The sequence below is a fragment of the Catenovulum agarivorans YM01 genome (assembly GCF_000281085.1).
GTDB classification, from domain to species: Bacteria; Pseudomonadota; Gammaproteobacteria; order Enterobacterales; family Alteromonadaceae; genus Catenovulum; species Catenovulum agarivorans.
This window is the reverse complement of record NZ_JH767540.1, coordinates 15511-71954: the sequence shown is the minus strand read 5'-3', so window position 1 is coordinate 71954 and position 56444 is coordinate 15511. Positions and strand designations below refer to the sequence as shown.

Here is a 56444-nt window from a genome sequence, read left to right as displayed (position 1 = left end):
TGAATCAATCATAACATCCTCTAATTAGGTGGCCAAAATCACTCTACCACTACACATGCTGGGACTCCATAAATTTAATGGTAGAAAATGTACAGCACATAACAAGTTGCTGCACTTGGAAAAATTCCTCTCTGCGCTCCCAATTTACTGGCGAGCTCAGCGTTAAGTAGTAAGGAGAGCATTGTTTGTTCACATATTTAAGAAGTTTATTTTCCACCGATTTAATCATGGAGTTAAGTGAGCAAAAGCTGGTCATTCGCGGCTTCAAAGACGGAATTTTATATGAAGATGAGCCTATTATCGCAATTGAAGAAACAAATAAAGGTGAAGTTGTAAAAGCAATTGGTGCTAACGCAAAGTCAATGGCATCTAGTAATATTACAGTTTCAAACCCATTCAAACACTCTCGATCTTTTATTGGTGATTTCTATCTAGCTGAAAAAATACTTCAACATGGTGTTTATACAATCCACAAATCTTTTATTCGACCAGCACCAAGGGTTATTATGCATCAACTTGAAAAGGTTGAAGGCGGCTTAACTAACATCGAAGATCGGGTGTTAAGAGAACTTGCGTGTGGTGCAGGTGCAAGAGAAGTAATAATTTATACGGGTAGTAAAATCAACACTAAACTTGATACGTATGAATCTATAAAAGCTAGAGTATTAGCTACTTAAAAAACGCTTCAACTCTTGACTAAGTTCACGTTGGTGTTAGCTTTTTAGAGGTGGAATATCTGCGAAGGAGCTAACATGAGCGATTTAAAAAAATATGTAGCTAATAGAAAGATACATGAGCTCGCTTTTTCTGATGACTATGATGAAGGATATCAAGCATTTAAGTTTGGTGTGGTGTTAAAAGAAGCACGTAAACAAGCGGGCTTAACTCAACTTGATTTAGCTGAAAAGTTAGCAACGCAAAAAAGTGCCATTTCACGTATAGAAAACCACTCAGAAGATGCGAAACTCTCAACCTTAGAAAAATTTGCCGCTGCACTGGGCAAAAAACTCGAAATTAAACTGGTTTAAATGATTGTCCTGTCTGATATTCAAATTATAGATTTGCTTTTTAGGTGCACGTCAATTGGCATTTTACTGTCGAGCATTCTGCTCGTTTGGCGCGGTAGAACGGGTGGTAAGTCCAATACCGTTTGGCCGGTTATCAGTTGTTTAAGCTGCATTATCAGTTACATTTTGCTGACATCACCAATAGACGATGACCACTATGGTGGGGTACGCCACTTATTATTGTTAATGACAGACGCTAGCTGCTTTGCTGTTTTATGGCTTGCCAAAAGTTTGTTAAATCCAAAATTTACTTTGGCTAAATTAGACAAGCGGATATTCGTGCCGCTAGGGCTGTACCTACTTTGGTTGGTGTATCTATTTTTGGTATTAGGTGGCCGCAGCATAATGCATGATGTTAATCATGTTGTCGGCCTAGCCATATTCTTGTACGTTATTTATTTGTGTTTAAGTGAATATTTCGATGACTTAGATAACCAACGCAGAAACTATCGGCTGTTATTAACAGTTATATGTGTAAGTTACATGAGTGCGCTTAGTTTATTTGAATTAGTGTTTAACGAAGTACGCAACACTTGGCAATTCAGTCTTGTAAATAGCATAGGCGTTTTTGTTATTGCAGGGTTTTATTTATTCCAGAGAATGCAGCAGTGGCAACTTATCCCTGTGAGTGTACCTTCGCCAAGCCAAACGCAAAGTAGCAAAGTACTAAAACTGAACCAATTGATGGCTGAGGGAGCATTTTTGCAATCAAACTTGACTATAGGTGAGTTGGCAAGTCAGCTAGGCATGCCAGCCCATCAACTCAGACTGGTAATAAATAGTGAGTTAGGTTTCAGCAATTTTTCGAATTATTTAAATAGTTATCGAATTCCGTATGTTTGTGAGCAGCTAAAACAGCCAAGCAAAATGCAAACACCAGTTCTTACTTTGGCGCTTGAGGCAGGGTATGGCTCAATCGCCCCTTTCAACAGAGCGTTTAAACAGCAAATTGGTATGACCCCAACGCAATATCGTAATCAATTTTAAAATTGATCTGATTTTTTTATTATCGATTAGAAAATATATTTATTTTTCAAAAGAATAGCGCCAAAGCTAATTCCTTGGATATTGATATGAAAAATAAAATTATACTGAGCATTATTTTTTTGCTCGGTGTTTGCTGCTTTACTATTTGGCCTGTTTACCATGCTTTAATGTACAAAGGCTTGGTACCAATGTTGGGTAAACCTGATATTCCCCGCCCAATAAACCAGCCGCAGCAAAGCAAAATATTTAACCAAAGTTTTCAGCACTTGAGCAACAAAGCTATCGCCGTACTGCAAGCTCAAAGTGACGCGATTGCAGCGCCGGGTTATACCGCTGCTGTGGCGATTAATGGTGAAAAAATTTGGGGAGGCAGTTGTGGCTGGGCGAATATTGAGATGCAAATACCTATGACGCCACAAACACAGTTGCGGGTAGGGAGTACTTCAAAAGCCATTACATCGGTCGGATTAACACAGTTAGTTAAACAAGGTTTACTTGAGTTAGACGCGCCAATCAAAAATTATCTAGATGATTTACCGAACGCATCTTGAGCGAATATCACTGCTCGGCAACTTGCTTCGCATATGGCTGGCATCCCACACTACGGACAGAATAGCGAATTTCTAGGTATGATAGCTACGGTCAAAGCAGATGAACACTTTAATAATGTTGCAGATGCTCTGAGTTTATTTGATGACAGTGAACTATTGCATGAACCGGGTGAAAAATTTGCATACTCTAGTTTGGGGACTGTTTTACTGAGTGCGGTCATGCAAGCTGCCGCTGAACAAAATTATCAAAGCTATATGCATCAATATGTACTTTCGCCGCTTAATCTAACAAGCACCACTTATGAAACGCCACAACGAGAACTCCCATTAATAGCCAATTTTTATTGGCGAGATGAAAATGTAGCTAATTTTTACAAACCTTGGATGAAAGTTGATTTAAGTCATCGTTTAGCAGGTGGTGGTTGGGTTTCAACTTCGCAAGATCTAGTAATGCTAGGGCAAGCGTTTTTGAATGATCAATTTATTTATCCAGAAATACGCAATGAATTCTGGTCAGTGCAGAAGCTTAACAATGGCTTAGATAATCATCAAGGTTATGGCATTGGCTGGCGTGTGCATCCATTAGATTTGGGCCAAGGTTATGCAAAGCAAACATATATGCATCACGGTGGCGTGAGTGCAGGTGCACAAAGCTTCTTAATGGTGTTGCCAAAATACAAGATGTCGGTGGCTGTTAACACTAACGTTAAAACAAAAAAGTTTGGTGACTTTAGCAAGGTTGCTTTTGAACTAGCCCGTTTGTTTATTGACGAGTTAGATACAACGCAAAACTTCTAACTATAGGGGATTCTCAAATGGAACAACTGAAGAAAATTGTTGGTGTGATTTCAATGCTTGACTGATTTCTCATAGGTGGTAATTTTTTGAAGGAGAAACTCAGATTATATTCGTTAGAGTTGATATGAAGTCATGAAATACCAATGCCCCAACTGCCATAAAGCCATATTCAACCGCCGGATAAAAACGTGCGAGTTTTGCTGTGCAGTTTTGCCTGCCGAATTGCTGTTAAGTGCTGAAGATAAAAGGAAGTTAAATAGGCAATATCTTCAAGGGCAGGCCGATAACGCTAGACAGGAATTTGAGCCTATAGATAGGCCAGTTTTTGACGATTCTCCGTTTGATTCAACAATAGGGCTAGGTGACAAATTTATTGTGCTTCCTAGATCTTCAAGAAAATGTATTAAATGCCACTTAACCATTCCAAATGATGTGGCTGATTGCCCAACTTGTTTTGGAAAACCTGCTGAAGCAGTGCCAAAAGTGCGGGGTGAGTTTTATGCAAATTTATCGACGCATACAACTATTGGGAAGTGGTTTTGGCTGGTGGTTGTGGTATTTATTATGCTGTTGATTTTGGTGGTTTATTGATTAGGATTGAGTGAAGTGCGTATATTAATACATTTAGCCTTACTTAAAGGTAATTGAAAGCTAAGATATAGCAATATCTTAGCTAATTTGTTAAAACTATCAGCTGGTTGGTTTTCTTAAGGTTCGTATGAAAAACTTAGCTACGATCACGTCCTTAGTGTTTCTAGTTCCTATTCTCGGTAAGCAGTATTTACCTGAGTTTTTTTCACTTTGGTACATTCAATGGTTTGTTCTCGCGGCATTTATGTCCTTGAGCATTTTACTCCCTTTTGGGTTTGCAAAGTGCCTTCTTATTCCGAAATACAATCAACAGGCATTTTTGTTTCTTTTTCTGTTTTTACTTGTTTCTGCTTTAAATGCCTTTGGTATCAATGGCTTTGATTCCATACGTACTATATTGACTATTTCAAATAGTACTCAGGCTATTCCAAAGCAAGCTTCAATAGCAGCAGTTGAGCATGAAAAAGCTGATGTTAGAGAGGCTATGGCAAAGGCTATTTATATAGAACACGGGCTTCCGGTAGTTTACAAAGATACTTCTAACGAGCTTATTTTATACAAGCCCACAGCAATAGATGAGCAAAAATACAATGAAAGACATATCATTGTCGGAAAAGCTAAAACGCTCATAACACAAGTTACACAGCAAAAAAAAGAGGCTATGTATGCAGTGATATGGCTTCACGGTAGTTTCTTTGTAATCTTTCTAACCACTTTCATTTGGGGAAGACGGAAGTCAATTAACCAATCAACGCGGGATGAGGAGCCTAAAGGTTTTATATGAACGTAAAATTAACTGATATTGAATGGGCGGTTGAATTCGCTTCTGCTGGCTTTGGAGATAATGAGGCATATTTAGACACGCAAACTGGCGCTATTTACTACGTTGGTGACGCGGTTGAAGAACCAATTCCTGACGATTTGTTTGAAGACAGCAAGTATTTGGCTCTTCCCAATAAGCAAGATCTAGGTTTAGGCAAAAAGTTGGCGATTAATTTTGTTGCCGAAACGCTGCCGGATCACCTTGATAAAGCGTATGAAATTTTCAGCCGTAAAGGTGCCTATGCGAGATTTAAAGAATTTTTGAGCTCGGTGGACAAGCTAGATTTATGGTATTCGTACGAGGAGCAGTCTCTCAATCAAGCTATAAAAGACTGGTGTAATATCAATAATGTGAAAATTGACAGCGGCGCCTAATAATCAAATGTTGGAATTCGCCTTGGCTCAGTATCATTATTAAAATCAAAGTATAAAAAAACACCTTTGCTGCTTGCGCAACAAAGGTGTTTGGGTTTGTTGATTATCAAATCAAACAAAGTGACAGGGATTATACAAAGTTACAATTTAAAAGGTGTAGCGGGCGCCTACATTGTACCTTGGTGCCATCTGACGGATATCCAATAGCATGCGCTCGTGGCGCCCGTGGTCTCGTGTGTACTCGTCGGTAATATTGATACCCTCCACAAATACTTGTAACTGTTCGGTTACGTCGTAGCTAAAATTGATATCAACTTGGCCAAATGCTTCGGTATATCTTGGGTTGTTACGGCCATCAGTGTTGGCACTCGCCAAGAAAGTATCACGCCAGTTGTAGGCAATACGCAGCGACATTTTGTCGTTTTCGTAAAAACCAACTAAGTTAGCAGAATCACCAAAACCATCGATGGCAAATTGTGATGCTAAGTTGGAGTTATCAAAAGTTACGTCACCTTCGGTAATGGTTGCATTGGCGCTAATACCAAAGCCAGTCTCACCAAATACGTGTTGCACGGCTAATTCGTAGCCATACAAGTAGGCTTCTCTGTCAGAATTCGATGGGATTGAAATTCTAAAGTCGACCAATGGGTCGGCTAATTCACCTGCTTCAATCGGGACTATAGTAATAAAACCTTTATCATCAACAGTTACGCCTTCACTGTAGTTGTCTGCAATATATTGGCGTATAAGTAAGTTTGAAGTAAATCCTGCATCAAGCGCTGCTTGAACTCGCGGGCCAGCTCCTGGGTTGCGTAAACCAAAAGCAGATTCAATCTTAGAGCTTGTGCCTATGTAGTTTTTAACATCTTTACGGAAGAAACCTACAGCTGCATAACTTGCTTCGTCGTAATACCACTCAACCGCTAGATCAAAATTAGTGGACTCTAGTGGTAATAACGATGGGTTACCTTGGCCGCCTGAACCTTCAACTCTGGTGAGTTGTGAGCCTAAAGTTTTGCCACCTTGCATATCGCCGTACGATGGGCGGGCTATGGTTTTACCGTATGATGCTCTAACTTTCACATCGTCCATTGGCTCGATAGCAAAATCTATACTCGGCAACCAGTTATCATAGTTACCTGATTCTGAGGTAAAGGTTGAAATCGCTAGCCCTGATTCTGGATCTATGGCCGGCAGTAATGCAATTTCATTTTCACTTGCCCATTCTACACCTGAATATGCAGGCACTTTAGCTTTTGCAAAGGTATCTGTTGTTTCGTAGCGTACACCCATCAATACATTTGCTGGCATATCCATTACATCAAATACTAAGTTTGCTTGTACATATGCCGCTTGCGATTCTTCAATGGTAGTTCGGTCGGTCGTGAAGTTTTCACCACCACAAAAACGCGGGCCGCATGGCCATTCGTTTATATCGTCGGTTGAGAAGTTAGTTGCAACAAAATCAGCAACGGTTTCAAAATCCCAATCAATATAATGTGGCGCTAAATCTGGGTCAGCATGGCCTGGTATTTTGTCGTACGCGTCACCTAAAGATTTTTTTGTAAACCAATCGTCATCAAAGTCACTTGGTTCACCAACACCACCCCAGCTATTGCGAGTTGCGCTTGCGTATCTTTGTTGGTTTTCAACTGTAGTGTCGTTGATACCAAAGTCGATGCTTTCAACTATGCCGTCATCAAAAACAAATTTACCTTTAACTTGTAATTGTTCTATATCTGAACGCTCGTAGTTAGTACCAAAGTTACTACCGGCAGCTAAAATGTCCTCTGGCTCAAAACCATCGACGCCGTCAGGATAATCAAAATTCATTACTGGCATATCTTGGGTAAAGTCTGTGGTTTGGCGAATTCGCTGCTGCGAAATCATCGCCAATGTGCCCCATGAACCAAATATACTGTTAGGTTCGTGTTTAGCTGAAGAGTCGTGGTAATCAAGTTCTAACGCTAAATTTTGGTTTACTTGATATTTTAAGTTTAAGCCGACTGAGCTATTGGTGTTTTTAGTACCTGATTTTGAACGACCGGTATTAATACCTGTACCTTTAATTTCACCCACTTTAGCTTGTTTATAACCATCAGTATCTTGGTATTGCATTGGATAAACTACGCCGTTTTCATCTGGCTCAGACCAAATTAGCGTTGAATATTTGTAGTCGCGTGAGAACCAAGCCGACATATCGGTCAGTTCTCGATCTATGGTTTTTTCTGAGTAGGTGTAATCAAGGCGTGCGGTTAATGCATCAAAGGGTTTGTACTCTAAAACCAATTGGCCGTTAATACGTTCGCGATATGCTTCATTTAGCTGGTACACAATATTCTGCGGTACACCATAAATAAGCCCATCTTCTGGTTTATTTAATGTCGCACCTTCTGGCGCTACGTCAGGAAGTGCACCTGATATGGTATTGCCATTAGCGTCTACTTCAGCTCCTGGTTCGCCTGCACCTGCGCCTGATCTAAAAGTATGCCAGCCTGCATTTACAGAGGCGTTACTGTTACCACTGTGGCGTTCTTGGTATATGCCAACTAAAGCAACACCAAAAGTATCATCGGCAAAGGTGTCGCTATAAATACCGGAAATTTCCGGTGTCCACTTATCACCTTTTTTAGTTGAATCGTCATTAACTGCTTTTACGCCTAATGAGATTTTTTGTCCTGGATTTGCAAGTGGGCGAGGGGTAATAATATTAATTGTGCCACCCAAACCACCGGTTGGCATAAAAGCTTTACCGGTTTTATATACTTCAACGCCTGTTACGCTTTCAGATGCTAAATCTGAAAAGTCGAACGAGCGAGTAGGGGTTGGCATTTGACGGCCATTTAACAAAACTAAGTTTTGTGATGGACCCATACCACGTATGGTGACTTGGCTACCTTCACCGTCGCTACGGCTGATAGATACACCGGTAATACGTTGTAGCGACTCGGCTAAGTTGGTGTCTGGAAACTTGCCAATATCTTCTGCTGAGATCGCATCAACTATACCAAAGCTATCGCGTTTTACGTCCATAGAACGGATTAAACTGCCACGAATACCTTTTACATTGATAACTTCGACTTCTTGGTCGTTTTGCTCTGCTGCTAATTCTGCTGCCAGTGCTGTGTTAAAGCTGCCAGTTATCCCGGTTACTAATGCAGAAGCGCCAAGTATTAGGCTCATCTGTTTAGCTAACTGGGTTGGTCTAAATTTTCTGTTATGCATAATTTCACCCTAGTGTGTTCAATTATAGTAAGTACCCCGAGTTCAGGTTATATGTTTTTAAACTTCTCGTTACATTTTTGAAAAGTCTGAAGCGAGATTAAGTTACAAATAAAGTTAAATCGTTTTGTCGCCCTATAATTCGCATATTCGAACGTTCGAATTGCTTATGAGAACCTGTGGTGACTGGTGGTCATATTTGTCACCACTGGTTCTATCGGCGCTTAAAGAAACTTTAGTTTGTTAGCCATTACTGACATTTAATCCCGGCTTGTGCGGCCGATTGCGGCACTAACCTAACTCGCGCAAAGGCTAATTGGTTTGCTTTGCTGCTAGATATTTCAAACGGTGCAACTGTGTTGCTAAAGTCTGCGCCTTGTTTTGCGAAACAACTTAAATCAACACTGATATCCGCCCATTGTTTTACTGTTTGTTGTTGCAATAAGCTGGTGATATCCACTTGCCCTTGGCAGCCTTCACCACAACTTACTGACAAATGCACAGGTGCTTGCACTGTTTGGTCAACCCGAATTTGCAGCTCTAAACTGGTTTGGGTATCAAGGTATGCAGATAAATCGTGTGGTTCACTCCAAGCTAAATAAGCTTTTGCTAAGCTGTTGCCTTGCCAAGTTAATAAGCGTGCATCTTCTTGCACGTTTTTATCCGTGGTTTTTAGATGTAGATTATCTGAGCCTTGAGTAGTGACTACGCTGGTGGCAACTGGTACTGCCCATAAGTTTTTGTCACCTAAGTACAATCCAAGATCGGCTTGCGGTTGCGATTCAAACAAGGTTACTGCTTGGTTAAAGTCTTTTTCTAACGGAATTTCCGCTACTTCATTTAGGTTATCAGCTAGCGTGTCTTTGTCTTGATAAGTTAAACCATAACCATATGGGAAGAGTGGGTCGTAGTTTTTATCACCAAGATTCAACACAACTTGTGCATCAGATTTAGGCCACGAATACGAAAGTTTGCCTTTAAAGTCGAACTTTATCTTGCCTTGTTTATCTGTGAATAATACATCACTTACACCAACGCCTTCAGAGCCTGGTAACCATGCTGCAACAAAAGCGTCTGATGCATTCAGTTCTGCATTTACCCATAATGGACGGCCTGAGATAAATACCGAAACAACCGGAATGCCTTGAGATTTAAGTTTTTGCAGTAATTTAATATCGCGTTTATTGCCGCGTTGGTACTCAATGCCTTTAATATCGCCAACACCTTCGGCATATGGGTTTTCACCAAATACCACAATAGCCACATCTGGTTTTTGTTCGAATTGACCTTGTTCATTTAACTCAACTTGGCCACCAGCTTGTTCGACCGATTGTTTAATACCATCATAAATTGAAGTACCACCCGGGAAGTCGGCATTTACGTTGCCCGTACCTTGCCACGAGATAGTCCAACCGCCACTCTGTTTGCCAATATTGTCTGCGCCACTACCAGCAACCAATACTTTTTGTTTTGGGTTAAGTGGTAAAACATTGTTTTTGTTTTTCAGTAAAACCAGTGATTCACGTACAGCTTGGCGCGCTAAATCTCTGTGTTGCTTTGCGCCTAATAAAGCTTGTTCACCAGCAAAAGCTCTATTATTTGGTGATACACCATCAAATAAGCCTGCGCGCATTTTTACTCGTAAAATTCGACGAACTGCATCGTCAATTCTACTTAATGGAATTTCACCACTTTTCACTTGATTTACTGTGTTGTGGTACATGGCTTTCCATTCGTTTGGCACCATAATAATGTCGACACCGGCATTAATGGCTTGCGCACAGCTTGCATTGCTACAACCAGTTACTTGGCCATGGCCATCCCAATCACCCACAATTAAACCATCAAAGCCCATTTTCTCTTTGAGCACTTTGGTTAACATGCTGTGGTTGCCATGCATTTTTTCACCATGCCAGCTATTGAAAGAGGCCATTATGGTTTGCACACCTTCTTCTATTGCGCTGATATAACCTTGTGCATGTATGTCGATTAGCTCTTGCTCGCTGGCTAGATTATTGCCTTGGTCTATACCTAAATCTGTGCCACCATCACCCAAAAAGTGTTTTGCCGTGGCAATTACTTTGCCGTCAGCCATAAAGTTGCTATCTGCATGGCCTTGCATGCCGTTAACCATAGCGCGCGCGTATTCTTTGACGATTTTCGGATCTTCAGAATAACCTTCGTAAGTACGGCCCCATCTATCATCTCTAACAACAGCTACGGTTGGCGCAAATACCCAATCAATCCCTGTGACGCGAACTATTTTTGCCGTCGCATCACCAATTTTTTCCATCAAGTCAGGGTTGTTCATTGCACCCAAACCTATGTTGTGTGGATAGATAGTCGCGCCAATTACATTGTTATGGCCGTGTACTGCATCTGTGCCCCACATAGTTGGAATTGTGCTGCCATCTTGGCTGGCATCAATTGATGCGTTGTAAAGCTCGTCGGCTAAATCTACCCAGTCTTGCATGCTGGCGTATTTGTCATTATTTGGAAAAGCACCACCACCATTTAGGTAAGAACCAAAACCATATTTGCGCATGTCTGCTATATCAAATGCGCGAATTTCTGGTTGGATCATTTGTGCTACTTTTTGTTCAAGCGTCATGCTGGCAATAATTTGATTAATGCGTGCTTCTTGCACATCATCTTGTTTAATTTTACTACTGACCGCTGGCCATATATCTATATTGGCTTGACTGCTAACAACAGCACCTACTTTATCACTGTCGTTTGTTGATTCTGTATGTTGGCACCCACTTACTGTTAAGCTGGCTATTAAAGCCAAATACACGCTGTTCAGCTTATACTTTTTGATCACCTTTATTTCCTCGTCTGAATGGAGTCAGCTTAACTGTAAATAAAAGGTTAATCTGTTGCGTCTCAGTGGTTGAAAAATGACAAATTAGAACGTTTTGGGACTTAGTCGAACGTTCTGATTGGCGTAAAATGGGTCATGCAGACGTAAGTTGATACTCATTGTTATAGTTTTGTTACTAGCTTGGCGAAATCAACTTTGAGGTAAATATGCAATACGAAGCTAGGTTAGCAGTACCAAATTTTGTTTGGTTAATTGGCTGTATTTTTATGCTGGGTTTTGTTTTAACTTTTAGCATATTGCTGTTAATGGTGCAGTTACCAACTGATAGCTTGTCGCAAGGTAACCTGCTTTTTGCTTTTTTAGCGGTTATTTTGTTGGCTGTGGCTGGTGCCGGTAAGCTAATTTTGTTGAGCGGACAAAAATTTGCATTGATGAGTGCACTTTGGCTGATCCTGTTTAATCTGGTATTGGGTTTAGTGTTTGCGCCAATTGAACACTTTTGGTTGCAACTATTATTGCTTAGCTTATTGCTTGTGGCCGGTATTGTCAGTTTTATCGTAACCATTCCTGCGGTTGTGTTAACCGCTACCGATGACCTTGCCAGCGAGCGCGTATGTTTGTCCTATGCGTTTAAATATTTAGGTGCGACCTTTGCTTTGGTATTGTTAAGTTCTGTATTGGCTAAATCTCAGGTTTTGCAACCGCTCGACCCACTGCATTACAAAGTTATTTATACTGGTTTAACCTTAATTTTGGCTGCTTTTATGTTTTTGTTTAGCCAAAGCCAATCTGTGGATAAATCAGCCAATTGGCTGCAACAAAACAATTTACCTTTGGTAAAAATGTCACCTTGGTATTTAGCTATTTTAATAAGCGCTGCGTGGCAGGGGGCTTTAGTTAAATATTTGTCTAGCAGCAGTGAGGTGGCGTTTTTAAACGAGGTGACCCACGAGCTATTATCTTATTTAGCACTATACTCTGTTGGTTCGCTTATTGGTTTGTTTGCTGCGGCCATTGGGTTGAATTGGCTCAAAGCAAAAGTATTGATTCAATTTGCTTTATTGGCTACCGCGGTATTGTGTGCACTGCATTGGTCGCAGGTTGAGCTAAATAAGCACATTAGTTTGTTAGGCCTTATTTTAACCAGCTCTTGTTTGGTGCCGATATTTTTTGCCCAAGCTTTGGCCAATGCAAACAAACACTCAAACCAATTTATATATGTGGCTATGGGATTAAGTATCGCATTGGTTGTAGGCATTACTTTAGGATTTAACTTAGTCGCTAACAATTGATTTTACCTTAGGGTATGTTGTTAAATTGTTAACCTGAATGTATTTTGTTGAGTATCTATTAGAGTTGGCTGTTATCGATGGATAAAACCTTATTCAATTTGCACGATTTAATCCTATTGCTTAGCGCATTTGAGAGCTTAGCTATTGTTGCTTTTTTAGCTTTGAATAAAAGCACAAAAACCATAGCAAGCTTTTTATTAATTGGCTTTTTTACCATTCGCGCTAGCTTGTCGTTGCACGAACTTATTTTGTGGGGCAGTACTTTTAGATACTGGGTTTTAGACCTTTCGCCTAACATCTTTTTTATCTTTAATGTCTCTTATTTGTTAGACGCGCCCTTGTTGTATTTATACAGCCAAGCCAGTCTAAATAAAGATTTTAAATTGCAGCGCCAACATTTATTGCACCTTATTCCGGCAGTATTGTTTATTGGATTTTTAAGCTTAACTTTTTACAGCTTGCCGTTAGCAAGCAAAACAGAGCTGATAAAAAACTATACCTTTGCCGATTTTAACTTTGTCACAGCTGAGTTTGTCGCTAAATCAATTCGCCTTGGTTATATGCTGTGGCTGGTGGTGTTGTTAAAACGCTATTTTGCCCAGCAGCAACCGAGCTTTGTTATGCCAGTGTGGGTGTCGCCGCTCATTCAAGTGTATGCAGGAATTGTTGCTTGGGAGTGGTTATTAGGCTGTATTAAGGTTTATCACTCAATTTGGGGGCTAGATTATTACGATGTGGTCGAGATAATTGGTTTAACCGATTATTACCTAATATTTGCACTAACCAATGTGGCTATTTATTTAATGGTGACACATATGGCTAAAACTGAAGCGCATAAGCGTCGACAGCAAAGCCAAAAAGAGCCAATTAATATGGACTATGTGGGCAAACTCGAACAGGCAATGGAGCAAGACAAACTCTTCTTAAACCCCAATTTGTCGTTTGAACGTTTGGCAGAAAAGCTGGATATTCCAGTGAAAGATTTATCTGCAACCATTAACCGTCATTACCAAGTTAATTTTTACGAGTATATAAATCATTACCGCATTCAAGAAGCAAAACGCTTATTGGAAGATCCTAAACAAAGCCATCGCAGTATTACCGACATCTTTTACGACGCCGGTTTTAACAGTAAATCTGTTTACAATACTTTGTTTAAAAAGAAATTTAATATGACACCTAGCCAATTTCGCAAGAAATCTGCTGCAAGCGGGTAGCCATACAACTTGCTGTTGTTATGGCAACTCAAATATTAGTGCAGTGACATCTGTGTTGCTGCTATTGCTAAAGTTTAGGGTATTTTCGCCAATTACTTTAGCGCCATCACCTGCGGCTAAACTTATATCCTGCAGCTGCACGCTACCTTGCACTAGGTGAACGTATTGTTTTGTGCCTATTGTCGCGGCAAATTGATAGTTTTCACCAGTTGGCAATATAAGCTGATGCAATTTTGCATCTTGTGTTATTTGCAACGTGCCATTGTTGCCGTTCGGTGTAACAATTGTGGTTAAACCATATTGTTGACCAAAATCTTTTTGCTGATAACCGGGTTTATTGCCAAAAGTATTTGGCTCAATCCAAATTTGTAAAAAGCGTAAATCTTCAGTATTTGATGCATTATATTCGCTGTGCAAAATGCCTTTACCGGCAGACATCAATTGAAACTCACCCGCAGGTAAAGTTTGCACATTGCCAGCACTGTCTTTGTGTTGAATACTGCCTTGTAAAACGTAACTTATGATTTCCATATCTTTATGACCATGTGTGTCAAAACCTGCTGCGGGTTTAACCACATCATCATTAATAACTCTTAGTGCTGAAAAGCCCATGTGTTTAGGGTCGTAATAGTGGCCAAACGAAAAAGTATGGCGGCTATCTAACCAGCCAAATGAAGCTCGGCCACGTTCGCTCGACTTTCGAACGGAAATCATAATAGTTTCTCCTAAATCAAGCTGGCGATTAAGCCAGCTTTTTCGCTAAAATTTGGTCAACTGCAGCTTTACCTGAGCCAGAAAGTGCTAACGATACACTTGCTGCTAATAAAGCTAACCCAAACTCATAACCATTGTTTGACATAAATAAGCCGTTGGCAAAATGCACTGAAAATATCGCAACAAGCATAGTAAAGGCGAGTGCAATGGCCGCAGGGCGAGTTAACAAACCGAGTAAAATAAATAAACCACCAAAAAACTCAGCACTACCGGCTAATAACGCCATTAAAAAGCCCGGTGCCAAACCGATAGATTCCATCCAACCGCCTGTGCCTTCTAAACCATAACCGCCAAACCAGCCAAATAATTTCTGTGCGCCATGTGCCATAAAAATAATGCCGACTGGTACACGTAGCGCTAAAGTTGAATAACCTGCGGTAGATGTTGATAATTTTTGAATTAATGCTTTCATTGTTTTATTCCTCAATATTTTTAAATTAACTGCTTGGGTTAATGAGTGACTAATCACTCGTTGAAATTAAGTATAGGTATGCTAACTTCAATAGAAAATCGGAACATTTTGAAGGGGTAGTTCAATTTTTTTGAATAAAGGAAATTATGTACCAAGCTATCACCATAGATGCACTTAGAGCACTCGACGCCATCGACAAAAAAGGCAGTTTTGCAGCGGCAGCTGAGTCTTTATACAAAGTGCCATCGGCATTAACTTACACTATTAAAAAACTTGAAGAGGATATTGGTGCACCTTTGTTTGATAGATCTAAACAAAGAGCTGTGTTAACACCTGCAGGTAAATTGGTACTGGAACATGGCCGGGAGATACTGCATGCCGCCAATAAAATGGTTGATGCCGTTGCCCAATTAGAATCGGGTTGGGAAAAACAATTGCGCATAGCGCGTGACACTGTGGTACCACAAGACAAACTTTTTCAGCTACTCGGCGAATTTACTCAATTGCCACAAGATGTTGATGTGTCTATAAGTGTCGAGTCTTTAGGCGGCGGTTGGGATGCGTTACATAGCAAACGCGCTGATATTGTAATAGGTGCATCTGGTGACTTACCCAAGGGGTTATTTCACACCTATAAAATGGCCGAAATAACCTTTATTTTTGCTGTGCCACCATCACACCCACTAGCCAAAATAGACGGGACAATAGAAGCAGAGCATTTACGCCAATACCCATCTATAGTGGTTGCCGACACATCACAATTATTACCGAGCAGAGACAGTGGGTTATTTAATAGCAAGCAGGTTATTCGGGTAAATAATATGGATGCCAAACTGCAAGCCCAGCTGCAAGGTATAGGTATTGGTTTTCTGCCATTACATTTCGCAAGGCCACATTTAGACAGCGGCGCATTAATCCAAAAGCCTTGCGCAATCCCACGAGGCAACCAAGCCTTATACATAGCTTGGAATAAAGGCCACGAAGGCAAAGCATTTGAATGGTTTATCGATAAATTGTGTAAGTTGGATTGGGAGATTTAGCGCTGGCTCTATGAGTTTACTCAAACTTAGAGCTATGACGGGAACTGAAGTTAATGATTTTGGTCAACTTATTGAGCAGGCATTTTTATCTAGTTTAACTAAGCTGAACCTCACAAGTTAGCTATTTTGATATGGAGTTTTTGTTTTGAAAAATATAATTACATTCCTGATATTAAGCTGTTTTTTATCCAGCTGCTGCAGGGTTTTAGAAACGACCAAACAAACTTTCCATAACAAAATGGCAGCGCCTGTTGGTCAGGCTTATATCTACGAAAAATCTAATTTAGATGGTACAAATCACGCGAGTATAGCTGTGTATTATCGCAAGCAAGGTGACATTGAAGCATTTAAGTGGCACAGCGGAAATCATGCGGGAACCATAGTTAAAGCAGTGATAGATCAAAACTCGAAAAACGTGCTTGAATTTGAGGTTTATCGCCTTAGTTTAAAAAATGGTTTAAAACGCCAAGCTATGTTGGATACCACAGCTAACGGTGATATTCGAGTAACCTTAGGTGAAAACGTGCAGATATTTAACGAAGTTCCAGTGAGCTGGCATAGTTATGATTTCGATTTTTCTAGCTTGAGTTACGCTTATCGCTTTTTAAATGAGCCTAAACAGACTTATAACTTCCATATTTTGGATTTAGACCTGAGCGAATCGCCACCACAAATGAAAAATTTTGGTTTAGTTAGTATGCGTTTTGAGAAGCAAGATGAGCTAGGTTTAAAATATTCTATTGATGGCGCTGGGTTGGATAATCGAGGGGGATATATTTGGTTTGATCCAACAGAGTTACATATGCTGGCGTTTGAAATTCAAAAGCCAGATGAACCCGGTTACGATTCAGGCAAAATGACCCTGAAACAAATTGTTCAATTAACCGATGAAAGTTGGGAAAAATTTAAGATGGATGCTATTTCTAGTACTCATTAGCCAGACCAAAATATAAATAAAGGAGATATAAATGGATAGATTATTAATTGGCATCGGTATCGTCTGGTAGCTCGTAATTGATATATATTGTAAAACTGCGGTTGGCGTGATTGGACACGCTCGTTTTTCGCCTGGTTCATTTGAACATTGCTATTAAGATAAGAAAACCATGTCAAAAAAAGCTTTAGTATTAACTGTTAGAACCATTTGCGTGATAATTGGCTATAGTTTCTTCGTATTTTACTCTACGCCAATCGATTATGTTTTTGGAATGCTATTTTTATCAATGGGAATGCAATTTCTAAGAAATCACAAGCTAAAAAGTAGTTGGGTTGTGTATAAGACTACGACTTATATTTCGCACTTTATTTTTGTTTTGTGTTTATTATTGCTTGTTTATGACGTGGATTTGTTCAAGCTGATCTTTTTCAATGGTAGTGTTCTCATATTACTCTGCGGATTCAGTCTCATCGACCTTTACGTAGAATTCAAAGCAGAACAGTTGGAGACATAAGCTTTTGGTGAACTTGCCGTTTTTAACCCAGCCCAATTGCTTTCATTGTTTGAGCAGAATTAATCGTCAAGCAAGGAAAAACTGACTGAGTCAAAAAATAAACAGAGTGACGATATTACTCATCACTCTGTTTATTTTTTTCAATTTCACCTAATACGTCGTATAACAAAGTGGATGCTTCAGGTGAAATCAACTTTTGATTGGCATATTGCACGCAAATATCAGACGACAATAATTCAGCTTGGCAGATACATTCAAGTTGGCTAATGGTAGAACCTTGGCTAACAAATGCAGCAATTGAATCGTAACTCATATATACACGTTTTGGATCTTCCAACGCGTCAATCAAAGCTTTTGGTAAGTTCCAGTGTTTGGCTATGGCTAATATCAGTTCACTGCCACGCTGGCGCATAATGGCTTTGATGAAAAAAGAATTAGGCTCAACATCTGCATTCACTACTTTGTAGGCATCTACCACTAATTGGAAAATAATCATCTTGCCGAGTTGATTAATTAATCCGGCCAAAAAAGCTAGGTTACCCGCTTGTGGGTTTAATTCTTCAGTCGCAAGTTGTTTTGAAAATAACGCTGATTGCTGCGCATGCTCCCACAAATTTTCACCAAACGACTGAAAATAACCCGCATCAGCAGGGTTAAAGCGTTTAATAAAACTCATTAATACACATTCTTTTATGCCATTGGCACCAAGTTGAACAAATGCGCTTTTTAAACCAGCTACAGGTTTTTCCGAGCGGCGAAACATGGGCGAATTGGCCAAAGCTAAAATCGCGGCTGAGACTGCAGGCTCCTGCTTTATCAGGTCTAGCAGTGTTTGGGTATTGAAGTCGTCATTATTCATCATGGAGAGCATAGTGGCGACTGAATGTGGCATTGCAGGCAATTCGTTGATAATTGTATCGGGCTGGACTAACAGTTGTTCAACTTGATTGTAGATGGTTTGTTCCATCTCAGTCATTTTTGATTGTGGTTCACTCGCGCCCAATAAATAATCGTAAAATGCGGTATCAACAGCGTGTTGCAGACTGTTGTCTACTAGTTGGCTGTTGTGATCTTTGGTTAAATCAAGCTGAGACGAAAAGCGAAAATTGTCGCTAGTTGAGCTTTGCGCAGGGGCTAACTCAGTAGATTGCTGCTGGGTTCGTTTGTTTGTGAAAATGTTTTTCAATAAGCGAATAAACATGGTGGCCTTAATATGCACGGAATTATCAAATCACTAGAATAAGTTACATCTAGTCTAATAAGCATGGCAGGCTTTTATGACATTTCAAATCACTTTGCTTATTGTTTTACTTCCATACAGGCTGTCAGCCTTGCAACATGGCAATAATTCTATGTATTACTGACACTTAGTCAAGATTCACTTAATTGATTAAGATTATTCAAATAAGTACTTTTGTAGTCTGTTGGTGTCATATTAAACCAACGTTTAAACGCACGGCGAAAATTAGCTAAATCGTTAAACCCAAGTTTGTTGGCGAGTTCTTCATTGGTGTAATTGGCAAATTGTAGCCAATGAATAATCTTTTCTTTTTGTTGGGCATCTTGAATGGCTAAAAAACGTGCTTTATGTTGCTTCAATTTGCGCTTTAAGCTGGCAGGACTCATGTCCAACAACTGCGCGACTTCTTCTAGCGTTAAACTGCGATTTGTTTGAATTATGCTGCGCATCTGCTGTAAAAAAGGCTGAGCGACAGGTGTTTGTGCTAAATGTTGTAGTGCTAGCTGTTGTTTTATTGGGCTGGTAAATCTAAAGCTTTGTTTAAGTTTAACTTTGTCCAAGCTAACCACATCTGCAAGCTGGTCAAAGGCCAAGTTAAAACCTAAGTTTTCTTCGTATTCTTGAATATACCTTGGGCGGCTATGTTTAAACTGATAGTGTATTTTTATTTTGCTGCTGGTTAAGTATTTTATACAGCTATTTAATGCGGTTAATGTCACTTCTAGCAGATAGATATATTGTTCTGAAGTTAGGCCTATTGCATCATAAAAATACAGGTGTATTTGTTGCTGACTTGTACGTAATTCACAACCAATAAACGGGTTGATTAAACTCTGGTAGCGGGCAAATACTTTAAATAAATCAGCTAAGTTAGCAGCGTGCTGTACTGCTTGAGAAAAAGCGCCGTATTGACCGGGCAATAAACGTTGGCCTAATAAAAAACTTGAGTCATAACCGGAGATATTTTGTTTGGCTTTGTCTAATAATTTTATAACTTGTTCTGGGCTGGTTAGTTGTTTTTCTGGTGCTGTTTCTGCGGTTAAGTCTTGTAAAAATATACCACTACCACGCAATATCTTTTCTGGGTTTACCCCACGAGATAAAGCTAGGTCGATAATGCTGGTCGGCAAATGTTGCAGTGGCAAACACTTGCTATCGGCATAAATTATTGGCGCTACAGCTTGCTTCATTTAGCTTATTTTTCCAAAGCTAAATTAACTTGGCGAATTGCTTGTTCAAGCTGCTGCTCAGGCTCTGACAATACCACGGCTGTAGCGATTTTATGGTAAACCGCTTTGTTATTGCCATTAGGTTTAAATGCTAGAGACTTAACCGCTTGTTGAATTTGTTCACATACTTCTTGCGCTTCGGCGAGCCCAGTATTTGGCATCACAATAATAAAACGATCACCAGCGTAGCGGCAGGCTAGATCAGCGGTACGTAAATTCATCACAATCAAATCAGCCACTTCGCGCAGCAGCCTGTCGCCATCTTGGGTTGAATAACTGCGGTTAAAGTCAGCAAAATTGCGAATATCTAACATAGCCAGTGCATAACTTTGTTGCTCGGCGATTAATTGGCTTAAATGGTCGCGCATATAGTCGGCACTATACAATTGGGTAATGTAATCTATTTGGCTATGCTCGCGGTAAAAGGCTTCGCGGCGGCTCAGTTGTTTGTGCAGTTTAAGTTGTTCGTGGTGCCATTGGTATAAACCCCAAGTCATTAATACCATACCAACTAGCGCGGGCAATGACTCTATCCAATACAACCAGAATTCTTTGCTTGGATAGCTGACAAATTCGTCGGTTAAATCGAGCAAGCTGGAGCATAAAAAGCAGGTTAGCCCAATCGACAATAAATAGGTCACTTTACCTGCTGGGCGACTGGCAAGCAGAAAAAACAACCACACAGCTGTCATAACAAATATGCCACCTTCACCTAATACATCTAACCAGTCGGTCGTTTGGCCACTTTTCAACTGGCCTTGAGTAAACACGGCAGTTAATAGTGCAGCAACTGTGATAAAAATTGCGGCAACAATTTTGTAGTGCCGTTTTAAAAATAAAAAATCCATAGCGAGTATTTAGTTTTGCTGAGCTTAAGTTATTTGCTGCAGAAACTAACTTAAACTGCTGTCAGTTAAAAGGGTCAATTTGGCTCAGCCAATTTAGCCCAAAGCCTGTTGTTTTTACTTGATTAGAACTGTTTTAATTAATGAGATATTTTAATTTGTTGATTTATATGGTTTTTATTTGGGGTGATATCAGGTCAAATTTACTAACAAAGGGTATTGTCAGCAGCTATCAGCGCGATTAATTGACCTATTGTCATAAAACATTCACAGCAAAGTTTGCCGAACACTTTTTAAATGCGCACAAATTGATTGTTTGATTCACTGTTTAATACATTTATGGAACGCGCTAAAAATGAGCAAAAAATATTTTAATAAACTCGCGCTAACAACTGCAATTGCTGCTGCATTAACTTCGGTTTCAGCAACTGCAGGTGGGTTAGTTGGTAAAGTAACTGATGCAAATGGTTCACAGTTATACAAGGGAGCTAAAGTCAGCATAGCTGAGCTAGATTTGGTTACAACAACAGACCAGTCTGGTGTGTATCGTTTCGCCAATTTGCCAGCAGGCGAATATAAAGTGGTTGTTGAATATATAGGTGCAGGTAGCAGCGAAACAACTGTGACTGTTAACCAAACGGGTACGGTTGAACAAAACCTAACATTTTCGGAACAAGCTCAATTAGAAGATATAGTTGTCTACGCGCAGCGTGCTGGTCAAGCTGGTGCAATTAACGCGCAGAAAAATGCGGATAGCATTAAGTCGATAGTCTCTGCTGATGCCATTGGTCAATTCCCAGACCAAAACGTTTCTGAAGCTTTGCAACGTTTACCGGGTATGTTTATTGAGCGTGACCAAGGTGAAGGGCGTTTTGTTGGTATTCGTGGTATCGATCCTAACTTAAATAACGTGACTATTAATGGTTTAAACGTGCCGTCACCTGAGTCGGGTGTGCGTTCAGTTGCATTAGATGTGATCCCATCAAACTTAGTCGGTGGTTTAGAAGTTTCAAAATCTGTTACGCCGGATATGGACGCTGACGCTATTGGTGGTTCAATTGAAGTTAAAAGCCTAAGTGGTTTTGACCGCGCGCAACAAAGTATTACGTTTTCTGCGGAAATGGCGCAAAACCAATTGCGTGATAGCAAGAGCCCAAAAGTATCAGCAAGTTACACAGATATTTTTGATGATACTTTTGCCGTAGCTGCAGCACTTTCATATTCAGATCGCGAATTTGGCTCTGACAATATTGAAAGCAATGGCGATGATGAAATTGAACAAAGATTCTATTCAATTACCCGTGAGCGTTTAGGTGCAGCGGTTAACTTAGATTATCGCCCAGATTTTAATAACCAATATTTTGTTCGCAGCTTGTTTAGTGAATTTAGCGATGACGAATATCGCTTAAGCAATACTTTTGTATTTGACGACGAAGGTGAAATTGAGCGCGCAACCAAAGACAGAAAAGAAACGCAACAAATTATCAGCTTAACCGCAGGTGGTGAACACCAATTAGATAGCTTAACGGTGAACTACCAAGTGGGTTATTCAAAAGCTGAAGAAGAAAACCCGAATGCGTTGTATTACACAATTAAAGGTGAAGGTTTAACTTTTGATTCTGATATGCAAGGACAAATTCCGCAGATTAGCCAAGGCGCGGATGTTCATGATTTTGCGAATTATGAGTTAGATGAAGTATCAGACGAGTCAGATTTTGCTGAAGATGAAGAGACGAGTTTTAAATTAGATCTGACGAAAAAGTTACTAGTTGGTGACACAGCTTACGAATTTAAAACGGGTGTGAAATATCGCCAACGTGAAAAAAACACCCGAGCTATTATCGATATTTTTGACGACGGTTTTGATGCGTTTAACCCAACAGATTTTGCAACTGCAACACCTGATTGGTCGTTAGGCGATTTTGGCCCTGGTTTAAATAGACAAGCATTGCGCAACTTTACCAAACAAAATAAAGCAGGTTTTGAAAAAGTTGAGTTAGATTCACAAGCTGAAACAGAGGGTGCTTCATATACCATTAACGAGGACATTTTTGCCGCTTACGCTATGGCAAAATTTGATATTGGTCAGTTAAGTGTGGTTGCAGGTTTACGTTACGAACAAACTGAATTTTCAACTGCCGGAAATAGAGTTGAAGTTATTGAAGAAGTTGTTGTAGTAGATGGTGTTGATGAAGACGAAGAATATGTTGATACCCAAGCTTGGAACAGCGAGCAAGACTACAGTAAGTTACTACCGAGTGTTAACTTAAAATATCAATTTTCGGATAAGTTAATTGCCCGTGCTGCATATACACAAACTTTAGCTCGTCCTAAATTTGAAGATGTAGGCGCTTATCAAATTATTGAAAGTTCAACTGAAAGAAATGACGATGGTGAGTTTGAAACAGAGCGCGAAGCCGAAGCAGGCAACCCAAGCTTAAAACCATATTTCTCAGACAACTTTGACTTGTCACTTGAATATTACCCTGGCCACATTGGTGTGTTGTCGGCGGGTTATTTCCATAAATCTATCGACAACTTTGTTATTGTGGTTGACGTAGCTGGTACTAGCGAGTGGCAAGGTTACGATGAAGTATTCCAACCTATTAATGGTCAAAGCGCTAAGTTACACGGTGTTGAACTTGCATGGGTTAAAAGTTTTGATTCAGGTTTATTGTTAGCTGCCAATGCCACTTTGACCGATTCAGAAGCCACCACAATTATTGACGGTGAAGTATTTGAAACTCAATTACCTAACCAGTCAGACACTATTGCTAACTTCACGCTAGGTTTTGAAAACGACACTGTTAGTTTGCGTTTAACCAGCGTATACAAAAGCAAAAACCTAGAAGAAATTGATGACGGTATGTTGCGTTATGAAGATGCACACACCCAACTAGATTTCAGTGGTAAGTACTACATTAACCAACAAACGCATATTTACTTTAATGCAGTAAATATCAACGACGAGCCAATGTACCACTATTTTGATAACCGCAATCAAAATGCACAGTACGAAAGTTATGGCCGCACCTTCCAACTTGGCTTTAGCTGGGCGTCGTTCTAATGATTAAGTGGTTACTTTTAGCAGTAACTTGTTTGACAGCGCCAGTGGCGCTGTCAAATCAAGTATTTAAAGATGAAACTTGGTATCAGCAACATTTAATTACTGATCTTAAAGTTGACGAACAAGCGCTGAATTTTTTGGTGGTTGGTGATTGGGGGCGCAATGGCCACTTTCAACAAAAAGCCGTAGCTGAACAAATGGATAATTTAATGTATTGGTTAGACGGCGAGTTTATTTTGTCGACTGGCGATAACTTTTATCCAGATGGTGTGGCGAGCGTAAATGATCCCTATTTGAAGTCGTCGTACGAAGATATTTATTCCGGCCCTCATTTATTTGAGCCTTGGTATCTAGTTTTAGGTAACCACGATTACCGCGGTAATGTGCAAGCGCAAATTGACTATACCCGAGTCAGTCAGCGCTGGAATATGCCTGCTCGGTATTACAGCAAGCGTATGCAGCTGAATGATTCGAACGATACTTTGTTGTTGATATTTTTAGATACCAGCCCGTTTGAAGATAAATATCATACAGAAGACAAATATCTAACTGTGCGCTCGCAGAATAGTCAGCAACAACTTGATTGGTTTGAACAGCAACTGAAAGGCTCAGATGACAGATGGATTATTGTAATTGGTCATCACCCTATGTATTCCAGCGGCAAACGTTATGGCAAAACCGACTCGGTTAGACGCAAATTAGAGCCGTTAATGGAGAGGTATCAGGTAAATGCTTATTTCGCAGGCCATGAACATGATTTGCAACACAACCAACCACAAGGCACCACAGTCCACCATTTTATCTCGGGTGCTGGCTCTGCCGTGCGTCATGTTAAACCACGCGAATTTACTCAATTTGCCAAAGCAACCGCTGGGGTTACTGCAGTGTCGCTTAGACAAAACTCAATGTTAATTCAAATGGTTAGTGCTGAAGGTCAAGTTTTATATAACAAAGACATAGCACACCCAGTGACAAAATAATTATCAAACAGCAATTAGCCGAATGTTTGGCTAATTGCCCGCAAGAATTTAGTAAGAGTAATAACATGCAATATTTTAATCAGCTTGCCCACAATAAATTAGCTAAGGTTTCGATTGTTATCACAGCTGCTGTTTTCGCTTTAACAGCTTGTCAATCGGCTACGGAAACACCTACACATTCAGCTGTAAAGGCGTTAGCAAAAGCACCAGAGCAAATTTTTCATCACGACAAATTAAACGGCCAAAAGGTTATTCAGCTTAATCAAGAAACTTGGTTAGCCAACAGCGAAAACTTCGGGTTAATGTTAATTAATCAACAAGGCGAAATGGTACAAAATCATGCAGGTAACTTTGAGTCGTTAGATATTCGCCAATTAGATAAGAATACATGGTTTGTCAGCAGTGTAGATAAAGAAGCAGGCCAGTTTTTGTTGTTTAAAGTTGCACTAGCTGCCAACGCACAAGCACATAAAATTACTTTGTTAAATACTATTAAGCCTGAAACCAGCGTTATTGATAACCAATGTTTGGCTTATCATAATGGCCAGTTAACCAGTTTTTGGTTAACTGCTCAGCAGCAAGTTGAACAACGTATTGTTTATCTTAATCAGCCAAATGAACAAGCAAGCAATGTATTAGTGCGCAGCTTTTCTGCGCCTCCGGGCGCTGGCGCTTGTGTAGTCGACGATATTAAACAACAAGTTTATGTTGCAGAAGAAACTATAGGTGTGTGGGCGTATCCGACCAATCCTGAAAAAGAATTATCGCGCTCGCCAATTGCCTTAGTTGCACCATTTGGCCAAATTCACGGTGAAATTAAAGATATCAGTTTACTGCCAGATGGCAGCTTGTTAGTTGCGTTACCAGAAGCTGAACAAATTCAGCACTACCAGACTGATGGCAGCAAGCATTTAGCACAAGTATATTCAGTTGCTGGTTTCACAATTGAAAGTATAGATGCAAAACAAACTACGGATAATAACTGGCTAGCGGCTTTTTATGATGATGAATCGGGGGCATATTATTCGGCAGTATTGCCACTTACGGTTGCAGACAAAAGCATGGCTAAACAAGGTGCATCGCAGCTAACTGCTGATATGCAAACTGCACCTGTTGCACGTTTTGGTGATGCAGCGGACGATCCTGAAATTTGGTTAAACTCAAACAATAGTGCAGACAGCTTAATTCTAACGACAGATAAAAGATATGGTTTAAATGCTTACAACTTAGCAGGGGAGTTGGTTGAGACAATAGCATCTGGCCGTATTAACAATATTGATGTTAGCTACGGCGCTGAGTTTAACGGCGAAAATTTTGATTTTGCCACAGCCAGTAACCGTACTTACAACAGTATCACTGTCTATAAAATTACGCGCTCTGGCGATATTTCTGAGCTAGCGAATGTGCCAACCAGCCTGCCAGATGTATATGGTTTATGCCAATATCAGTCGCCGATAACGGGGGATTATTTTGTTTTTATTAATGACGAAAGTGGTGTTTATCATCAATACCAATTGGACTTTTCTGCTAGCCAAGTAACAGGCAAGTTAGTGCGTGAGTTTAAAGTGGAGAGCCAACCTGAAGGCTGTGTGGCTGATGCACAAACGCAAACTTTGTATCTAGGTGAAGAAGATTGGGGCATTTGGACTATAGGTGCTGAACCTGATGCTGGCACAAAATTAGAACCGTTTTATCAAGTAGATGGTGATGTGTTGGTGGATGATGTTGAAGGCCTGTCTTTGTATGCGCCAAATAATCGCTCGGAAAAATACTTAGTTGCTTCGAGCCAAGGTGATGATAGTTATGTGGTATTTGATTTAGCTAAAAATGCAAACCAAGGGCAAGTTGTAGCTAAGTTTAATATTGTCGCTGATGTGTTGAAGGGTATAGATGGTGCTTCGGAAACTGATGGTTTGGCTGTAATTGCTGCGCCATTGGGAGATTTATATCCATTCGGTGCTTTAGTTGTGCAAGATGGTCGCAATATTATGCCGGTGCAGCCGCAGAACTTTAAATTGGTTGATTGGCGTAAAATTAATGGTTTGATCTTAAAGCAGTAGGATGATCTCTAGCCAAGGATGGCATATTTCCTTCTATATATTGTCCCCAACTTCCAAATACAAAATCTGATATTTTGATCGCTGCTGGTTCATGATTTGTGTGAGAGCACTTCGAGTTTGTGCCAGAGAATACCGAAGGTAAATGGGGTATTCCTCACAAAAGCGCTTCAAGGCCGTCCGTGGCTCGCTCGCACAAGATGTCCCTATCTTGTGAAGTTTTGTTCGGAGCACACCCATCCACCTTCTTCAACACTTGTATTGTTGCTTGGGGTTGATTTGCATAAAAGGCGCTTGGAGTTTGTGCCAGAGAATACCGAAGTTAAATGGGGCATTCCTCACAAAGCGCTTCAAGGCCGTCCTTGGCTCGCTCGCGCAAGATGTCCCTATCTTGTGAAGTTTTGTTCGGAGCACGCCCATTCACCTTCTTCAACACTTGTATTGCTGCTTGTGCGGAGCTTGCGCAAAGCAGCTTGAAAGTTGGAGACAATGAATCAACTTCCAAACACCCAATCCGACATTTTTATTGCGGCTTTTAGGACAAAGTTTGCACAGCAATTCCGTTGGCGAGGACTGAGGGTGGGTTGTCCAAAACAGAACCTGCTTTTCATGGATGAAAAGCCGGAGCGCACAAGGACGTGTTTACAGCGTTTCTGGTTTGGACAACCCATCCTCAGGCCGACAATAGCGCACCGGACGAGCAGCGCTTTCGGTATATTGGTCAAGATGCTTGCCGACTACCATACAAACATCGAAAGCGAGACCTTTCAAATTTCCGATTAACCCAACCTAGTTAATCAATTGGCAACAAATTGATCTCTAAACTATAACTATACGTAAGCTTTTGGCATGCACAGTGCCACTTTAAGAAACAAAAAACGGAGAGCTAAATATGTCAGCAAGTAAATGTCCATTTCACCAAACAGCCGGTGGCGGTACTACAAACCAAGACTGGTGGCCAAACCGATTAAAGTTAGAAATTCTTCACCAACAATCTGCTAAATCCAACCCAATGGAAAGTGATTTTAATTACGCACAAGCATTTAATGCCATTAACTATGAAGCACTAAAAAAAGATTTAACTGATTTAATGACCGACTCGCAAGACTGGTGGCCAGCCGACTTTGGTCACTACGGTGGTTTTTTCATTCGTATGGCGTGGCACAGTGCGGGTACGTATCGTATTGGTGATGGCCGCGGTGGTGCTGGCTCTGGTAGTCAAAGATTCGCGCCGTTAAATAGCTGGCCGGATAATGGTAACTTAGATAAAGCTCGCCGTTTATTGTGGCCAATTAAACAAAAATATGGTGATGCAATTTCTTGGGCTGACTTAATGATTTTAACCGGTAATGTTGCATTGGAATCTATGGGCTTTAAAACCTTCGGTTTTGCCGGTGGCCGCGAAGATATTTGGGAGCCTGAGTTAGATATTTATTGGGGTAACGAAACTGAATGGTTAACTGACAAACGTTACTCTGGTGAGCGCGATCTTGAAAACCCTTTAGCTGCGGTGTTAATGGGCTTGATATACGTAAACCCAGAAGGACCAGATGGTAACCCAGACCCAATTTTAGCAGCCGCGGATATTCGTGAAACTTTTGCGCGTATGGCAATGAACGATGAAGAAACGGTTGCGTTAATTGCAGGCGGGCACACTTTTGGTAAAGCGCATGGTGCGGGTGATGCTGCACACGTTGGTGTTGAACCAGAAGGTGCAAGTATTGAAGAGCAAGGTTTTGGTTGGACGAGTACATATAAGTCAGGCAAAGGCGCTGATGCGATTACCAGTGGTTTAGAAGTGACTTGGACTGAAACACCAACACAGTGGAGCAACAACTTTTTCGAAAACTTGTTTAACTACGAGTGGGAATTAACAAAAAGCCCTGCTGGTGCACACCAATGGGTAGCAAAAGATGCAGCAGATACAATTCCTGATGCATTTGACGCAGGTAAAAAACAAAAGCCGACTATGTTAACGACTGACTTGTCGTTGCGTTTTGACCCTGCGTACGAAAAAATCTCGCGTCGTTTTTTACAAAATCCAGACGAGTTTGCCGATGCATTTGCTCGTGCTTGGTTTAAATTAACTCACAGAGATATGGGACCAAAAGTACGTTATTTAGGCCCTGAAGTACCAGCGGAAGATTTGGCATGGCAAGACCCATTACCAGCAGCTAAATATGCGCCTTTATCTGAGCAAGCTGTTGCTGAGTTAAAAGCCAAAATTGCAGCAAGCGGTTTGTCGGTTGGCGAATTGGTTGCAACCGCATGGTCGAGCGCTTCAACTTTCCGTGGCTCAGATATGCGCGGTGGAGCGAATGGGGCGCGTGTACGTTTAGCGCCACAAAAAGACTGGCAAGCGAATAACCCGCAGCGATTAGCTAAAGTATTGGCTGCATTGGAGCAAATTCAAACTGAATTTAATCAAGCGCAATCGGGTAATAATGGTGTGTCATTAGCTGATGTTATTGTATTGGCCGGCAACGTAGGGGTTGAGCAAGCAGCAAGTGCCGCTGGGCAATCCGTTTCTGTACCATTTACGCCTGGCAGAGTAGATGCTGACCAATCGCAAACAGATGTAGAATCTTTTGCCGCGCTTGAGCCGAAAGCAGATGGTTTCGTTAACTACTTGAAGCAACAATACGCAGTGCCAGCGGAGCATATTTTAGTCGACCGCGCTCAGTTATTAACTTTAACAGCGCCAGAAATGACAGCTTTAGTCGGTGGTTTGCGTGTATTAGGTACAAATAGTAATGGAAGTAGCCACGGTGTATTCACCGACAATGTAGGCAGTTTAACCAATGACTTTTTTGTCAACTTGTTGGATATGAGTACTGAGTGGAAACCAACTTCAAAAGATGCTCAAACTTTTGAAGGTAAAGACCGTAAAACCGGTGCAGTTAAATGGACTGGTACCAGAGTAGACTTAGTGTTTGGTTCAAACTCACAATTACGAGCAATTGCTGAAGTTTACGCATCAGCAGGCAACCAAGCTAAGTTTGTAAATGATTTTGTAAAAGCTTGGACAAAAGTAATGAACGCAGATAGATTTGATGTAGCATAATCAAATATTTCTTTGAAACGTTCGAGTTAAAACAGCGCCATCGGCGCTGTTTTTGTTTTAATTACAATAGATTAAGTATCAATTGATATTTGATTTTTAATCAATGTCAGTGTAGTTTCGGCATTTAAACTTTGGATAAAGCCGATCATGGAAATTACTCTTAGATCAATCGGATTATGCGGTATCATTTTATTTGGCTTGCTGCTGTTATTGACCTTTAGCTCTGCTAAACACATAGAAAAGTCGGCTAGAGGATTTGTAAAGTATCAAATTGAGCTGGAACTCCGACAGCAACAAAAGGAGGTGACATCTTCGGCAACAGCTAAGATGGCTGTTAAATTTGGTGAAAAACTGAGTGTTGAATCAGCGAAAATTGAGCGGGATCTTGCTGCACAACTTCCTGAAAAAATAGCAAATGTGTTAGCAAAAATGTGTGGCTACGACTGCGAACGTAAAAAGATGCTCGCAAATTCAATTACCTCCAGCTATTTTGACCGGCTCAAAAATATCCGCGTAGCACAAGACACTTTGGGTGATATTGTTAAGGGCAAATACCTAGAAATTGTAGCTAACTTAAAATTTGATTTACGGATTTTTCTTACATCCAACTTGGCTATGTTCAGTATCCTGTTAATAATATCGTTTACTCGGCGACAAGCTATTGCCCATCTATTTTTACCGGCTGTGTTGTTATTAGTGGCAACAATTGTGGCTTCGTCTATCTATATTTTTGGTCAAGATTGGTTTTATAGCATTTTATACAATGATTATATGGGCTTTGGGTATTTGCTTTATTTGGCTGCAATTTTTTCGCTACTTGTAGACATAGTTTTCAATCGAGCTAGGGCGACAACGGAAACAATAAACGCCATTTTAAATGCTATTGGCTCTAGTTTGTCTCTGTTGCCTTGTTAACTACGCCAAACATTTTTCTCAAAAATAATACAAAGGACTGCAATGATTGAATCAGTTTCACCGCAAAACTTAATTGAAGTATTACCACTTATTCGTGCTTATCAAAACTTTTATAAAGTAGCGAATATATCCGATAAAAATAACGCTGAGTTTTTTGCTCAATTCGGTGAGGGTAGCCCAGCAGGTTGCCAATTTATTTATAGAGTAGACAACAAAGCCGTTGCGTTTGCGACTGTGTATTTTTCTTTCACTTCAACCATAACGGCCAAAGTAGCTGTACTAAACGATTTATATACTGATCCAGAGTATCGTGGCAGAGGCATTGCCAAACAGCTTATTGAACACTGCCGTGAATATGCAAAACAAGCTGGGGCCGCAAGGCTACAATGGGTGACTGCGCCGGATAATACCCAAGCACAAAAGCTTTATGATAAATTAGCCGCAAGCAAAAGCACTTGGCATTTTTATGCATACAATACTTAATAACAAAATACGGACTTTAGCTGAATGAAAAAACGCTTAATATTACTGATTGGTTTAGTTACCACAGGCAATGCCTTTGCTGATATGCAGGCTGAAATCGATCACCTATTAAATTATGTTGCGAATACCAATTGTCAGTACGAACGTAACGGCACTATGCACAAAGGCGAAGAGGCCGTTGCTCATATCAAAAAGAAATATGACTACTTTATTGATGATATTGAAAGCACCGAAGATTTTATTAAATACTCAGCCACTAAAAGCAAAATGTCCGGTAAGTATTATTTGATTCATTGTCCTGAACAAACGCCGATTAAAAGTAAATATTGGTTATTGGCAGAGTTAGCTAAGTATAGGAAAGAATAGGCTAAGTTTATTTTTATGACCAATTATCGAGTCCGTATTAAACGCAAAGTCTTAATTAAATACTGGCTGATGTTTTCGGCTTGCGTTTTACTTATTTCCAGCGTGATTTATTGGTTGCTTCAATTTGAACACAAAAGTGATGTGTTTTATGAAGTTGAGCGAAACACGCTGGTGTTCAAAGGAAATTATACGTACGGAAAGGCCCGAGCTCGTTTTGGTGAATTTGAGCTACCTTCTGGTAAGTTAGTGCGTGCTCGCAGTATATCTGATCTTCTTCTATTTGAAGGGAGGTTGTACTGTGTTGTAACGTTGGCGCATGCGAGGAAAAAGCCTCAGTATTTAGTGTATGCAAAAGAGTACTGTGAAGCTAAGTTTAGGAAATGATTTTTTGTTAAGTTGAAAATTCTTGATAACAATCAATTACAAAATGAACATACCACAATGTGATTGGCCATCATATTATTGAGCTATAACAAAGGCTCAAAATAATAAGGAATTCTTTTGGCTAAACTCAAATCACTTTTTTTATTCGTTCCAATTTGGCTACTTATAAACCTTGTTGGGTGTCAATCTGATAGTGAGGTTGGCTTAACGGAAGAAGATCCTATTGAAACCTGTACTGGTTTTTTCGCTCCAGGGATTAACGTTTTTGTTTACGATTCGTTAGATGAGTCGATTATCATCGAAAATGCGACGGTCTTGGTCATCTCTGAGAATGAAACGGACAGCGTGGCGGAATATGCGCAGTTTATTCCAGAAGATGATGGTCTTTCAAATTCACTGACAGGTGCTTACTACACAACTTTGTCTCTCAACGCATCCGAATTCTTAATTAATTTGGAAGTGACAGCAGAAGGCTATGATTCGTTTGTCACTAAGAATATTGAGTTTAAATTAAACACCGGATGCGGAGCAGATAATGGGGTGCTTTACTCTGTTTATCTGTGCCCTGAGAGTTCTAATTGTTTGTAGGGTAGCCTTTGCTACCCTATTCTACAAAACACGGTAAGTTGACCTCTTAATGCACTTGCTCAACTTGTTGTAACTCTTGTTCCAACGCCGCTTGTTCATGGCCTCTTGGTTTGTGGAATTTAGCTGTGGCTAAATACACAACAGGCGTTAAATACAAAGTAAATAACGCAGCTAAACCTAAACCACCAAACATTACCCAACCAATGGCGCTACGCGCTTCTGCACCTGCACCCGCGCTTAAAATAAGCGGTAAACCACCCAGTATGGTTGAAACCATAGTCAGGGCAATGGGTCGTAAACGCACATTGGCGGCTTGTTCAATCGCTTGGCGTATATCTAAACCTTTATCGCGTAATTGGTCGGCAAACTCTACAATCAAAATGCCATTTTTGGCCATTAAACCAATCAACATTACTAAACCAATTTGCGAATAAATATTCACACTGGTATCGGTTAACCATAAAGCGTAGATTGCTGCGGCTAAACCAAAAGGTACTACAGTCATTACATTTATAGCGCTGGCGATACCTTCAAACTGCGCACACAACACCAAAAATACCACTAACAAAGCAATTGCATAAGTAAAGGCTACTTCGTTGGAGGTTTCTTCTAGTGTTTGTGCTTCGCCTAAAAATATCATGTGCACATCGTCAGGTAACACTTGTTTGGCAATATCCTGCATTTCTTGCATCGCATCAGCTAGTGGATAACCTTCAGCAACGTTTGCTTTAATTTCGATAGCGCGGCGCTGCGCGTGGCGATCTAATTCCGCAGCAACACTATTTTCTTTCATAGTCACAACACTTGAAAGTGGTAACTGACGACCGGAAGCGCTTGAAACATACAAGTTGGCTAAATCTTGTGGTGATGAAACTCGTGTTGATGAAGTTTCTAACATAATTGGTATTGATTCATCGGCAATGCTTAAATCCACCAAATCCCAGCCATCTACTACTGCGCGTAAGGTATTGGCAATTTCATTCAGCGATATCCCTAAATCAGCGGCGCGGCGTCTGTCTATTTCTAACGACAATTGTGGTTGGGTAGGGCGATAAGAAATATCCGGTTGGCTAATGTGGCTACTTTGTTCATTAATTGCATCTGCCATAGCTAAAGACGCCGCATAAATGTCGTTATAGTCATTGCCTAATAACGCCACTTCAATGCCACCCACATTGCCACGAATCGCTAAACTATTTGGGCTGCCAACACGTACACGTGCGCCGGGTATTTGACTTACTTGTTGGGTAATTTCCGCCATAACCGTTTGTTGGCTAACGGTTCTTTGTTCCCAGGGTACAAACGGCAGCATCACTTGTGCACGGTTAGGATCGTAACGCCCCACGGTTGTGAACATATCGGTAATTATGCCTTGCTGAATGTACGGCTCTGCTATGGCCTCAATTTGTTCTGCTTGGCGGGCGATATAATTTAAACCCACACCATCAGGGCCGGTTGCATCTACATACAAGACGCCACGGTCTTCACTTGGCAATAGCTCATTAGCCAGTTTTGGATAAACCCACCCAGCGGCAATGGCTGAAGCTAACGCGAGTAAGAAAAACCAAATAGCGTGATTTAATACAAAGTGAATTGAGCGCCCGTATAAACCTGCCAAAGCTAGGCCACAACGCGCAAGTAAATTTGGCTGCGCCGATTTTTTCGCTTTTACCAATGGGAAACGCGCCGCCATTGCAGGCACTATGGATAAAGCAACAAAAGACGAAATAATGACCGCACAAGCTAAAACAAAACCAAATTCACGGAACATTTTACCGGCAGAGCCCGGAATCAAAGCAATCGGCACAAATACACTGACTAACACAGCTGTGGTTGCGATAACTGCAAATATTACTTGGCGTGTACCTAACACTGCCGCGGCTCTAGGTTTTAACCCTTGTAAACTTAAACGTTGAATATTTTCTAATACAACTATCGCATCATCTACCACCAAACCTGTGGCTAAAACAATGGCTAATAAAGTTGTGATATTAATAGAAAAGCCCATTAACCAGATGCCCGCCAAAGTGCCAATTAGTGCTAATGGAATTGCGGTACTTGGGATCAGCGTCGCACGCAAACTACCTAAAAATAGCCACAAAGAGGCGACTACTATAGTTATAGTTAAGGCTAAGCTGGTTAGAACTTCGCTGACTGAACTTTTAATAAAAACTGCATTATCCGAGGTAATGGTCAGTTCAATATCGTCAAACTTATTGTTGAGCCGTTCAACTACTTGGTTTACACGGTCGGATATTTCAATAGTATTGGAATGAGCCTGACGAATAACCCCTAAACCTATAACAGGATTTTTATTTAAGTAAACCAGCGAGTCGACATCTTCAGGGCCAAAATACACTTGTGCAACATCACCAATACGCGTAGTGCCTTTGATGATGATATTTTTAACTTGTTCTTCAGTTACTGTGGTTGCATTGGCGCGCACTAACAATTCTTGGTCTTGCGCACGAAAACTTCCAGTTGGTACATCTAGTGGTGCATCGCGCAATACATCGGCTAAATCATTTACCGTTAATCCAAAACTGGCTAAACGCAAAGGGTTCAATACCACATGCAATACACGTTTTCTATCGCCAAATAATGGCACATCGGCAACACCATTTATGCCAATAATTTCTGGCACTATGTCTTTTTCAATAATGCGGGTGAGTTCTTCTTGTTTTAAATGCTGGCTGGTAATGGCGATATTGATAATAGGCCGCGCATCGTCTTGTGCTTTCACTACACTGATGCGCTCAACATTGTCGGGTAATTCGCGCTGAACTTGGTTAACTGCCTCACGTACATCTGATGCTGCAGTCATTAAATCGGTTTCTGAAGTGAATTCTGCGTGAATGCGAAAGTTATTTTCTTCACTAGATGAGCGAATATTTTTGATGCCCGACACTCGCGCCATCGCACCTTCAATAATAGCGGTGACTTCGGCATCCATAGTTTCAGGTGTAGCACCGGGCAAAACACCGCGCACCGAAACAATTGGGCGGTCGACATCCGGTAATTCACGTACTTCCACATACGAGAGTGCGGCTAAACCTGCCAGCGCAATTAATAAGTTAATAACTAAAATTAGAAAAGGGCGGCGAACGCTTAACGAGGCTAAATCGTCTTTAATAAATTCACTCATTGCCTAATAACCTTTGTTGAACTTGCGCGGTTACATCGGTAATTTTTTTACCTTCACGCATACGTTGAATGCCTTCTTTAACCACTATGCTGCCGCTAGGTAATTCACCTTCAACTAAAATTTCACCCTTAAGCCTTTGTACTACCACAACAGGCAAACGTGTGGCGTGTTCATCAACAATTTGCCAAACGTAAGCGCCATCTCCACCCCATTGCAAAGCAGTTTCTGGCACCAGTGGATATTCACCACCAATTAAACTCAGCATAACTTTAAAACTCATGCCCGGGCGGTATTTGTCTAGCGGGTTGTCTAACTTAGCTTGAACAGTAAAGGTGCGGCTTTGTGGGTCTACGCGGCTATCAATATCCACTACATTTGCTTGTTCAATTTGGCTGGCATTTTGCCAAGGCGCTACAGCAATTTTTTGTCCGACGGCTATCTGTGGATAATAAGCTTCGGCGACCTCAAACATTATTAGCAATGCACTTCTATCGTCTAAGCTGACAATAGGTGTTTGTGTATCTATATATGCGCCGGGGTCTAGCTGAGTAATGCCTACATGGCCGGTAAAAGGGGCTTTTATTTGATGATAATCCAATAAAACTTTAGCGCGGTTTTGCGCAACTTGTGCGCTGGCAAGCTCGGTATTTGCTTCATCTAAAATAGATTGAGTAACACCACCACTGCTAATGGCTGAGTGATATCTATCGTAAGTTCGTTTTGCATCATCTAAGGTGATTTGTGCTTGTTTTAGCAATAAACTCTGTTCGCTAGAGTCTAACTGTACTAAGGTTTTACCCGCCGTTACTTTGCTGCCAGCTTGCACATTAATCGAGTCGATAATGCCGCTAATTCTTGGATACAAAACAACTGATTTTAATGCCCTTGAGGTGCCAACTGCGGTTATGTCGACCGATTGCTGCTGCCACCTAACCGCTTGAGTTAACACAGGTTCAGCGTTAATACTTTTGCTTTTAGCTGCTGGTGTTTCTTCTGATTGGCAGGCAGATAACAACAAAACTAGGCAAGATAACCAACAGAAAGGGTGGATGAGTTTAGACTTTAAAATAGACATAACAAGGGCCTAAATAGACAAATAAAATCAAGATGTTTGCCTGCCACTATATGCTATTCACTCAGCAACTTTAATCCCCTTAAGTGTAAAAATCCTGTAAAGCTAGTTGCTTTTGTTTCGATGTTCGTTTGCGTAATGGGTCAATTCGTTTTTAGATGAATGAAGATTCTAGTACATATAGTTGGGAGCTGAGATTGACTTTAATTTTAAATACTCTAAGTTTTTGAAATTAATTATTTTATGAGTCATTGAACGATCCTTGAGTAATTCTGCAAGTTTGAATTATTATTAACAAATTTCAAGGTATTAATGGGAGCTAATGTGTTTTGCACAAATTGTGATAAGGAAGATAAAACCTTAAATCTCGACAATGCTATTTGTAAAGAGTGTGGCTTTGATAATTCGTATGTTTATGGGCTTGTTTCAGCGGAAGACGGCGATAAAGAGGATGATTTTGAAGACGAATTTCAGACGGCTTTAGCATGTGCTCAACGATGCGTTGTGTTATTTGGCGTTGTGTCAGCAGGTCATGGTGAAGATAGAGCAGAAATTGTAGATTGGCTTAAAAATCAAGATCTATGGAGGGTTGTATCTGCCGAAGAGAAGGTGTTGCTTGAGACTGCAAGCCCTACAGAACAACAGAAGGTCAATGCAACCTGGAGGGTTGAAGCTCTTTATCTCCTGCTATGGGCGCTCCAAAAAATACCTTCAGTATCGAATTTCATTGAGCTGTGTGACGTACAAAAAATTAAATCGGTTTGCAGCTTTTACTTAAAAAGCACGAGGGAATTCCTTGAATCGTCAGAGCTTCGTTCTGAAGATGAAATATATGATGTCAATGAGTTGATCTATCAAGCCCATTGGGAAATTCGAGACGCGCAAATAAATAGCCGGCCACTCCCTGATGCGATTATTCCGGGCTTGGTACAAGAAAGGCATTATGCAATAAATTGGTTAATGGGTTACTGCGGACAGGAATGGGATGAAATTACAACGGATACTTAATATGACGTGCCAGGAACACATACTTCGTCGAAAACTCTCCGTTTCAGCGCTTGCAGATGAATCGCCTCAGGCGGTGTTAGCTCTCAGAGGTGCCCTATGAATAAACGTCCAAAAATAGGAGATATAATTGAGATTCCACTGTCTGGTACTGGGTATGGATACGCTCAATATACACATAAGCACAAACAATATGGTGCTTTATTGCGAGTGTTTCAAGTTCAAGAAAAAGTCAGAAATGTTAGTGAGTTGTCCACATTCGAGTTGCAATTTACAACGTTTTTTCCGCTTGGTGCTGCTGTGAATCGAGGAATCGTAAATATTGTTGGTAATTTACCAATCAAAGACGAATTTAAAACGTTTCCAACTTTTCGTGCTGGTGTCGCGAATCAATCAGGAGTAGTAGAGGTATGGTGGTTATGGGATGGAGAAAATGACGAGCGAATTGGTAAGCTATCACCTGAACAAATGAAGTACCCAATTCGCGGAGTTATTAACGATACTCTGCTAATAGAGCGTATCCGCTCAGGTGGTAGTGATAGATCCTACTAATCGACTAAGGTAATTGATAAGTTACCAACTCTTTGAGTTCGTCGTGTTCATAGAAAATATAATCGTTAAGTACAGCGCGCTTCCACAGGATTCTACGGCCTTCTGGCGATAGATTCGCTTCATCACACAAATTCTCAAATTTGTGGTTGATCGTTTTAATTTGGTTTTCAATGATCTTAAGTGCATCTTTAGGTGAAACGTGGAAAGTCGGGGCGGCAAGTAGGCAGTTTTTGATTGTAGATTTATTTGAACCTTTGTGAATGATCATTCCATGTCCAGCTTCGCCACCTGTGCGGTTTTGTGGGCAGATGTCATAAGCAGGCGTTAGCAATAGTTGCTCCCCGTCAACGAAAAACGCATGGTTTCTTGCATGATCATCCGTATTGCCAATCAATACGTTAAAAACAACTCGTTTGTATAACTCTGTAGCGTCTTCACTGAATGATTTACATAAACGTTGCATTTTCTCAACTATTTCAGGGTAGCTTGAGTAGTGAGCAATGCTCTCATCCAGTTGTAGAACGGTTAATCCTGAAATCATAGACTGGCGATACCAGTTGTTACCTGCTACTTTTTCGCGATCGAAGCGTTTTACCAGCAAGGCATCTTTCCCAGTTGTATGGACAAGTTTTACTTCTGCTGCATTGATACCACACAGCGTTGCCAATTTCATAGCTATGTACTCAGACTTAACGATATCGTATGTGTCTGTGGATGTGGAGAACTTGGCGATATATTTGGCGTCATTGTCGATGATCATGGCCTTTGGTCTTGCTCCACCCAAAGCGGTTCCATGTAATAGAGCTTTGTCTAATTCAATGGGTAACTTTTGACCAGCTGCAATGATATCCGCAGCGCTCTGCAATTCAGCAAGAGTGGCTTGCTCGACGTCTCTTGCTTCATATTGGGTTGGTGATGACTGGAAATCTATAGAGCCAATACGGTCTGATGAGGAATTCATCATATAGGTCATTTCATCTAAAAACTGATCAGGGTCTAGTTCTAGTTTACTGTGAATAACACGGCGCCCCCAAGCGTCTGGAGCAGCATCGCGAATAGATGAAAAATTTATCAACCCGATATTGCCAGCAAACATTTGTTCTCCAATTAACGGCAATTCTTCGGCATAGATTGGCTCTTTATCGTTGCGTTGCAGGTATGAATTACCGTAGCGAAAGCTCATTTCACCGTTGTTATCAATTCGGATGATTCCTGCCACCACAGGTTCCGTTTTCCCTTTGAGCCATTTCCATACATAGCAAGTGTTGTTAGAAGTCATTGTCTAAAACCTCTTTCTTATTCCTGATTCGTTTTGGAAGTAAAGAGTCTATTTTGTCAGAGCTTCGTTTGCTTACTTCGAGTCTAGATGGCTCTTGGTTGAATAGATTTACCCCTAAAATGCGTGAAGCTTCAAAGTAGTACCCTATGTTTGCGGTTGGGTCGCCTTTTAGTATTTTGTCCACGGTCGTGCGTGAAACACCTAGTTTGTCGGTGAGTTCAACAACTGTCATATTTCTATTTTTACGTGCAATCTTCAATAAGTTTGCATAGTGCTCAAGCGCATACAATGTTTGCTTGCTAAAGTTATATTTAACTTTGCTCATTATGAAACCAATAGCTCTTTATGATTGTACAAACTATAGGCTAGATAACTCAGTAAATCAATTTAATGCACAATAAAACAGACGGTAACTGTGTTAGCGTCTGTTTTAATGTTCATTGTTGTTCTTTTCTGTTCTGGAGATGGAGGGGCAATCTGCTTTAGTGACTAATTTTTACAAGCTAATATATGTCGTTTTAAACTTCTTGCCACTTTTCTTTTATTACTAAAAATTCTGGCAAGTTTTGCACGAGTGCAGTAACTAATTTTGGATCAAAGTGAATGCCACTTTGTGACTGGACAAATTCAACCGTTTTTTCAATTGACCAAGCTTTTTTGTACGGACGCTCACTGGTTAATGCATCAAATACATCAGCAAGGGCGACAATACGACCTTCTAATGGAATATCTTCACCTGCTAGACCATTTGGGTAACCTGTGCCATCCCATTTTTCGTGATGAGTTAGCGCTATTGATTGGGCTAGTTTAAGTAATCCAGATTCACATTCACCTAAAATTTCTGCGCCTATTTCAGGGTGTTTGCGCATTTCCGCCATTTCTTCGTCGGTTAAGCGCCCTGGTTTTTGCAGAATATTATCGGCTATACCAATTTTACCAATGTCATGCATAGGCGCTGCATGCATTATCTTATCTGCTTGAAACTCAGACAAACCTATCGCTTTAGCCAATATTTTTGCGTAGTGGCTCATGCGAATTACATGCATACCTGTTTCGTTATCTTTGTACTCTGCAGCACGACCTAATACTTGAATAACCTGCATACGCGTGCGTTTTAGCTCGTCCGCTTGTACTAGCGATAAGTGGGTTTTTACTCTGGCTTTCACTATGGCAGGGGAGACAGGTTTGGTAATGTAGTCAACTGCACCTAACTCAAAACCCAAAGCTTCGTCTAGTTCATCGTTTAATGCGGAAACAAAAATAATAGGTATCGAGGACGTGTTGAGGTCTGCTTTAAGTTTTCGGCATACATCATAACCCGACATATTTGGCATCATAATGTCGAGCAAAATCAGATTGGGTTTTTTATCTGCGACTATTTGCAGTGCATCTTCACCTGATTTAGCAAATGTCAGCTGGTAATCTTGTTGCAAGATCCCTTTCAGCACCCGCAGGTTAGTTGGCTCATCGTCGACCACTAAAATTGCTGGGCTTGAATTTGGTATTTGGCTCATGACTGCCCTCCAACGGCATCTAATTGAATGCTTTGAATTAATCCAAGGGCTTTTTTAAATTCAAAATCATTCAATAGGTCAATTGCTTGGTTCAGTTGATCTTTATATTTAACCGGAGTTAATTTGAGCAGATCTGCGTTAAGCTGATCATCAACTTGGCTCGAAAGCGCTAGTTGATTAATAGTTTCTAACATTTTAACAAACTGATTATTTGTTTGACCAACAACTGGAGTTTCAATTGACTCAGCTATATTTTCTTGTTCACATGTTTTTAGCAGTTTAGCTTGATGCTGCGCAATTTGCTCTATTAGTGTTGGCAGTGTTTTTGTGTCACGTCGTCTTAGTACTCTTTCTAATTGACTAAATAAACTGGTGAGTTTTGGCAGTGACAAATTGCCCGCTACACCTTTTATTTTATGTGCATAGTGTTGCAGCTCACTCCAGTTTTGTTGCTCCACTAGGCTTGATAGCTGTAAATCTATATTGGGATTATCTTGCATAAACCGCTGTATTTCAGAGAAAAATGTATTTTTATCACCCCACAGGCTTATACCCCTTTCGATATCTATGCAGCTTGTTTGGGTATCCGCATGTGCTGGGAAAATTTCTGTTGGTATCGTGATATTGAGCACCCGAGCCATTTCTTGTTTAATTTGTAATGGGTCTATTGGTTTATTGGCAAAACCATTCATGCCAGCTTGTTGAGCTCTCATCTTGTCGTTAGCCATAACACTAGCGGTTAATGCAATAATAGGTATGCTAGTTAAACCGTGTTCGACTTCATATTTACGCCAAGTCATGCTCGCATCTAATCCATCCATAACCGGCATTTGTATATCCATAATGATTAGGTCGTAATCGTTTTTCTTGCGTAGTTTTGTCAAAGCTTGTTCACCATTGTAACAGCTGTCTACAATATGGTCGTCACGCTCTAATACTACTGTAAGCAAGTCGATATTTTGTTGAATATCGTCCACTAACAGAATGCGTAATTGTGGCAAGCTTACTTGGTTACTTAGTTTAACTTTTTGTTTGGGCTTAACCCCTGGCGCTAGTGGTAAAACTATTTCGAAGGTACTGCCTTTATTCGGCTGACTCGTAACATGAATTGAGCCGCCCATGAGTTGGGCTAATTTAAAGCTAATGGTTGTGCCTAAGCCTGTGCCGCCAAACTTGCGACTAATAGACGCATCTGCTTGCGTATATGGTTCAAATATTTGTTTCATTTGTTCTGGTGACATACCAATACCTGTATCGACCACTTTGATCGATACACTGTCTTGTTGTGTCACTTCAACTTTAACCGTGCCATCCAATGTAAATTTGATCGCATTTCCTATAATGTTGGTTAAAATTTGGCGAATTCTGTTTGGATCACCTAAATAATAAGGTAAGACACTTTCATCCATAGTGCTATACAGTTGTAGTCCTTTATTTTGCGCTTCTAGGTATAGGGTGGAAATCACAGTATCAACTTCTTCAACTAAGCTGAAGTTCGTTTGTTCTAGTTCAAGTTTGCCTTTATCAAGTTTGGCACTGTCTAGGACGTCATTCAGCAGATATAACAAGGATCTTGCTGAATGATTGATGGTTTTGACGTGTTTGTATTGTTCTAATGGCAGCTCTGAGTCTAATAATATGTCGCTAAAACCAATAATCGCATTCATAGGCGTACGTATTTCATGACTCATATTGGCAGTAAATGCGGCACGGGCAGCTGCTGCTTGTTCGGCTTCTTCTTTGGCGATGCGTAATTCATCTTCCATAAATTTACGTTCGCTAATGTCCATAATAAAACCATCAAGGCAATTCTCCCCTGTGATTGGGTCTTTGGTTAAACTACCTTGTTCCAATAACCAATGTTGCACACCATGTTTGTCGATAATACGGTATTCAAAAGCATACAACCCAGTTTCATTATAATAGTCGGATACGCGCTCTAAATCGTCAGGGTGGATTAAATCAGAAAAGTAACGTGTTTGCTGAGGGTAGACAAAGTCAGATGCAGGGTAACCAGTAATTTTTTCAACGGCATCACTGATGTAGAGCATAGGCCAGCCTTCAGTGTCTAAACAACGAAATGCTATGCCTGGAATATTGGTAATGAGTGAACGGAATTTACTTTCGTTTTCTCTAAGCGCTTTTTCCATCTTTGCGCGTTCGGTTAAGTCAGAAACTATTGCGACATATAAGGTTTCGTTATCTAGTTTGACTGTACCAACTGAAACTCGAACATCAACAAGGTGGCCTTGTTGATGGAGTACTTGCACCTCGCGGCTCCGACCAACAAAGGCATTTACCCCAGTATTTAGTTGGTTTTCAAATTCAGTACGAAATTTTTCTGGTAAATACTCTGCTATCGGTTTTCCAAGCATATCCTGTTGAGTCCAGCCTAACAAAGCTTCACACGCTTGGCTGATTTCTAAAATTACACCATTTTTATCTAAGGTGAAAATAGCATCTATTGCGGTATTCATCACTGCCCGCATACGGCGCTCGCTATAGGCAGTTTGCCTAGATAAATCACGAATTTTGAACAGGTAATGAGTGACTAGAACTGCGCCTATCATCATGAGTGTGACAAAACCTATGCCATAGCCAAGATACAGGGAAATTTCACCAGTTTGTTTAGACAGTTCTAACCCTGGTGGCAATACAAATCGAGCTGCGGCCATGCCTGTGTAGTGCATACCGGCTATCGCGAGGCCCATAACTATCGCTGCGGCGAGGCTTTTTATGGTTGAGTTTGCGTATGGGATTGCTAGTTTGCCTAAAGCAAATTTAATTGAAAGTGCTAATACAGACAGAGTAACCGCAACCACTATAGATAATAAAAATAAACTTATGTCGTATCGCAGCAAAGGAGCCATTTCCATAGCTGCCATACCAGTGTAATGCATTGCGCCTATGCCAGATCCAACCAGCACACCACCGATTAGTAAGGTTTTACCATTTATGTTTGCACTACTGGTAATTCTTAACGCAACCCAGCTTGCAAGCAACGAGGGGATAACCGACAGAGCGGTAATTGGGATATTGTAGTCGACCGTAGTACACAATCTAAATGCTGTCATACCAATAAAGTGCATAGACCACACGCCACCACCTAGCGCCAATGCACCAGTTGCCAGCGCCAAATTTCTTCTTAATGGACTTTTATTTGACGCTGCATAATCAGCAATTTGTAATCCCATAAAAGAAGATAATATCGCAACCACCACAGATAGAGCGACTAACCATGGGTTGTAATCACCATCGGTCAACAAACTGTTGGTTGGGATTTCAAACAAAGTGATGATTTCTGTGAGCATGCTAAATGTTTTACCTAATTCGTAAAATGGTTATCTACACCATATGCTCATTACACCTTTTATCTCGATTGAGATCAATGAGCGCAGAAATATATTGTGAAGTGGGTGGAAAAAGTAACTGATTTAATGGGCGGTGTTCAAATAAAAAATGCAGCCGAAGCTGCATTTTTTAAAGATTAAGTATAAAACTTAAAATTAGATTTCGTTTTTATCAACGATAGCTTTCATGTCAGTCATATAACCACGTAATTCTTGACCAACCCACTCAACAGGGTGGTTACGAATTTCGTCGTTAACACGTACTAATAAAGCGTTGTCTACAGAGTTAGACTTAGGTGCTTTGTACTGACCGATAAACGCGCTGTCTAAGTCGTTTACGAAGTCTTTTAACAATGGCACTGCAGCGTGAGCGAATAAGTAACAACCGTATTCAGCTGTGTCAGAAATTACTACGTTCATTTCGTATAATTTCTTACGCGCGATAGTGTTAGCGATTAACGGAGTTTCATGTAGAGACTCGTAGTAAGCTGACTCGTCGATGATACCAACTTCAGTCATAGCTTCGAATGCTAATTCAACACCTGCTTTAACCATAGCAACAAACAAGATGTTGTTGTCGAAGTATTCTTGCTCGTCGATAGACGCTTCTTGAGAAGAAGATTTTTCGAAAGCTGTTTCAGCAGTTTCTGCACGCCATGTTAACAAGTTAACGTCATCATTTGCCCAGTCTTCCATCATAGTTTTAGAGAAGTGACCTGTGATGATGTCGTCCATGTGTTTACGGAACAATGGACGTAAAATGTCTTTTAACTCACCTGCTAAAGCGAAACATTCGATTTTAGCTGGGTTAGAAAGACGATCCATCATACCTGTGATGCCGCCGTATTTAAGCGCTTCAGTGATAGTTTCCCAACCGTATTGGATCAATTTAGAAGCGTAACCTGCGTCAACACCTTCAGCTACCATTTTTTCGTAACCTAAGATAGCGCCAGTTTGCAACATACCACAAAGGATAGTTTGCTCACCCATTAAGTCAGACTTAACTTCAGCAACAAATGAAGACTCAAGAACACCTGCACGGTCACCACCAGTTGCAGAAGCGTATGCTTTAGCCCACTCTAAACCGTGACCTTGTGGATCGTTTGCTGGGTGAACAGCGATCAATGTAGGAACGCCGAAACCACGCTTGTATTCTTCACGTACTTCAGAACCAGGACACTTAGGCGCACACATGATAACAGTGATGTCATCACGAATTTGCATGCCTTCTTCAACAATGTTGAAACCGTGAGAGTAAGCTAAAGTTGCGCCTTGTTTCATTAATGGCATAACTGCACCAACAACTGCTGTGTGTTGTTTGTCTGGTGTTAAGTTACATACTAAATCAGCAGTCGGAATTAACTCTTCGTAAGTACCAACAGTGAAGCCGTTTTCAGTAGCGTTTTTCCAAGATTGACGCTTAGCTTCAATTGCAGATTCACGTAAAGCATAAGAAATGTCTAAACCAGAATCGCGCATGTTTAAACCTTGGTTTAAACCTTGAGCACCACAACCTACGATAACAACTTTTTTGCCTTTTAATGCTTCACAACCGTTTGCGAATTCGCTGCGGTCCATGAAACGACATTTACCCAATTGCTCTAACTTTTCAGCCATAGTAAGGGTATTGAAATAATTTTGACCCATCTTGATTATCCTATCGAATTTACCTGATAAAAATTTGCGCACACTTTACCTAATTACAGACGTTGCTTAAAGTGATATATTTAAAAAACTGTATTTCATATTGTGAAATACTCGGTCAGATTCAAATAACTCTTGGTCAATTGATGGGTAACTAGCTGGTGGAACTTAAATCTTTACGTTGTTTTATTCATTTAGCTGAAAGCCTGCACTTTGCTAAAACGGCAGAGGCTATGCACACCAGTGCGCCAACTTTGAGCCGTATGATTAAAAAACTTGAAGAAGAGGCGGGTTGTATTTTACTCGAGCGTGACAACCGAAGTGTCGCTTTAACAGAAGCCGGTAATCAGTTTTTGTCCTTTGCACGGCAAACATTAGATAACTGGCACAAGTTTCAACAACATACCCAAGTGAACAGCCATGAGCTACGCGGTCAGCTCAAAGTATTTTGTTCGGTAACCGCTTGTTATTCACATATACCTCCTATTTTGGCGCGGTTAAGTCAGCATCATCCTAAAATTGAAATTCAGCTCGAAACCGGTGCTGCTTCACTTGCGATGGCAAAAATATCCAGCGGTGAAGTTGATATCGCTTTGTCAGCCAAACCTGACTTAATGCCAAATAATTTAGCCTTTCATCCAATTGACCGCATTTCAATGTCGCTCATTGGCCCAAAAATGGACTGTGATGTCAAAGACAAACTCAATGTGGATAAACCAGATTGGCAATCAATTCCGTTTATAATCGCAGATTCAGGTTTTACCCGTACACGTAGTGATAAGTGGTTTAGGTCACATCATATTAAACCAAATATTTATGCAACTGTGGCAGGGCATGAAGCCATTGTATCTATGGTGGCACTCGGCTGTGGTGTTGGTTTAGCGCCAGATATTGTCATTGAGAACAGCCCTGTACGCGAAAGAGTTGTGCGTATTGAAGCTGCCGGTGATATCGAGCCTTTTGAACTTGGCGTTTGTTGCATGCAAAAACACTTAGTTGAGCCTTTGGTTGCGGCTTTTTGGCATGAAGCCTGTACAAGTTAAAATTCGCAATCGGTCGATTGGTGTGTCGACTACGCCTGGACCATTAGGTATTATTTACAACTTTATTAAGGGGTTTTGTGGTTTATGCAGCAGCTAACGCTCATCGCTATTGCGCAAACTGGTGACGGCATATTATGTACTTTCACTGAAAGATTAAATTATGACAATGTTGATGAATTTATCTTGGCTTGGTTAAACGACCATGCATTTAATTTTAAGGAAACTATGTATGGTGCCGACAGAATCTGTTGGCGGTTAGAAGTGGAACAACAAATTGTATGCTTGCACTTTGATGAGTTAACACAAAGTTGCTGGTTTGACCAAACAAGTGAATATTTATTGGCTAAACTTAAACAAATTGTAGAAAATAACGCACATTAGACACACACTAAACACATAACACTTTTTCACCAGATATATTTGCGATGTTGTAACGCACTGCGTATTTCACAAGTATCTGTTGGTTTATAAATTGACGGTCAATTAGGCTTTAATGGGCTAATAACTAAGACATTTAAAACAAACAATAAAAACAGATAAGTGACTCTTTACATGAAATTTGTAACAAGGTTTTACCTTCTTGTAGTATTTTTGCTAGGTTTTATTGCTTGGCAACAAACTGCGATTGCTCAGCAATTGTCTGTCGAGCAACTTAAACAACAGAAAAAAGTTGTTTTGGGACAATACCTGAAATATCAATCGCTTGAACAACAAGTAGATATTCAAACCGTTGTTGAACGCTTTAAGCTAGTAGATTGGCAATCCTTCACCAAAGATGTGGCTGTTTTACCCTATAGTCAACAAGCTTATTGGTTTTACTTTGATATTAGTAACTCCAGCTTTACCCAGCAGTCCTTGTATTTAGATTATCAATTTCCATTGGTCGACCATATCACGGTTTATCAACAAGACTCGACAAATGGTGTAGTTGAAATTATGGATACCAATTTAAGCCAATCAATTGATGAGCGTTTATTGCCTTCAGCTGATTTTATTGTGCCACTTGAGTTGGCAGCCAACAGCCAAACGCGAATTTTTATCCGCATTGAGAACGATGGTTTAGTGCAGGTACCTATGTATTTGGTTGAGCAAACTTGGTTGACCACAGATAAATCGACGAACAGCTTTTGGTTAGGCGCTGGTCTTGCATTATTGGTTGTTTTGTCTATTTTCTCGCTGATAGTTTATGTACTCAATCGAGATGTCAGTTTTTTATATTATGCTGTGTTTTCGACTTTCTTTTTTATTTATTACAGTGCCGCTACCGGATATCCGATTGAGTTTTTATGGCCAAGTCATCCAGCCATATCACAAGACTTATCTATGTTTTCGCTGGGTATTTCTTTGGCTGGTGTGTGTTTATTTGCCTCAGAATTTTTGCACTTACGTGAAAAAGTCCAGTGGTTACATAAATCGGCCATTGGTTTATGTGTCGTATTTGCCGTTTGTGCATTGGCTGGATTGTTTTTAAGTCATTATCAACAAATACAGTTGCAAGTGGCTATGTTTGTTGCTTGTGCTGGCTTTTTAGTCGCAAGTGGTGTTTACGTTTGGGTTAAACGCTATCAAGACGCTGGCCGTTTTGTGATTTGTTTTTCTTTAATCACCTTATCTTGTGCGCTTTTTGCAGCAAATAGATTTGGCATTATCCCAAGAAATATTGTGACTGAATATAGTTTGTTGGTTTCGCAATTTTTTGCTTTTATCGTGATATTTGAGGCTTTATCTAGCCGGATTAAACAAGAGCGCAGCCAAAGGTTAAAAGCACAGTTAGAAGCGTTACATCATTACGAGCAATTTTACGACATATACGAAAACGCAGTAGAAGGGCACTTTACCACCACAGTGGATGGTAGATTACTCAGAGCCAATAAAGCGTTTTGTGATCTGGTCGGTTACATAAATTTTGAAGAACTTGCACATAGTATAGAAAATATTCTGGAGTTATATGTCGCGCCAGACGAACGCGAAAAACTGGTTGCACGTGCAAAAGAGTTTGGCCGTGTATATGGTTTTGAAGCGCAATGGCGTCGTACAAATGGTAAAAAAATATGGGTTTCTATCAACTTAAGGTTTGAGCCTAAAACACCAGAAGGCCCAGCACTGATTGGATCATTAATTGATATCAGCCAGAAAAAACGCTCAGACAAACAGCTGCAATTTTTAGCGGCGCATGATTCGCTTACTGGCTTATTAAACCGCCGTGAATTCGAACGCATTTTAAATGAAGCTTTAATCGAATGTAGTCAATCTAAAGTCAAACACACTCTGTTATACATGGATTTAGACCAGTTTAAGGTTGTTAACGATACTTGTGGTCATAAAGCGGGTGATATCTTATTACGCCAATTGACTGATGAATTGAAAGACATCTTAAACAAACAAGGCATAATTGCGCGTTTAGGTGGTGATGAATTTGGTGTGTTGATCAAAAACAAAATTGGCGATGATGCATTTGTGATTGCGTTCCAATTAAAACAAGCTGTGCAAGATTTTCGTTTTGTCTGGGAAGGGCGGGTATTTACCGTTGGTGTCAGTATAGGTTTGGTTGAACTTAACGAAGAAAACCACTTTATTGACGAAGTTATGAGTATTGCCGATACCGCTTGTTATGCAGCCAAAGATAAAGGGCGTAATCGTATCCACGCGTATACCGAGTCGGATGAAGATGTTAAAACGCGTCACAACGAAATGCAGCAAGTGGCAAAAATTAACGATGCGTTAGCCAATGATAGATTCGCATTGCAAGCTCAGTTGATATACAACATGCAACAGCCAACAGAGATGCTGCATTACGAATTACTTATTCGTATGTTCGACGAAGAAGACAACTTAGTGCCACCTGGATTGTTTTTGCCGGCAGCAGAACGTTACGGTTTAATGCCATCAATAGATAAATGGGTGATCAACCATTATTTTGCTTGGTTGCAACATAACCCTTTGCATATGGCTAAAGTCGGTAAGTGTGCAATTAATTTATCAGGGCCGTCGCTTGCTGAAGAAAGCATGCAAAACTATATTCTCGATTGTTTTGACCATTACAAAATTCCATACAATAAAATTTGTTTTGAAATTACCGAATCTATGGCAATTCAGCAGTTAGACGCCACTTTAAGTTTTATAAAATGTTTTAGAGATTTAGGCTGTTCGTTTGCATTAGACGATTTTGGCAGTGGTTTTTCATCTTATGGTTATTTGAAAAACTTGCCGGTGGACTACTTAAAAATTGACGGTAGTTTCGTTAAAGACATGCTAGTCGACCCGATTGATCGAGCTATGGTTAAATCTATTTATGAAGTTGCCAAAGCGATAGGTATGGAGACTGTTGCAGAGTTTGTTGAATCGGAAGATATTCTGGCTGATTTACGTGGTATAGGGATTAATTATGGCCAAGGTTATGGCATTGCTAAACCAATGAATTTGGATGACTTCGTGAAAAAGTTTGGCCGCAGTGGTCGTTTTGAAATGGGAAGCTAACAATTTTTATGGGCAAGTTTGTTTATTTAGGTTTGTTGTGCGCTTTTTTCGCAACTTTTACTAGCGACGTGCTGTCTGCTAGCTGCCGTAGCACGGGTTATCATAGCCAAGTAAAAGTGAAACAGGTGTTGGACGCAGACTTAATTGAGCTTGCTAGTGGTCAACAAGTGCGTTTAATTGGTATACAAGCGCCACTTAGAAACCGTGCAACTGACGAACTGGCGTTAAAATTGTCAGCGCAGTCGAGTAAGTTATTGAAGGATATTTTGGCTGAGCAGCCAAGTATTTCGTTAGTTTTAGACAAAGAATTGCTCGACAGTGATGATCACATGCTTGCACATGTGTTTTTAGCTGATGGGCAAAACATTCAACAATTGTTGTTAGAGCAGGGCGCTGTGCAATTAGATATTCAAGCGCCAAACACTATGTTTTGGGGCTGTTATTTTCAAGCGCAAAAGCTGGCAATACAACAACAATCAGGTGTTTGGGCACATGCTGAATTTCAAGCCAAACCTGCACAACAAGCACGTTTTAGCAGTGATGTTAAACAAAATTGGCTTGGCAAAGTTATCCGCGTTTTTGAACAGCAACAATCGACTTGGTTGGTGCTGAATGATTGGTTGTATATTCAAGTGCCTGATAGCGTTAAAAGGCGTTATTTTACAGAAATGACCTTCTCTGAATTAATTGGCAAACAAATAATAGTTAATTCATCTGTTAGTTATAAAAATAATCGTTGGCAAGGGCAGGTTGTTAATCCTTGGGAGTTAATCAACCAATTTTAGCTCGCGTAACTGAGTTAAATTTGTTATTTTGCCCGCTTCAAATCATCTAGTGCATGCGGTTATTTATGCTTCTATTAATCGATAATTACGACTCTTTCACTTACAACTTAGCCCATTATTTTATTGAGCTAGGCTGCAAGGTGAAAGTGGTACGTAATGATGAAATTTCCATCGAACAAATTGAGCAGCTTAACCCCTCGCATATTGTTATTTCACCTGGCCCTTGTACACCAAATGAGTCTGGTATCTCGTTAGCTGTCATCCAAGCTTTTGCTGAGCGCAAACCCATATTAGGTGTGTGTTTAGGCCATCAGTGCATAGCACAACATTTTGGTGGCAAAGTAATTAAAGCACCAAAAGTAATGCATGGTAAAACTGCTTTGGTCTCCCACAATAATCAAGGTTTATTTGCTGGGGTTAACCGCGACTTTATTGTTACCCGCTACCATTCATTAGCTGTTGAACCTGCTTCATTACCAGATGAGTTGAATGCGACAGCCTGGAGCGATGAAGCAAATGGCGACAAAGTGATTATGGGTTTGCAGCATAAAACCTTACCTATTTTTGGTGTGCAGTTTCATCCAGAATCTGTTTTATCTGAGTTTGGCCATCATATTTTGCAGAACTTTGTCGCGGCACGCAGTAAAACTTGATTTCATTGGTAATGGGGTTAGCAGTAAGCTAAACTCAAGTTCACGCTCTCATCGGATCTGATATAAAATTTCAACTACATGGCTGATACGCGCTACTCAAATCTAATCAATACTCGCTTCCACGACTTATTAATAAGTTACGATTTTGCACGTAAACACAATGGTGCTCATCTACAAGCAATGGCCGATTTGTTTACTGAGCAAGAGCAACGCCAATTATTAGATGTTGAATTAGTTGCAAAAAATGAACGTGATGCACTTGAACACGCCAAAGAAAAACATCGGCAAAAAAAAGACCTTGAAATTAACCAGTTAGTGGCAGATCAGGTTGTCGAGCAACTGAGCGACGTCGACAATATCTTTGAAAATGTATTGCATATCCAAGACTCTATTCCGGCTATTTTAGATATTTTATCCGTACGTGCAGCTAATATTGGTCGTATCGAACCCTTGGTCATGAACCTGCCTTGGTTAGAACAAGACATGGTGCAGTTTGTTAATTTACCAGGTTACCGACCGACCAAAGAAGGCAAACCAATACGAGTAGACAAAGCGAAAAGTGCACTCAGTTATATAGGTATAGATAACCTTAAAATGGTTGTGCCTACTTTTGCTATTCGTAAATGGATCCCGCACAGTACAGAGCCATTTAGATTAATGAAACGCAAGCTGTGGGAAACAGGCTTAGGTGCAGCAGTTTCGTGCAAACGCTTGGCGTTAATTCACAATTTAGACCAAAACATAGCATTTACCATAGGTGCATTTCATGGTTTAGGTCAGTCAGCTTTGGTGCGAATGTATCTACGTACTTTTGATAAAGTATGGAAAGAGCAACTTGAAATTGCTCGAGAACGTAGATTAAAAGACGATCACGAAGCAATTAGTGCGCTTGAACCTAGTGGTGAGGCTTTGCGCAACATTATGCTTGAACATACCCCTAGATTAAGTGCTGAGTTGATAAAACGTTTTGATTTAAAACGCTTTATGATCCACAACCCAATGCAAGAATTTGCCGCAGGTGATATGAGAGAAATGTCCCCACTGGCATTGATTATGAAAAAAGGCATCTGTTATTCACGTTACAAGCTGTTGCAGCGTCATGGTTTAATCGCTACACACGAAGCGAAAATTTATTTTAAAGAAAATAATTTTACCGCAGCAGAAGTAGGTGAGTTAAACAAGTTGTCGATGCGCCGTTTAAATTTACGTTTAGAACAACAATAGCTTTAGCCAGCCATAGCTTGGCGTAAAATATCTAACGTGAAGGCTTTTTTCAGATAAAAGCCGCGCGGTAAAGTTTGAATTTGTTGCCCACTTGAACCAATACCTTGCGTGCGTACTCGGCTGTTGGCCGCTTTTGGTCTTATCTGCAAATATTGGCCAGTTTTAGCGGTAATTTGGCTCACTTGACCAAGTGCTATCATATCCATTAGTTCTTCCCAATCTTGCTGCAGAGCTTGATCTTGTGCTTTAGTTGGCGACCACAAAATAGGGTATCCCACTATTCGTTCGGCAATTGTTATACCTCTTTCAGCTAAAATAGGTACCCACAAAACTCGATTTAATTTAACTCGTACAGGACATTGTTGCCAAGTTTGTCCTGCAATACCTGTGAGTGGGGCAACACAAACATAGGTGGTTTCTAGCGGTGTACCAGTTCTGTCGACTGGAATGGTTTTTAACTCAATGCCGATATGCTCAAAATCAGGTACAGGTTTAGAGCCTGCGGTTGCGCCTAAGTGCCATTCTAATAATTGTCCGGTCCAACCTTTATCACGGTCGAGTTTTTCAGGAACTGCGACACCAGCCAGATGAGCAAGCTGGGCTAAATTTAAACCTGCGATTTGCCCTGCTCTTTGCATTAATTCACTTTCTGTTTGTGGGGCTATTGGTTTGGTTGGAGGAGAAACTTGCATTAACGGTTCTCTTGTTGCCAAACGCTTATCTGTGCATCAATACCAAGGGTAAACTCAGATTGTTGCTTAAGCGCAGTTATTTTGTCGGTATTGCCTTTGTGCCCGTGTGGTGTCATCAAAAGCAAATCACTAATTTGTTGTTGGTTTAAACAATAAGCATATTGCACTGATTCAGTATTAATTAGCTTAAAACCAGCTGCAATGGCGCTGTCACGGTTAATTGGCGTAAATGCTTTGAGTTCAGGGTAAATTGCCTGACGTAATTCAAGTAAATGTTTTTCGCCGCTATCGACACAAATTAATAAGCCGTGAGTTTGCAACTTTTTGGCAAACTCTGCATAAACCGGAAAACCAAACATACATAAAATGTGGCTTAGAGAATTATCCGCTACAGGAATATTTTTGTTCGACGCAACTAGATATTGCACTTGTTGATTGTGCTGTCGGTTTTGCCGAGCAGCGGACAACACGGCATCTTTAGAAATATCCAAACCAGCTAACTTTGCCTGTGGTAACTGTAGGGCAAATTGACGCAAATAATAACCTTCACCACAACCTGCATCTAACAAGCTAACGTCAGTGTGATTTTGTTTAGTTAAGTTAATGGCAGCTTGGGCAATTTGTTGGTAAACGCCTGAATTTAAAAAACGACAGCGCGCTTCAACCATAGTTTTGTCATCACCCGGTTGTTTAGAACGTTTTTGCTGCACAGGTAACAAGTTTAAATAACCTTGTTTGGCAAAATCAAAATGATGATTGTTGCGACAGCTCACGAATTTATGGCTGCTGTGCAGATGTAAATTTTCGCCATCTAAAGGGCAAATTAATCCAATAGACATGACTAACTCGTCTAATTTTTAATGTGAGTACTATAACTGTTTTTGCGGGAAGCTGGTTAAATGTTACAAAAATTATCGCCGCTTCAGCATTGTTCGTCTAAAAAATAGCCCGAATGGTTGAATTTACTTCTATCATTTACCTCAATTTAACTTTTTGTTGAATTTATGCTTGAAATTGTTCGGCTAATGCATATCTTAGTATCTACCTTTTACTCAATTGCACGTCGGTTGGGCTTAAAGCTATACACAGTTACATCGCGTTGATAATGACAATAAGTATTCAACTCGAGCACGATAATACAAAGAATTTATGGAGAACCCCGATGTTTAAAAAATTGGTTCCGATCAACTCAAACCAACATAAAGATATTAAGCTTAAGCGCGCACCGAATTATAACTTTGCTAAAACAGTCCATGTAGCACCGTTATTGGCTCATGAATTTCCACAAGCGTCTTCTAGCTTCCCAATTATTTTCCACAAAAACGAAGAAACCAACGAGTATCATCCACTTGGTTTGTTGGGCTTGAAAAAAGAGCAAAATTTATTAATTAAAGATGGTCAATGGACTGCAACTTATATTCCAGCATCTATCCGTCGTTATCCTTTCGCTGCTGCTTCAGTTAACGGCAATGATGAAAACATGGTTGTATGTTTAGACGAAGAAGCTGAAATGTTTAACACTGAAGAAGGTGAGCCGCTATTTAAAGAAGATGGCAGCGAAGCTGAAGTGTTAACTCAAGTTAAAGAGTTTATGAATTCTTTCATCGACCGTGAAGCTGCAAGCCGTGGTTTTGTGGGTTATATCGCTGAAAAAGAATTATTAGTACCACGTACAGTTGGTTACACCAAGCCTGACGGTGAGCGTGTGAACATTGGTAGTTTCTATGCGTTTGACGAGCAAAAATTTAATGAGTTGTCTGATGAAGATTTCTTAGAAATGCGTAAACGTGGTTACTTACCAGTAATTTATGCAATTTTAACTTCTATGCAGCACATGGAATCTTTATTCCGTTTACAGCAACAAGCTGACGCATAAGTTAAATTTTAGCTACAACTAAAATTATACAAACAGCCCACAAAGTAATTTGCTGGGCTGTTTTTGTTTGTATACCCAGCCAAAATTTCTCGGTACGTTTTTATGAATCTGACGGATAAAAAACATCTGATAAAAAATAGCTTCGACAAACTGATTGCAAGCGATGTAGAACGATACCCAGAACTAGCAGGCTACGCTTTAAAATTCAATCAAGGAAAACGCCAACTTGGTAGCTGCCATTATCTAAAAAAACAGATAAGTATCTCGGCACATATTCTTGAACACAACCCGATTGAATTGCAGTTAGACACGCTAGCTCACGAACTCGCACATGCACTGGCTTATATTGCCGATGGACATAGAGGGCATGGCAGACCATGGCAAAAGTGGGCAAGGGCACTTGGTGCAACCCCCAAACCGCGTACACGTGAACCGATTAAAACCCAAGCAAAATATCAGCTGGTATGCAAACGCTCAGGTACAATTGAAGAA

At 40.4% G+C, this 56444-nt stretch carries 46 protein-coding genes and 1 pseudogene; 31 read left to right on the top strand and 16 right to left on the bottom strand.

Going from position 1 to position 56444, the window contains the following annotated elements; genetic code table 11:
- Nucleotides 1-185: 185 nt before the first annotated feature.
- The 7 genes and pseudogenes from WSC_RS0119870 (at nucleotide 186) to WSC_RS0119835 (ending at nucleotide 5191) form a co-directional block, all read left to right on the top strand.
- Nucleotides 186-677 (top strand): rod shape-determining protein, encoded by a 492-nt coding sequence (locus WSC_RS0119870; protein ID WP_026016968.1) that lies wholly within the window; start codon nucleotides 186-188, stop codon nucleotides 675-677.
- A gap of 75 nt (nucleotides 678-752) precedes the next feature.
- The gene (locus WSC_RS0119865; RefSeq protein WP_016957713.1) at nucleotides 753-1028 is read left to right on the top strand and encodes a helix-turn-helix domain-containing protein; all 276 of its coding nucleotides are present in this window, start codon (nucleotides 753-755) and stop codon (nucleotides 1026-1028) included.
- Nucleotides 1029-2054, top strand: a complete 1026-nt coding sequence (locus WSC_RS24490; protein WP_016957712.1) for a helix-turn-helix domain-containing protein — start codon at nucleotides 1029-1031, stop codon at nucleotides 2052-2054. It begins immediately after the preceding gene.
- Between the two features lie 86 nt (nucleotides 2055-2140).
- Nucleotides 2141-3403, top strand: a pseudogene (locus tag WSC_RS0119850) (serine hydrolase domain-containing protein).
- A 132-nt stretch (nucleotides 3404-3535) separates the two neighbouring features.
- Nucleotides 3536-3994: a hypothetical protein gene (locus tag WSC_RS0119845; protein ID WP_157447365.1), complete on the top strand. Its 459-nt coding sequence runs from the start codon at nucleotides 3536-3538 to the stop codon at nucleotides 3992-3994.
- Between the two features lie 127 nt (nucleotides 3995-4121).
- Nucleotides 4122-4778 carry a hypothetical protein gene (locus tag WSC_RS0119840; RefSeq protein WP_016957708.1) on the top strand — a complete coding sequence of 219 codons (657 nt, stop codon included), beginning with the start codon at nucleotides 4122-4124 and terminating at the stop codon, nucleotides 4776-4778.
- On the top strand, nucleotides 4775-5191 hold the full coding sequence (locus tag WSC_RS0119835; protein WP_016957707.1) for a UPF0158 family protein: 417 nt from the start codon (nucleotides 4775-4777) through the stop codon (nucleotides 5189-5191). Before WSC_RS0119840 ends, WSC_RS0119835 begins: the two co-directional genes overlap by 4 nt.
- Nucleotides 5192-5338: 147 nt before the next feature.
- Here WSC_RS0119835 and WSC_RS0119830 read toward each other — a convergent pair whose 3' ends face one another.
- Nucleotides 5339-8416 carry a TonB-dependent receptor gene (locus WSC_RS0119830; protein ID WP_016957706.1) on the bottom strand — a complete coding sequence of 1026 codons (3078 nt, stop codon included), beginning with the start codon at nucleotides 8414-8416 and terminating at the stop codon, nucleotides 5339-5341.
- A 247-nt stretch (nucleotides 8417-8663) separates the two neighbouring features.
- Entirely contained in the window at nucleotides 8664-11234 is a 2571-nt protein-coding gene (locus WSC_RS0119825) for a glycoside hydrolase family 3 protein (protein ID WP_157447366.1), read from the bottom strand.
- 209 nt (nucleotides 11235-11443) lie between these two features.
- On the opposite strand from WSC_RS0119825, the gene WSC_RS0119820 reads away from it, so the two are divergent.
- Together WSC_RS0119820 and WSC_RS0119815 are read left to right on the top strand one after the other, a co-directional pair.
- Nucleotides 11444-12529, top strand: coding sequence for a hypothetical protein (locus tag WSC_RS0119820; RefSeq protein ID WP_016957704.1), 1086 nt, complete (start codon nucleotides 11444-11446; stop codon nucleotides 12527-12529).
- A gap of 77 nt (nucleotides 12530-12606) precedes the next feature.
- The gene (locus WSC_RS0119815) at nucleotides 12607-13746 is read left to right on the top strand and encodes a helix-turn-helix domain-containing protein (protein WP_016957703.1); all 1140 of its coding nucleotides are present in this window, start codon (nucleotides 12607-12609) and stop codon (nucleotides 13744-13746) included.
- A gap of 18 nt (nucleotides 13747-13764) precedes the next feature.
- Here the strand turns inward: WSC_RS0119815 and WSC_RS0119810 are convergent, their stop codons facing one another.
- Nucleotides 13765-14460, bottom strand: a complete 696-nt coding sequence (locus tag WSC_RS0119810; protein ID WP_016957702.1) for a pirin family protein — start codon at nucleotides 14458-14460, stop codon at nucleotides 13765-13767.
- A gap of 28 nt (nucleotides 14461-14488) precedes the next feature.
- Nucleotides 14489-14932 (bottom strand): DoxX family protein, encoded by a 444-nt coding sequence (locus tag WSC_RS0119805; protein ID WP_016957701.1) that lies wholly within the window; start codon nucleotides 14930-14932, stop codon nucleotides 14489-14491.
- Nucleotides 14933-15078: 146 nt separating this feature from the next.
- Between WSC_RS0119805 and WSC_RS0119800 the strand changes: the two genes are divergently transcribed.
- Together WSC_RS0119800 and WSC_RS0119795 are read left to right on the top strand one after the other, a co-directional pair.
- Nucleotides 15079-15972: a LysR substrate-binding domain-containing protein gene (locus WSC_RS0119800; protein ID WP_016957700.1), complete on the top strand. Its 894-nt coding sequence runs from the start codon at nucleotides 15079-15081 to the stop codon at nucleotides 15970-15972.
- 145 nt (nucleotides 15973-16117) lie between these two features.
- Nucleotides 16118-16909 (top strand): hypothetical protein, encoded by a 792-nt coding sequence (locus WSC_RS0119795; protein WP_157447364.1) that lies wholly within the window; start codon nucleotides 16118-16120, stop codon nucleotides 16907-16909.
- Between the two features lie 629 nt (nucleotides 16910-17538).
- Here WSC_RS0119795 and WSC_RS24485 read toward each other — a convergent pair.
- The 3 genes from WSC_RS24485 to WSC_RS0119775 form a co-directional block, all read right to left on the bottom strand.
- Nucleotides 17539-18624, bottom strand: a complete 1086-nt coding sequence (locus WSC_RS24485; RefSeq protein ID WP_016957697.1) for an HDOD domain-containing protein — start codon at nucleotides 18622-18624, stop codon at nucleotides 17539-17541.
- Between the two features lie 170 nt (nucleotides 18625-18794).
- Nucleotides 18795-19853, bottom strand: coding sequence for a helix-turn-helix domain-containing protein (locus tag WSC_RS0119780; RefSeq protein ID WP_016957696.1), 1059 nt, complete (start codon nucleotides 19851-19853; stop codon nucleotides 18795-18797).
- 5 nt (nucleotides 19854-19858) lie between these two features.
- Entirely contained in the window at nucleotides 19859-20740 is an 882-nt protein-coding gene (locus WSC_RS0119775) for a GGDEF domain-containing protein (protein WP_016957695.1), read from the bottom strand.
- 352 nt (nucleotides 20741-21092) lie between these two features.
- On the opposite strand from WSC_RS0119775, the gene WSC_RS0119770 reads away from it, so the two are divergent.
- The 10 genes from WSC_RS0119770 to WSC_RS0119725 all read left to right on the top strand — a co-directional run bounded on the left by WSC_RS0119770 (nucleotide 21093) and on the right by WSC_RS0119725 (nucleotide 32641).
- The gene (locus WSC_RS0119770; RefSeq protein ID WP_016957694.1) at nucleotides 21093-23804 is read left to right on the top strand and encodes a TonB-dependent receptor; all 2712 of its coding nucleotides are present in this window, start codon (nucleotides 21093-21095) and stop codon (nucleotides 23802-23804) included.
- Nucleotides 23804-24784 (top strand): purple acid phosphatase family protein, encoded by a 981-nt coding sequence (locus WSC_RS0119765; protein WP_016957693.1) that lies wholly within the window; start codon nucleotides 23804-23806, stop codon nucleotides 24782-24784. The genes WSC_RS0119770 and WSC_RS0119765 overlap by 1 nt, the downstream gene beginning before the upstream one ends.
- Nucleotides 24785-24849: 65 nt before the next feature.
- On the top strand, nucleotides 24850-26844 hold the full coding sequence (locus WSC_RS23510; RefSeq protein WP_016957692.1) for a phytase: 1995 nt from the start codon (nucleotides 24850-24852) through the stop codon (nucleotides 26842-26844).
- A gap of 486 nt (nucleotides 26845-27330) precedes the next feature.
- Nucleotides 27331-27624 carry a hypothetical protein gene (locus tag WSC_RS0119755; protein ID WP_016957691.1) on the top strand — a complete coding sequence of 98 codons (294 nt, stop codon included), beginning with the start codon at nucleotides 27331-27333 and terminating at the stop codon, nucleotides 27622-27624.
- 109 nt (nucleotides 27625-27733) lie between these two features.
- Nucleotides 27734-29905, top strand: coding sequence for a catalase/peroxidase HPI (gene katG, locus WSC_RS0119750; protein ID WP_016957690.1), 2172 nt, complete (start codon nucleotides 27734-27736; stop codon nucleotides 29903-29905).
- A gap of 147 nt (nucleotides 29906-30052) precedes the next feature.
- Nucleotides 30053-30820, top strand: coding sequence for a hypothetical protein (locus tag WSC_RS0119745; protein WP_016957689.1), 768 nt, complete (start codon nucleotides 30053-30055; stop codon nucleotides 30818-30820).
- 42 nt (nucleotides 30821-30862) lie between these two features.
- Complete coding sequence (locus tag WSC_RS0119740; protein ID WP_016957688.1) at nucleotides 30863-31303, top strand: GNAT family N-acetyltransferase; 441 nt, start codon at nucleotides 30863-30865, stop codon at nucleotides 31301-31303.
- Nucleotides 31304-31327: 24 nt separating this feature from the next.
- Nucleotides 31328-31669, top strand: a complete 342-nt coding sequence (locus WSC_RS0119735; protein ID WP_016957687.1) for a DUF5329 family protein — start codon at nucleotides 31328-31330, stop codon at nucleotides 31667-31669.
- A gap of 15 nt (nucleotides 31670-31684) precedes the next feature.
- The gene (locus tag WSC_RS0119730; RefSeq protein ID WP_016957686.1) at nucleotides 31685-32053 is read left to right on the top strand and encodes a hypothetical protein; all 369 of its coding nucleotides are present in this window, start codon (nucleotides 31685-31687) and stop codon (nucleotides 32051-32053) included.
- Nucleotides 32054-32170: 117 nt separating this feature from the next.
- Entirely contained in the window at nucleotides 32171-32641 is a 471-nt protein-coding gene (locus tag WSC_RS0119725; RefSeq protein WP_016957685.1) for a hypothetical protein, read from the top strand.
- Between the two features lie 46 nt (nucleotides 32642-32687).
- On the opposite strand, the gene WSC_RS0119720 is transcribed toward WSC_RS0119725, so the two are convergent.
- Both WSC_RS0119720 and WSC_RS0119715 read right to left on the bottom strand, forming a co-directional pair.
- Nucleotides 32688-35786 carry an efflux RND transporter permease subunit gene (locus tag WSC_RS0119720; RefSeq protein ID WP_016957684.1) on the bottom strand — a complete coding sequence of 1033 codons (3099 nt, stop codon included), beginning with the start codon at nucleotides 35784-35786 and terminating at the stop codon, nucleotides 32688-32690.
- Nucleotides 35779-36861 carry an efflux RND transporter periplasmic adaptor subunit gene (locus WSC_RS0119715; protein WP_016957683.1) on the bottom strand — a complete coding sequence of 361 codons (1083 nt, stop codon included), beginning with the start codon at nucleotides 36859-36861 and terminating at the stop codon, nucleotides 35779-35781. The genes WSC_RS0119720 and WSC_RS0119715 overlap by 8 nt, the downstream gene beginning before the upstream one ends.
- 309 nt (nucleotides 36862-37170) lie before the next feature.
- Between WSC_RS0119715 and WSC_RS24480 the strand changes: the two genes are divergently transcribed.
- On the top strand, nucleotides 37171-37866 hold the full coding sequence (locus tag WSC_RS24480) for a DUF4272 domain-containing protein (RefSeq protein ID WP_016957682.1): 696 nt from the start codon (nucleotides 37171-37173) through the stop codon (nucleotides 37864-37866).
- A 96-nt stretch (nucleotides 37867-37962) separates the two neighbouring features.
- Nucleotides 37963-38415, top strand: a complete 453-nt coding sequence (locus tag WSC_RS0119705) for a hypothetical protein (protein WP_016957681.1) — start codon at nucleotides 37963-37965, stop codon at nucleotides 38413-38415.
- Nucleotides 38416-38419: 4 nt separating this feature from the next.
- On the opposite strand, the gene WSC_RS0119700 is transcribed toward WSC_RS0119705, so the two are convergent.
- The 5 genes from WSC_RS0119700 to ilvC form a co-directional block, all read right to left on the bottom strand.
- Complete coding sequence (locus WSC_RS0119700; protein WP_016957680.1) at nucleotides 38420-39694, bottom strand: type II toxin-antitoxin system HipA family toxin; 1275 nt, start codon at nucleotides 39692-39694, stop codon at nucleotides 38420-38422.
- On the bottom strand, nucleotides 39684-40019 hold the full coding sequence (locus WSC_RS0119695; protein ID WP_016957679.1) for a helix-turn-helix transcriptional regulator: 336 nt from the start codon (nucleotides 40017-40019) through the stop codon (nucleotides 39684-39686). Before WSC_RS0119695 ends, WSC_RS0119700 begins: the two co-directional genes overlap by 11 nt.
- Before the next feature lie 193 nt (nucleotides 40020-40212).
- Nucleotides 40213-41208: a response regulator gene (locus tag WSC_RS0119690; protein WP_016957678.1), complete on the bottom strand. Its 996-nt coding sequence runs from the start codon at nucleotides 41206-41208 to the stop codon at nucleotides 40213-40215.
- Complete coding sequence (locus WSC_RS0119685) at nucleotides 41205-44519, bottom strand: MHYT domain-containing protein (RefSeq protein WP_016957677.1); 3315 nt, start codon at nucleotides 44517-44519, stop codon at nucleotides 41205-41207. The genes WSC_RS0119690 and WSC_RS0119685 overlap by 4 nt, the downstream gene beginning before the upstream one ends.
- A 195-nt stretch (nucleotides 44520-44714) precedes the next feature.
- Nucleotides 44715-46205: a ketol-acid reductoisomerase gene (ilvC, locus tag WSC_RS0119675; protein ID WP_016957676.1), complete on the bottom strand. Its 1491-nt coding sequence runs from the start codon at nucleotides 46203-46205 to the stop codon at nucleotides 44715-44717.
- Between the two features lie 158 nt (nucleotides 46206-46363).
- Here ilvC and ilvY point away from each other — a divergent pair, with 158 nt between their 5' ends.
- The 6 genes from ilvY (at nucleotide 46364) to WSC_RS23495 (ending at nucleotide 53384) form a co-directional block, all read left to right on the top strand.
- The gene (gene ilvY, locus WSC_RS0119670) at nucleotides 46364-47245 is read left to right on the top strand and encodes an HTH-type transcriptional activator IlvY (protein ID WP_016957675.1); all 882 of its coding nucleotides are present in this window, start codon (nucleotides 46364-46366) and stop codon (nucleotides 47243-47245) included.
- Nucleotides 47246-47329: 84 nt separating this feature from the next.
- Nucleotides 47330-47626, top strand: a complete 297-nt coding sequence (locus WSC_RS0119665; protein ID WP_016957674.1) for a DUF3630 family protein — start codon at nucleotides 47330-47332, stop codon at nucleotides 47624-47626.
- A gap of 171 nt (nucleotides 47627-47797) precedes the next feature.
- On the top strand, nucleotides 47798-50722 hold the full coding sequence (locus WSC_RS23500; protein ID WP_016957673.1) for an EAL domain-containing protein: 2925 nt from the start codon (nucleotides 47798-47800) through the stop codon (nucleotides 50720-50722).
- Between the two features lie 8 nt (nucleotides 50723-50730).
- Nucleotides 50731-51507, top strand: coding sequence for a thermonuclease family protein (locus tag WSC_RS0119655; RefSeq protein ID WP_016957672.1), 777 nt, complete (start codon nucleotides 50731-50733; stop codon nucleotides 51505-51507).
- Between the two features lie 65 nt (nucleotides 51508-51572).
- Entirely contained in the window at nucleotides 51573-52160 is a 588-nt protein-coding gene (locus WSC_RS0119650; RefSeq protein WP_016957671.1) for an anthranilate synthase component II, read from the top strand.
- Between the two features lie 78 nt (nucleotides 52161-52238).
- Nucleotides 52239-53384: an HDOD domain-containing protein gene (locus WSC_RS23495; protein ID WP_016957670.1), complete on the top strand. Its 1146-nt coding sequence runs from the start codon at nucleotides 52239-52241 to the stop codon at nucleotides 53382-53384.
- Nucleotides 53385-53386: 2 nt separating this feature from the next.
- Here the strand turns inward: WSC_RS23495 and mutH are convergent, their stop codons facing one another.
- Both mutH and WSC_RS0119635 read right to left on the bottom strand, forming a co-directional pair.
- Nucleotides 53387-54076, bottom strand: coding sequence for a DNA mismatch repair endonuclease MutH (gene mutH / locus WSC_RS0119640; protein ID WP_016957669.1), 690 nt, complete (start codon nucleotides 54074-54076; stop codon nucleotides 53387-53389).
- Complete coding sequence (locus WSC_RS0119635; protein ID WP_016957668.1) at nucleotides 54076-54915, bottom strand: putative RNA methyltransferase; 840 nt, start codon at nucleotides 54913-54915, stop codon at nucleotides 54076-54078. Before WSC_RS0119635 ends, mutH begins: the two co-directional genes overlap by 1 nt.
- A 323-nt stretch (nucleotides 54916-55238) precedes the next feature.
- Between WSC_RS0119635 and WSC_RS0119630 the strand changes: the two genes are divergently transcribed.
- Together WSC_RS0119630 and WSC_RS24475 are read left to right on the top strand one after the other, a co-directional pair.
- The gene (locus WSC_RS0119630) at nucleotides 55239-55952 is read left to right on the top strand and encodes a SapC family protein (RefSeq protein ID WP_016957667.1); all 714 of its coding nucleotides are present in this window, start codon (nucleotides 55239-55241) and stop codon (nucleotides 55950-55952) included.
- Between the two features lie 102 nt (nucleotides 55953-56054).
- A partial coding sequence (locus tag WSC_RS24475) for a SprT-like domain-containing protein (protein WP_169315493.1) occupies nucleotides 56055-56444 on the top strand: 390 nt, incomplete at its 3' end.

Excerpts from the sequence above, each read along its gene's own strand:
- WSC_RS0119865 (WP_016957713.1), top strand. The coding sequence starts at position 753 with ATGAGCGATTTAAAAAAATATGTAGCTAATAGAAAGATACATGAGCTC.
- WSC_RS24490 (WP_016957712.1), top strand. The coding sequence starts at position 1,029 with ATGATTGTCCTGTCTGATATTCAAATTATAGATTTGCTTTTTAGGTGC.
- WSC_RS0119845 (WP_157447365.1), top strand. The coding sequence starts at position 3,536 with ATGAAATACCAATGCCCCAACTGCCATAAAGCCATATTCAACCGCCGG.
- WSC_RS0119840 (WP_016957708.1), top strand. The coding sequence starts at position 4,122 with ATGAAAAACTTAGCTACGATCACGTCCTTAGTGTTTCTAGTTCCTATT.
- WSC_RS0119835 (WP_016957707.1), top strand. The coding sequence starts at position 4,775 with ATGAACGTAAAATTAACTGATATTGAATGGGCGGTTGAATTCGCTTCT.
- WSC_RS0119830 (WP_016957706.1), bottom strand. The coding sequence starts at position 8,416 with ATGCATAACAGAAAATTTAGACCAACCCAGTTAGCTAAACAGATGAGC.
- WSC_RS0119820 (WP_016957704.1), top strand. The coding sequence starts at position 11,444 with ATGCAATACGAAGCTAGGTTAGCAGTACCAAATTTTGTTTGGTTAATT.
- WSC_RS0119815 (WP_016957703.1), top strand. The coding sequence starts at position 12,607 with ATGGATAAAACCTTATTCAATTTGCACGATTTAATCCTATTGCTTAGC.
- WSC_RS0119810 (WP_016957702.1), bottom strand. The coding sequence starts at position 14,460 with ATGATTTCCGTTCGAAAGTCGAGCGAACGTGGCCGAGCTTCATTTGGC.
- WSC_RS0119805 (WP_016957701.1), bottom strand. The coding sequence starts at position 14,932 with ATGAAAGCATTAATTCAAAAATTATCAACATCTACCGCAGGTTATTCA.
- WSC_RS0119800 (WP_016957700.1), top strand. The coding sequence starts at position 15,079 with ATGTACCAAGCTATCACCATAGATGCACTTAGAGCACTCGACGCCATC.
- WSC_RS24485 (WP_016957697.1), bottom strand. The coding sequence starts at position 18,624 with ATGTTTATTCGCTTATTGAAAAACATTTTCACAAACAAACGAACCCAG.
- WSC_RS0119780 (WP_016957696.1), bottom strand. The coding sequence starts at position 19,853 with ATGAAGCAAGCTGTAGCGCCAATAATTTATGCCGATAGCAAGTGTTTG.
- WSC_RS0119775 (WP_016957695.1), bottom strand. The coding sequence starts at position 20,740 with ATGGATTTTTTATTTTTAAAACGGCACTACAAAATTGTTGCCGCAATT.
- WSC_RS0119770 (WP_016957694.1), top strand. The coding sequence starts at position 21,093 with ATGAGCAAAAAATATTTTAATAAACTCGCGCTAACAACTGCAATTGCT.
- WSC_RS0119765 (WP_016957693.1), top strand. The coding sequence starts at position 23,804 with ATGATTAAGTGGTTACTTTTAGCAGTAACTTGTTTGACAGCGCCAGTG.
- WSC_RS23510 (WP_016957692.1), top strand. The coding sequence starts at position 24,850 with ATGCAATATTTTAATCAGCTTGCCCACAATAAATTAGCTAAGGTTTCG.
- WSC_RS0119755 (WP_016957691.1), top strand. The coding sequence starts at position 27,331 with ATGAATCAACTTCCAAACACCCAATCCGACATTTTTATTGCGGCTTTT.
- katG (WP_016957690.1), top strand. The coding sequence starts at position 27,734 with ATGTCAGCAAGTAAATGTCCATTTCACCAAACAGCCGGTGGCGGTACT.
- WSC_RS0119745 (WP_016957689.1), top strand. The coding sequence starts at position 30,053 with ATGGAAATTACTCTTAGATCAATCGGATTATGCGGTATCATTTTATTT.
- WSC_RS0119740 (WP_016957688.1), top strand. The coding sequence starts at position 30,863 with ATGATTGAATCAGTTTCACCGCAAAACTTAATTGAAGTATTACCACTT.
- WSC_RS0119735 (WP_016957687.1), top strand. The coding sequence starts at position 31,328 with ATGAAAAAACGCTTAATATTACTGATTGGTTTAGTTACCACAGGCAAT.
- WSC_RS0119730 (WP_016957686.1), top strand. The coding sequence starts at position 31,685 with ATGACCAATTATCGAGTCCGTATTAAACGCAAAGTCTTAATTAAATAC.
- WSC_RS0119720 (WP_016957684.1), bottom strand. The coding sequence starts at position 35,786 with ATGAGTGAATTTATTAAAGACGATTTAGCCTCGTTAAGCGTTCGCCGC.
- WSC_RS0119715 (WP_016957683.1), bottom strand. The coding sequence starts at position 36,861 with ATGTCTATTTTAAAGTCTAAACTCATCCACCCTTTCTGTTGGTTATCT.
- WSC_RS24480 (WP_016957682.1), top strand. The coding sequence starts at position 37,171 with ATGGGAGCTAATGTGTTTTGCACAAATTGTGATAAGGAAGATAAAACC.
- WSC_RS0119705 (WP_016957681.1), top strand. The coding sequence starts at position 37,963 with ATGAATAAACGTCCAAAAATAGGAGATATAATTGAGATTCCACTGTCT.
- WSC_RS0119700 (WP_016957680.1), bottom strand. The coding sequence starts at position 39,694 with ATGACTTCTAACAACACTTGCTATGTATGGAAATGGCTCAAAGGGAAA.
- WSC_RS0119695 (WP_016957679.1), bottom strand. The coding sequence starts at position 40,019 with ATGAGCAAAGTTAAATATAACTTTAGCAAGCAAACATTGTATGCGCTT.
- WSC_RS0119690 (WP_016957678.1), bottom strand. The coding sequence starts at position 41,208 with ATGAGCCAAATACCAAATTCAAGCCCAGCAATTTTAGTGGTCGACGAT.
- WSC_RS0119685 (WP_016957677.1), bottom strand. The coding sequence starts at position 44,519 with ATGCTCACAGAAATCATCACTTTGTTTGAAATCCCAACCAACAGTTTG.
- ilvC (WP_016957676.1), bottom strand. The coding sequence starts at position 46,205 with ATGGGTCAAAATTATTTCAATACCCTTACTATGGCTGAAAAGTTAGAG.
- WSC_RS0119665 (WP_016957674.1), top strand. The coding sequence starts at position 47,330 with ATGCAGCAGCTAACGCTCATCGCTATTGCGCAAACTGGTGACGGCATA.
- WSC_RS23500 (WP_016957673.1), top strand. The coding sequence starts at position 47,798 with ATGAAATTTGTAACAAGGTTTTACCTTCTTGTAGTATTTTTGCTAGGT.
- WSC_RS0119655 (WP_016957672.1), top strand. The coding sequence starts at position 50,731 with ATGGGCAAGTTTGTTTATTTAGGTTTGTTGTGCGCTTTTTTCGCAACT.
- WSC_RS0119650 (WP_016957671.1), top strand. The coding sequence starts at position 51,573 with ATGCTTCTATTAATCGATAATTACGACTCTTTCACTTACAACTTAGCC.
- WSC_RS23495 (WP_016957670.1), top strand. The coding sequence starts at position 52,239 with ATGGCTGATACGCGCTACTCAAATCTAATCAATACTCGCTTCCACGAC.
- mutH (WP_016957669.1), bottom strand. The coding sequence starts at position 54,076 with ATGCAAGTTTCTCCTCCAACCAAACCAATAGCCCCACAAACAGAAAGT.
- WSC_RS0119635 (WP_016957668.1), bottom strand. The coding sequence starts at position 54,915 with ATGTCTATTGGATTAATTTGCCCTTTAGATGGCGAAAATTTACATCTG.
- WSC_RS0119630 (WP_016957667.1), top strand. The coding sequence starts at position 55,239 with ATGTTTAAAAAATTGGTTCCGATCAACTCAAACCAACATAAAGATATT.